48 protein-coding genes, 1 tRNA gene and 1 other RNA gene (1 of these 50 cut by a window edge) are annotated in these 47,376 nt (G+C 57.0%); 27 read left to right on the top strand and 23 right to left on the bottom strand.

The window, feature by feature from the left end; all coding sequences use genetic code 11:
* Window positions 1–295: 295 nt before the first annotated feature.
* Window positions 296–369, bottom strand: a tRNA-Cys gene (locus PFY00_RS17480).
* Between the two features lie 196 nt (window positions 370–565).
* Here PFY00_RS17480 and PFY00_RS17475 point away from each other — a divergent pair.
* The 4 genes from PFY00_RS17475 (at window position 566) to PFY00_RS17460 (ending at window position 4,571) form a co-directional block, all read left to right on the top strand.
* The gene (locus PFY00_RS17475) at window positions 566–1,219 is read left to right on the top strand and encodes a protein-L-isoaspartate O-methyltransferase family protein (RefSeq protein ID WP_271433877.1); all 654 of its coding nucleotides are present in this window, start codon (window positions 566–568) and stop codon (window positions 1,217–1,219) included.
* 95 nt (window positions 1,220–1,314) lie between these two features.
* Entirely contained in the window at window positions 1,315–2,715 is a 1,401-nt protein-coding gene (locus PFY00_RS17470; protein WP_271433876.1) for a TolC family outer membrane protein, read from the top strand.
* 73 nt (window positions 2,716–2,788) lie between these two features.
* The gene (locus tag PFY00_RS17465) at window positions 2,789–3,988 is read left to right on the top strand and encodes a midas domain-containing protein (protein ID WP_271433875.1); all 1,200 of its coding nucleotides are present in this window, start codon (window positions 2,789–2,791) and stop codon (window positions 3,986–3,988) included.
* A gap of 13 nt (window positions 3,989–4,001) precedes the next feature.
* Window positions 4,002–4,571, top strand: a complete 570-nt coding sequence (locus tag PFY00_RS17460) for a cobalamin biosynthesis protein CobQ (RefSeq protein WP_271433874.1) — start codon at window positions 4,002–4,004, stop codon at window positions 4,569–4,571.
* A 59-nt stretch (window positions 4,572–4,630) separates the two neighbouring features.
* Here PFY00_RS17460 and PFY00_RS17455 read toward each other — a convergent pair whose 3' ends face one another.
* Window positions 4,631–4,954, bottom strand: a complete 324-nt coding sequence (locus tag PFY00_RS17455; protein ID WP_271433873.1) for a DUF6280 family protein — start codon at window positions 4,952–4,954, stop codon at window positions 4,631–4,633.
* Between the two features lie 218 nt (window positions 4,955–5,172).
* On the opposite strand from PFY00_RS17455, the gene efp reads away from it, so the two are divergent.
* Entirely contained in the window at window positions 5,173–5,736 is a 564-nt protein-coding gene (gene efp / locus PFY00_RS17450) for an elongation factor P (RefSeq protein WP_271433872.1), read from the top strand.
* A gap of 85 nt (window positions 5,737–5,821) precedes the next feature.
* Window positions 5,822–6,340: a GNAT family N-acetyltransferase gene (locus PFY00_RS17445; protein ID WP_271433871.1), complete on the top strand. Its 519-nt coding sequence runs from the start codon at window positions 5,822–5,824 to the stop codon at window positions 6,338–6,340.
* Here the strand turns inward: PFY00_RS17445 and ygfZ are convergent.
* A complete protein-coding gene (gene ygfZ / locus PFY00_RS17440) occupies window positions 6,293–7,030 on the bottom strand; it encodes a CAF17-like 4Fe-4S cluster assembly/insertion protein YgfZ (protein WP_271433870.1) in 738 nt (245 codons plus the stop codon). The two genes, PFY00_RS17445 and ygfZ, sit on opposite strands and share 48 nt — an antisense overlap.
* A 63-nt stretch (window positions 7,031–7,093) precedes the next feature.
* On the opposite strand from ygfZ, the gene PFY00_RS17435 reads away from it, so the two are divergent.
* Entirely contained in the window at window positions 7,094–7,774 is a 681-nt protein-coding gene (locus tag PFY00_RS17435) for a TIGR04283 family arsenosugar biosynthesis glycosyltransferase (RefSeq protein ID WP_271433869.1), read from the top strand.
* 6 nt (window positions 7,775–7,780) lie between these two features.
* Here PFY00_RS17435 and PFY00_RS17430 read toward each other — a convergent pair whose 3' ends face one another.
* On the bottom strand, window positions 7,781–9,448 hold the full coding sequence (locus PFY00_RS17430) for an ABC transporter ATP-binding protein (RefSeq protein WP_271433888.1): 1,668 nt from the start codon (window positions 9,446–9,448) through the stop codon (window positions 7,781–7,783).
* Between the two features lie 68 nt (window positions 9,449–9,516).
* Window positions 9,517–10,227: a fused DSP-PTPase phosphatase/NAD kinase-like protein gene (locus tag PFY00_RS17425; protein WP_271433868.1), complete on the bottom strand. Its 711-nt coding sequence runs from the start codon at window positions 10,225–10,227 to the stop codon at window positions 9,517–9,519.
* A gap of 170 nt (window positions 10,228–10,397) precedes the next feature.
* Here PFY00_RS17425 and PFY00_RS17420 point away from each other — a divergent pair, with 170 nt between their 5' ends.
* A complete protein-coding gene (locus PFY00_RS17420; RefSeq protein WP_271433867.1) occupies window positions 10,398–11,603 on the top strand; it encodes a pyridoxal-phosphate-dependent aminotransferase family protein in 1,206 nt (401 codons plus the stop codon).
* 6 nt (window positions 11,604–11,609) lie between these two features.
* On the opposite strand, the gene PFY00_RS17415 is transcribed toward PFY00_RS17420, so the two are convergent.
* Both PFY00_RS17415 and PFY00_RS17410 read right to left on the bottom strand, forming a co-directional pair.
* The gene (locus PFY00_RS17415; protein ID WP_271433866.1) at window positions 11,610–11,837 is read right to left on the bottom strand and encodes a histidinol phosphate aminotransferase; all 228 of its coding nucleotides are present in this window, start codon (window positions 11,835–11,837) and stop codon (window positions 11,610–11,612) included.
* Between the two features lie 98 nt (window positions 11,838–11,935).
* The gene (locus PFY00_RS17410) at window positions 11,936–13,045 is read right to left on the bottom strand and encodes a pyridoxal phosphate-dependent aminotransferase (protein ID WP_271433865.1); all 1,110 of its coding nucleotides are present in this window, start codon (window positions 13,043–13,045) and stop codon (window positions 11,936–11,938) included.
* 90 nt (window positions 13,046–13,135) lie between these two features.
* On the opposite strand from PFY00_RS17410, the gene PFY00_RS17405 reads away from it, so the two are divergent.
* Window positions 13,136–13,294: a Tat pathway signal protein gene (locus tag PFY00_RS17405; protein ID WP_271433864.1), complete on the top strand. Its 159-nt coding sequence runs from the start codon at window positions 13,136–13,138 to the stop codon at window positions 13,292–13,294.
* Between the two features lie 23 nt (window positions 13,295–13,317).
* On the opposite strand, the gene ffs is transcribed toward PFY00_RS17405, so the two are convergent.
* Window positions 13,318–13,416, bottom strand: an RNA gene (gene ffs / locus PFY00_RS17400) — signal recognition particle sRNA small type.
* Between the two features lie 81 nt (window positions 13,417–13,497).
* Here ffs and PFY00_RS17395 point away from each other — a divergent pair.
* Window positions 13,498–14,616: a THUMP domain-containing class I SAM-dependent RNA methyltransferase gene (locus PFY00_RS17395; RefSeq protein WP_271433863.1), complete on the top strand. Its 1,119-nt coding sequence runs from the start codon at window positions 13,498–13,500 to the stop codon at window positions 14,614–14,616.
* A gap of 13 nt (window positions 14,617–14,629) precedes the next feature.
* Here PFY00_RS17395 and PFY00_RS17390 read toward each other — a convergent pair whose 3' ends face one another.
* Both PFY00_RS17390 and PFY00_RS17385 read right to left on the bottom strand, forming a co-directional pair.
* Complete coding sequence (locus PFY00_RS17390) at window positions 14,630–14,968, bottom strand: hypothetical protein (protein WP_271433862.1); 339 nt, start codon at window positions 14,966–14,968, stop codon at window positions 14,630–14,632.
* A gap of 52 nt (window positions 14,969–15,020) precedes the next feature.
* Window positions 15,021–16,853: a 5'-nucleotidase C-terminal domain-containing protein gene (locus PFY00_RS17385; RefSeq protein ID WP_271433861.1), complete on the bottom strand. Its 1,833-nt coding sequence runs from the start codon at window positions 16,851–16,853 to the stop codon at window positions 15,021–15,023.
* A gap of 196 nt (window positions 16,854–17,049) precedes the next feature.
* Here PFY00_RS17385 and nudC point away from each other — a divergent pair, with 196 nt between their 5' ends.
* The 4 genes from nudC to PFY00_RS17365 all read left to right on the top strand — a co-directional run bounded on the left by nudC (window position 17,050) and on the right by PFY00_RS17365 (window position 20,847).
* On the top strand, window positions 17,050–18,018 hold the full coding sequence (gene nudC, locus PFY00_RS17380) for an NAD(+) diphosphatase (protein WP_271433860.1): 969 nt from the start codon (window positions 17,050–17,052) through the stop codon (window positions 18,016–18,018).
* Window positions 18,019–18,080: 62 nt separating this feature from the next.
* The gene (locus PFY00_RS17375; RefSeq protein WP_271433859.1) at window positions 18,081–18,548 is read left to right on the top strand and encodes an SRPBCC family protein; all 468 of its coding nucleotides are present in this window, start codon (window positions 18,081–18,083) and stop codon (window positions 18,546–18,548) included.
* Between the two features lie 56 nt (window positions 18,549–18,604).
* Window positions 18,605–19,423, top strand: a complete 819-nt coding sequence (locus PFY00_RS17370) for a DUF4198 domain-containing protein (RefSeq protein WP_271433858.1) — start codon at window positions 18,605–18,607, stop codon at window positions 19,421–19,423.
* A gap of 2 nt (window positions 19,424–19,425) precedes the next feature.
* Entirely contained in the window at window positions 19,426–20,847 is a 1,422-nt protein-coding gene (locus tag PFY00_RS17365) for an FAD-binding oxidoreductase (protein WP_271433887.1), read from the top strand.
* Between the two features lie 176 nt (window positions 20,848–21,023).
* Here the strand turns inward: PFY00_RS17365 and PFY00_RS17360 are convergent, their stop codons facing one another.
* From PFY00_RS17360 to PFY00_RS17340, 5 genes are all read right to left on the bottom strand, one after another.
* Entirely contained in the window at window positions 21,024–21,821 is a 798-nt protein-coding gene (locus tag PFY00_RS17360; protein WP_271433857.1) for a squalene/phytoene synthase family protein, read from the bottom strand.
* Window positions 21,818–22,537 (bottom strand): class I SAM-dependent methyltransferase, encoded by a 720-nt coding sequence (locus PFY00_RS17355; protein ID WP_271433856.1) that lies wholly within the window; start codon window positions 22,535–22,537, stop codon window positions 21,818–21,820. Before PFY00_RS17355 ends, PFY00_RS17360 begins: the two co-directional genes overlap by 4 nt.
* On the bottom strand, window positions 22,537–24,147 hold the full coding sequence (cimA, locus tag PFY00_RS17350) for a citramalate synthase (protein WP_271433855.1): 1,611 nt from the start codon (window positions 24,145–24,147) through the stop codon (window positions 22,537–22,539). Before cimA ends, PFY00_RS17355 begins: the two co-directional genes overlap by 1 nt.
* Complete coding sequence (gene cysS / locus PFY00_RS17345; RefSeq protein ID WP_271433854.1) at window positions 24,144–25,532, bottom strand: cysteine--tRNA ligase; 1,389 nt, start codon at window positions 25,530–25,532, stop codon at window positions 24,144–24,146. The genes cimA and cysS overlap by 4 nt, the downstream gene beginning before the upstream one ends.
* Before the next feature lie 290 nt (window positions 25,533–25,822).
* On the bottom strand, window positions 25,823–26,029 hold the full coding sequence (locus PFY00_RS17340; RefSeq protein ID WP_271433853.1) for a cold-shock protein: 207 nt from the start codon (window positions 26,027–26,029) through the stop codon (window positions 25,823–25,825).
* Between the two features lie 244 nt (window positions 26,030–26,273).
* Here PFY00_RS17340 and PFY00_RS17335 point away from each other — a divergent pair, with 244 nt between their 5' ends.
* A complete protein-coding gene (locus tag PFY00_RS17335) occupies window positions 26,274–26,744 on the top strand; it encodes a DUF2938 domain-containing protein (RefSeq protein WP_271433852.1) in 471 nt (156 codons plus the stop codon).
* 90 nt (window positions 26,745–26,834) lie between these two features.
* Here the strand turns inward: PFY00_RS17335 and ettA are convergent, their stop codons facing one another.
* Window positions 26,835–28,490 carry an energy-dependent translational throttle protein EttA gene (gene ettA, locus PFY00_RS17330; protein WP_271433851.1) on the bottom strand — a complete coding sequence of 552 codons (1,656 nt, stop codon included), beginning with the start codon at window positions 28,488–28,490 and terminating at the stop codon, window positions 26,835–26,837.
* 124 nt (window positions 28,491–28,614) lie between these two features.
* Between ettA and PFY00_RS17325 the strand changes: the two genes are divergently transcribed.
* A complete protein-coding gene (locus tag PFY00_RS17325; RefSeq protein ID WP_271433850.1) occupies window positions 28,615–29,277 on the top strand; it encodes a nicotinate-nucleotide adenylyltransferase in 663 nt (220 codons plus the stop codon).
* A gap of 58 nt (window positions 29,278–29,335) precedes the next feature.
* Window positions 29,336–30,841 (top strand): D-alanyl-D-alanine carboxypeptidase/D-alanyl-D-alanine endopeptidase, encoded by a 1,506-nt coding sequence (dacB, locus tag PFY00_RS17320; RefSeq protein ID WP_271433849.1) that lies wholly within the window; start codon window positions 29,336–29,338, stop codon window positions 30,839–30,841.
* A gap of 47 nt (window positions 30,842–30,888) precedes the next feature.
* On the opposite strand, the gene PFY00_RS17315 is transcribed toward dacB, so the two are convergent.
* Complete coding sequence (locus tag PFY00_RS17315) at window positions 30,889–31,317, bottom strand: L,D-transpeptidase (RefSeq protein WP_271433848.1); 429 nt, start codon at window positions 31,315–31,317, stop codon at window positions 30,889–30,891.
* A 156-nt stretch (window positions 31,318–31,473) separates the two neighbouring features.
* A complete protein-coding gene (locus tag PFY00_RS17310) occupies window positions 31,474–31,896 on the bottom strand; it encodes a tellurite resistance TerB family protein (protein WP_271433847.1) in 423 nt (140 codons plus the stop codon).
* Between the two features lie 106 nt (window positions 31,897–32,002).
* Here PFY00_RS17310 and PFY00_RS17305 point away from each other — a divergent pair, with 106 nt between their 5' ends.
* The 3 genes from PFY00_RS17305 (at window position 32,003) to PFY00_RS17295 (ending at window position 36,466) form a co-directional block, all read left to right on the top strand.
* Window positions 32,003–33,580: a lysine--tRNA ligase gene (locus tag PFY00_RS17305; RefSeq protein ID WP_271433846.1), complete on the top strand. Its 1,578-nt coding sequence runs from the start codon at window positions 32,003–32,005 to the stop codon at window positions 33,578–33,580.
* A gap of 61 nt (window positions 33,581–33,641) precedes the next feature.
* On the top strand, window positions 33,642–34,058 hold the full coding sequence (locus tag PFY00_RS17300) for a DUF4864 domain-containing protein (protein WP_271433845.1): 417 nt from the start codon (window positions 33,642–33,644) through the stop codon (window positions 34,056–34,058).
* Window positions 34,059–34,174: 116 nt separating this feature from the next.
* Window positions 34,175–36,466 carry a right-handed parallel beta-helix repeat-containing protein gene (locus PFY00_RS17295; RefSeq protein WP_271433844.1) on the top strand — a complete coding sequence of 764 codons (2,292 nt, stop codon included), beginning with the start codon at window positions 34,175–34,177 and terminating at the stop codon, window positions 36,464–36,466.
* A 51-nt stretch (window positions 36,467–36,517) separates the two neighbouring features.
* Here the strand turns inward: PFY00_RS17295 and PFY00_RS17290 are convergent, their stop codons facing one another.
* Both PFY00_RS17290 and PFY00_RS17285 read right to left on the bottom strand, forming a co-directional pair.
* Window positions 36,518–37,012: a HugZ family pyridoxamine 5'-phosphate oxidase gene (locus PFY00_RS17290; protein WP_271433843.1), complete on the bottom strand. Its 495-nt coding sequence runs from the start codon at window positions 37,010–37,012 to the stop codon at window positions 36,518–36,520.
* 38 nt (window positions 37,013–37,050) lie between these two features.
* Window positions 37,051–37,731: a hypothetical protein gene (locus PFY00_RS17285; RefSeq protein WP_271433842.1), complete on the bottom strand. Its 681-nt coding sequence runs from the start codon at window positions 37,729–37,731 to the stop codon at window positions 37,051–37,053.
* A gap of 134 nt (window positions 37,732–37,865) precedes the next feature.
* Here PFY00_RS17285 and parA point away from each other — a divergent pair, with 134 nt between their 5' ends.
* Together parA and PFY00_RS17275 are read left to right on the top strand one after the other, a co-directional pair.
* Entirely contained in the window at window positions 37,866–38,507 is a 642-nt protein-coding gene (gene parA, locus PFY00_RS17280; protein WP_271433886.1) for a ParA family partition ATPase, read from the top strand.
* Window positions 38,508–38,531: 24 nt separating this feature from the next.
* A complete protein-coding gene (locus tag PFY00_RS17275; RefSeq protein ID WP_271433841.1) occupies window positions 38,532–39,392 on the top strand; it encodes a DUF6206 family protein in 861 nt (286 codons plus the stop codon).
* A gap of 5 nt (window positions 39,393–39,397) precedes the next feature.
* Here the strand turns inward: PFY00_RS17275 and PFY00_RS17270 are convergent, their stop codons facing one another.
* Complete coding sequence (locus PFY00_RS17270) at window positions 39,398–40,102, bottom strand: GNAT family N-acetyltransferase (protein ID WP_271433840.1); 705 nt, start codon at window positions 40,100–40,102, stop codon at window positions 39,398–39,400.
* Window positions 40,102–41,490, bottom strand: a complete 1,389-nt coding sequence (locus tag PFY00_RS17265) for an aminotransferase family protein (protein WP_271433885.1) — start codon at window positions 41,488–41,490, stop codon at window positions 40,102–40,104. The genes PFY00_RS17270 and PFY00_RS17265 overlap by 1 nt, the downstream gene beginning before the upstream one ends.
* A 373-nt stretch (window positions 41,491–41,863) precedes the next feature.
* Between PFY00_RS17265 and PFY00_RS17260 the strand changes: the two genes are divergently transcribed.
* From PFY00_RS17260 to PFY00_RS17250, 3 genes are all read left to right on the top strand, one after another.
* The gene (locus tag PFY00_RS17260) at window positions 41,864–42,871 is read left to right on the top strand and encodes a taurine ABC transporter substrate-binding protein (protein WP_271433839.1); all 1,008 of its coding nucleotides are present in this window, start codon (window positions 41,864–41,866) and stop codon (window positions 42,869–42,871) included.
* Between the two features lie 97 nt (window positions 42,872–42,968).
* A complete protein-coding gene (locus tag PFY00_RS17255; protein ID WP_271433838.1) occupies window positions 42,969–43,775 on the top strand; it encodes a taurine ABC transporter ATP-binding protein in 807 nt (268 codons plus the stop codon).
* Window positions 43,772–45,037, top strand: coding sequence for an ABC transporter permease (locus PFY00_RS17250; protein ID WP_271433837.1), 1,266 nt, complete (start codon window positions 43,772–43,774; stop codon window positions 45,035–45,037). The genes PFY00_RS17255 and PFY00_RS17250 overlap by 4 nt, the downstream gene beginning before the upstream one ends.
* A 107-nt stretch (window positions 45,038–45,144) precedes the next feature.
* Here PFY00_RS17250 and PFY00_RS17245 read toward each other — a convergent pair whose 3' ends face one another.
* Window positions 45,145–46,140 carry a zinc-ribbon domain-containing protein gene (locus PFY00_RS17245; RefSeq protein ID WP_271433836.1) on the bottom strand — a complete coding sequence of 332 codons (996 nt, stop codon included), beginning with the start codon at window positions 46,138–46,140 and terminating at the stop codon, window positions 45,145–45,147.
* A 146-nt stretch (window positions 46,141–46,286) separates the two neighbouring features.
* On the opposite strand from PFY00_RS17245, the gene PFY00_RS17240 reads away from it, so the two are divergent.
* On the top strand, window positions 46,287–46,964 hold the full coding sequence (locus tag PFY00_RS17240; RefSeq protein WP_271433835.1) for a cell division ATP-binding protein FtsE: 678 nt from the start codon (window positions 46,287–46,289) through the stop codon (window positions 46,962–46,964).
* Between the two features lie 20 nt (window positions 46,965–46,984).
* A protein-coding gene (locus PFY00_RS17235) for a cell division protein FtsX (protein WP_271433884.1) crosses the window boundary here: on the top strand, window positions 46,985–47,376 show its 5' end (the start). The gene runs 496 nt beyond the window's last position; the window shows 392 of its 888 coding nt (coding positions 1–392); its start codon is at window positions 46,985–46,987; its stop codon lies off the right edge, out of view.

Here is a 47,376-nt window from a genome sequence, read left to right as displayed (position 1 = left end):
CCTGCCTCGCTTGAGCTCCGCAAAGGCTCCGCTCAGCAGGCCTTGACCGCAAACATATCAACAGAAAGAAACAGGAACGGATTCTACACCTGAACGGCCCGGATCAGGGGGCTGGGTCAGATTGTACCGAGCGGGCAGTCTGTTTCGTCCTCTCATCTCGGGTCATGCTGGAACGCGAATGCCACTCATCGTTCGACATCGCTGATCGTCAATGCGTCCAACAATTCCTGAGCGCAAAATAAGTCTAAACACCCAACCGGGTGTTGTTCATTTCCGCAAAGACATTGAAAGTATTTGGAGGCGAGTACCGGAATCGAACCGGTGTACACGGATTTGCAATCCGCTGCGTCACCACTCCGCCAACTCGCCGAAGTGAACTGCTGCTTAGGACCTATCTGCCGGGTCGTCAAGCAGCTATCTGCCGTCTTAGGGCTGTCATTAACTTGAGGGCTTTCGGTGCGAAATGACGCAAGATTGAGCAATAATTTGACGATTGGCGTCATTGCTCACTGGGCTGTTGTGTGGCACAACGAAACCTACAATTCTGAACGGATGAGTTTAGTACATGACTGACTTCGCCACCCGCCGACGTATGATGGTCGACACGCAAGTGCGCCCTTCTGACGTGACCGAGTTTCCAATCATTGATGCCATGCTGAACGTGCCGCGCGAAGCGTTTGTGCCGCGGGATCGCATTGAAGCCGCCTATGCCAGTGACAGCGTTCCGCTGGGTGGCAATCGCGTAGTTCTGGACCCGCGTGGATTTGCCAAGATGTTGGATGCATTGAATCTTTCCAACAGCGACCTTGTCCTCGATGTCGGTGCTGGCCTTGGGTATTCCTCGGCCATCATCGCTCGGATTGCCGAAGCCGTGGTCGCCGTCGAAGACGATCCTGCCCGGGTATCCGAAGCGCAGGCGGCGCTTGCCGAACATCACGCAGACAACGTGATTTTGCACGAGGCGAGCCTGGTGGAAGGTGCGCCAGAGCATGGCCCTTATGACGCGATCATCATCGAAGGGGGCGTTGAACAGGTGCCCGAGTCGCTGATTGCGCAGCTCAAGGATGGTGGTCGTATGGTCTGCATCTTTATGGATGACGCGTTGGGCACGGTTCGGACTGGGCACAAGTCCGATGGTGTCGTGACCTGGCGCTATGCGTTCAACGCAGGCGCGCCGGTTTTGGATGGATTTGAAAAGTCACATGAATTCGCGCTCTGACATGTAATCGGGCATAGGGGCAAGCTCAGGAGGCTGTAGTATTGGTGCAGGCAGGTAGAAGATTTGCAAAAGCTGTTTCTGTGGCTTTGACCCTTATGGCGGTATCGGCTCAAGCGCAGGCTGAAACATTGGCGGATGCCTTGACATCAGCCTATCGCCACAGCGGGTTGCTGGAGCAAAACCGTGCAACTCTGAGGGCCGCTGATGAGGATGTGGCCCAAGCGATCGCGGCTCTTCGTCCGGTTGTGTCCTGGGCTGGCGATGTGACACGGACATTTGGTGTCACTGGTGCGTTCCGCCCATCGACGACCTTCGTCGGGGGCATTCCTGTAACAACGAGCCAGTTTTCGGCGGCTGGATCGGCGTCAACCACGGCCAGCATCAATGTTCTGGCGCAAATCACCCTGTTTGATGGCGGCCGCAACAGGCTGGGGATCGATGTAGCCAAAGAAGCTGTCTTGGCGACACGCGCCGGTCTGGTGTCGGCGGAACAGCAGGTAATGTTCCGCGCCGTTCAGGCGTTCATGGAAATGCGCCGCGCGATTGAAACCGTCGCTCTGCGCCAGAACAACGTGCGGGTCATCAGGCAGGAATTGCGCGCCGCGCGGGACCGTTTCGAGGTCGGTGAAGTGACACGGACTGACGTGTCTCTGGCGGACGCGCGGCTTTCGGCTGCGCGCAGCGCATTGGCTGCTGCCGAAGGCCAGTTGCAGATCGCGATTGAAGAATATCGTGCGGCAATTGGTCGAAAGCCCGGCAAATTGGTTGCCCCACGCGGCTTGCCCAGATTGCCAGCCAATGTCGAAAACGCCAAGGCGATTGCTTTGCGGAACCATCCGGAGATGGTGCGTGCGCAGCGTTTGGTGGCTGCGAATGAACTGGGAATTGCTCTCGCCGAGGCGGCGGTTTCTCCGACCGTCACATTGGATGGCCGGTACGGGATCACGGAAAACATTGGTGCGCGCGGTTACAACCGCGGCGGTTCGATCGGATTGAACGCATCGGGCCCGATCTATTCGGGTGGCGCGTTGAATTCCGCCGTTCGGCAGGCGCGTGCAGAGCGCGATGCGGCTCGTGGCAGTTTGCACACGGCCCGTCACGATATTGCGCAAGCTGTGGGTAATGCATACGCCCAACTCAGGGTCGCAAGTGCCAGCCGAGACGCCTTCGAAGATCAGGTTCGCGCATCGACGGTGGCCTTCAGAGGGGTTCGCGAAGAAGCGAAACTGGGCGCACGTACGACGCTCGATGTTTTGGATGCGGAACAGGAATTGCTTGATGCACGCGCCAGCCTCGTTTCGGCGCAGGTTGATGAGATGATCGCCGGGTACGCGGTGCTCTTCACGCTGGGTCAGTTGACTGCCGATGATTTGGGTCTCGACGTGCCGCGGTATGATCCCGCCGAGTACTATAATCTGGTAAAAGATGCGCCTGCAAAGCTGTCAAAACAGGGTCGTGAATTGGACCGTGTCTTGCGTGCGATTGGAAAAGATTAGTTTTTTCAGCATCTGTTGTGAGAATCTCTCCCGGAGGGTAGAATGCTGCCTGAGGTGAGAGTGGAAAATAACAATGTCCGATCCAGTTACGAACGTTGAGATCGAGGATGTACTGTCCTCAATCCGCAGACTCGTTTCAGAAGACGCGCGCGCCAAGCCCAAGGCCGCGTCGCCCAAACTCGACCGTTTGGTGCTGACGCCTGCGCTTCGTGTTCAAGAAGATGCCGCAGAGCGAGAGGCCAATTCCGAAGCCGCTGACCAAAGTCCAGGGCCGGTATTGCTGACCGAGCCAAAGTTTGAGCCCGACACAGGTTCGGACGATCACGGTGAATCCGAGTCCTTGCTGGATAGTGTTGCGCGCACAAACTCAGAAGATTCGGCCCGCTCCAGTATCCTGACGTTGAATTCTGTCGACCGACTCGACGATGAAGTTTCCGATGAACAAGGCGACACCGATAACAGACTGGATTTGACCGCTGCCGATGACGAGCAGAGCGATGATGCCGGGGATGTCGACCAAGCCGAGCCCGCGGATTCCGGTTCGGCTGATTCAGCCAACGGCGTGCTCGCACAGTTGGTTGAGGAAGAGATTTCGCGTGTTCTGGAGGAGAAAGACGCTGAACCTGCGTTCCTTCTGGAAGACGAGGCCTTTGCACCGGATCAGGATGTTCCGGTCGATGAGATTGTCGAAGCTGCTGTGATCGATGCAGAAGCCGAGACTGTCGCAGAAGCGGAAGTAGAAGCCGAACCTGAAGCCCAAGCGGTGGCTGAAGCAGTTGTCGAGGATGAGCCGCAAGCAAATGCAGACGATACGGTCGGTGAAATGCCCGAACCTGATCATGAGCCTGCCAATCATGAACCACAGAGTCAGTCTTTGGAGACCAAGATTGCGGCCTTGGAACAAATGGTTGCCCAGAAAGACGAAGACTACGATGCCGACGGAGTAAGCGCTGCCCAGGCTGCATTTGTCCATCGGCCCGTCGAAACGCTGGAATGGCAGGACCACGAACAGTCGGATGATGACGCGGCTCAACAAGAGGAACCTGCCGTCATAAATGATCAGCCGGTGTCTGGACCCGCGCCTGTGGATGCACCGCCCACATGGTTCAGCGAAGACGCAGGTATGATCGACGAAGACATGCTGCGCGATATGGTGTCTGAAATTGTGCGCCATGAATTGCAGGGTGCCTTGGGCGAACGTATCACCCGCAATGTCCGCAAACTGGTACGCCGTGAAATCCACCGCGTCTTGATGAGCCAGGAATACGATTGATTGGTAGGCTAGGGTGAACACGCCTGCGCATTTGATTGTTGGCGCTGCTGCATTTGCCCGGCCTGGTGACCGCCGCGTAACCGGGCTGGCCCTATTGGGCGCCTTGTTGCCAGATTTGTCTCTTTACGTTTTGGCCGGAGCAGCTCTGTTCCTGTTTGGCATGCCACCCGGGCATGTATTTGGTACGCTTTATTTCTCGACCACTTGGCAAACGGTCTTTGCCATCGACAATTCGTTTGTCATTTGGGGGGCATTGTTCGCAGTTGGACTATGGAAAAAGTCAGCGGGCTTGATGGCTCTTGCAGGCGCTGCGTTGCTGCATCTGCTGCTAGACTTTCCGCTGCATCATGATGATGGACGCCCGCATTTCTGGCCTTTGACTAATTGGGTCTACGAAAGCCCGATCAGCTATTGGGATAGCCAACATCACGCCCGATGGGTCGCACCAATAGAAGCCGCTTTGGTGACTGTTTTGGCGGTGGGCATGCTTCGGCGCTTTTCCACATGGCCCATGCGCATATTGGTTGTCGTGCTGCTGGCCGCGGAAATCTGGGTCGTGCGCCAGTGGTTGTGGTTCTTTTAGAATAAAAAAAACGCGCCAGACTGGCGCGTTCTCAATTGGTTGTAACCGTTTGCTTAGCCTTAGGCAGCTTCGGCCTGCTGAGCAGCAGCATTGCGGCGCTCGCTTTCTTCGCGCGACAGCGCGACAGAGGTACGAACACCTTTGGCAACGAATTCCATGAGTCCTTTGACTACGCGTTCGTTCGGGTCAATCCCGGCGCAGCTCAGAACTTCACGGCCATCACGAGAGCGGGCCCAACGAGCAATCTGCTCGGGTCCGTTGCCGTATTTCTTGTCGTCGGCGATCGCATCATCCAAAGCGGCCAGCACAACAGCCGCAAAAAGCTTGCGGGAGCGGTTGCCCTGCTCTGAATTAAAGGCGGTGCCGTCAACGAAATCTTTCATGATTTGACCTTTGTTTTTTGGCTCTTGTCTTTTTAGGCGTGACGCGGGTTATGACCGATTCAGAACGATTCGGATACCCTCAAATTGCATAGCACCCATGCGCATAGCGAATATCTTTCTGCAAATGCAGCACGATATTTCGTTGTCTTGTCAGGGGTACACTGGGCAGATATAGGAACTGACAACAAATCATCAACCTTTTGCCATGGTTTTGACACATGCCTAAAATCAACGGAAACGAGATCCGCCCCGGGAACGTGCTTGAGCACAACGACGGACTGTGGGCGGCTGTAAAGGTCGATCACGTAAAGCCCGGCAAGGGCGGTGCCTTTGCTCAGGTCGAACTGCGCAACTTGCGCAATGGCTCAAAGCTGAACGAACGCTTTCGTTCCGCTGACAAAGTCGAACGTGTTCGGCTGGAACAGAAAGACATGCAGTTTCTGTATGAAGACTCTGGCCAGCTGATTTTTATGGACACCGAAACCTACGATCAGGTGCAGCTTGCCGCGGAGATTCTGGGCGATCGTCGCCCATTCCTGCAGGACGGCATGACCATCGTCGTCGAATTCTACGACGCAGAAGCGCTGAACGCGACGCTACCACAAAAGGTGACTTGCCAGGTCGTTGAGACTGAGCCGGTTGTCAAAGGTCAGACCGCTGCAAACAGCTTTAAGCCTGCTGTTCTGGACAACGGTGTGCGTGTCTCTGTGCCGCCTTTTGTTGCGCAGGATGAGATGATCGTCGTGAACACCGAAACCATGGAATATTCGGAACGCGCATAACCCGCGCGGCCGAACCTTCCCCCGTGCATTCGCCGGGGGAAATCGATCTCAGAAAGCCTCCGGCATTCAGCCAGGAGGCTTTTTTATGTTTGAGATTGTCGATGCGATGCCGCGACAGGTTTTACGCTTGTTTCGGGGGCTCCACACCTACCATGCCGAGCGATTGCCACATGTCTTTCACGCGCATGGGCAGGATCATGAATATCTCCAAATACTGGAAGATCTGTCGGGCCGGGGCGCGTTCATGTTTGGACATTGCGCAGGTTGGGGGTTGGTTTGTTATGCATTGGTTATTCCGCAAAACCGCCCTTTAGGCCCGTTGCATCAAAAGGCTGACCATATCTTTATTGATCATCTCTATGTGGCGCCCAGCGTGCGCGGGCGTGGATTGGCGCGCGCACTTATCGAGCATTTGGAAGACTGGATGACGTGCAATGGTTATTGCACCTGGGCTGTCAGCCATCATGCCTTCAATCAACAGGCCGAGCAGCTGTATCGCTCGGCTGGCGCATCACCTGCTGTTCTGGTGCATCACAAAACGCTGGTTCTCGAGCAATCAGGTATTGTTCAAGCGCAGCAATGCGCCATCGGCCATCATTTCTGATTGCGCCCGGTCAAACCGCAGGTAGGCGATCCCCTGTCCGCCTGACTGCGTGTAGAGCGTGCCCACCGCCTTGTCGTTTGCGGTGATCTCGGTGCCGACGTCGGCGCTGCCGTCCACTGTGACAGTTGCCAGACCCTTGCGCAGTTCGGTCTTGTGTTTCATCCGGGCTGTCACCTCCTGTCCGACGTAACAGCCTTTGCGAAAATCGACTCCATTGAGCCGTTCAAACCCGGCTTCGAGGATGAAAGTGTCTGGTCCCAGTTCGATCCCGGATTGCGGCACGCAGGCTGCGACCCGGATTGCGTCCCAGTCTACATCTTGTCCTGGCTGATCATCGTAGCCGCGCCAGCCAAGGCTGGGATGGCGGGGGTCTTCAAACGCGCCTGACGGGGGTTCACCCAGACCGCGTGTGACTTGGCGATCCGTCATTTCCAGATCAACGGCGGATCGCAGTTTGTACATGGTCAGCCTTTGCAGCAGCCCCGCCGCCAAATCGGCGTGCACGTCGATCAGGATGTTTTCGCCGCTGGGCACCAAAAAGAAGTCAGCGATCAGTTTGCCTTGTGGCGTAAGCATCGCCGTGTAGACCAGCCCCTCTGCCAGCTTGTTTACGTCATTGCTGATGAGACCCTGCAGAAAGTCGCGGGCGTCTGCCCCACCCACACGGATGACTTGTCGTTCGTCGTGCATTTTTGGTTTCCCCAACGCTGGTTGTTTCTCATATAGACCGGGGCAGGGAGACCAACCAGACCCATGCGAGCACCAATTTCCGTTATCATTCCGACTCTGAATGCAGCAGATCGTCTACCGGCCTGTTTGGGCGCCTTGGGTGAAGGTCTCGCAGAAGGCCTGATCCGTGAGTTGATCCTGTCTGACGGCGGCTCATCTGACGAAACCCTGAGCATCGCGGCCAGCGCCGGGGCCGAGGTCGTGACAGGTGCGGCATCGCGTGGTGGGCAGCTGCGCCGGGGCGTCTCTGCGTCGCAGGGCGATTGGGTTTTGCTGCTGCACGCTGACACGGTTCTGGATAGTGGTTGGACCAAGCCAGTGAAAGCGGCCCTGATGGCACCCGACGCCTATCATTTCCGGCTGGCCTTTGATGCGCCTGGTTTCGCCGCACGAACAGTCGCGGGTTGGGCCAATATGCGATCGCGCCTGTTTGGTTTGCCTTATGGTGATCAGGGGCTCTTGTTGCCCCGCGTAATCCTGCAGGATGTTGGCGGTATTCCGGACATCCCTTTGATGGAAGACGTGGCGTTGGCGCGCAGTTTGCGACCTCGGTTGAGGGCCCTTGATGCAACGGCGATCACGTCCGCCGAGAAATACCAAAAACAGGGCTGGATCCGCAGAGGTAGCAAAAACCTAACCACGTTGCTGCGCTATCTTGCCGGAACCAATCCAGAGCGACTGGCCGTGGCGTACCGCAAGTCCTGAGTTCGGCTATTCGTCGTTGAACTGCAACGCGTAGAGCGCCTTGTATGGTCCCTCACGGGCGATAAGCTCATCATGGGTGCCTTCATCAACCACGCGGCCTGCATCCATTACCACGATCTTGTCTGCATTGCGGACAGTGGACAGCCGGTGGGCGATGACCAGCGTTGTGCGCCCTTTCGATAGGCGTTCGAGCGCTTCCTGCACAATGGTTTCAGATTTGGCATCCAGCGCGCTTGTGGCTTCGTCCAGCAGCAGGATGGGTGTGTCGCGCAGGATCGCGCGCGCAATGGCAACGCGCTGACGCTGACCGCCTGAAAGGTTGGACCCTCTGGGCCCGACCGGGCTATCAAGACCTTGCTCCAGTCTTGGCACGAAGTCGGAAACATGGGCGGCCTGCAAGGCACTGTGCAAATCCTGCGTCTCAACTTCACGCCCCAGAACAATGTTTTCCAAAAGCGTTTCGTCGAACAGCAACGCTTCTTGGCTGACGACGGAAATCATCTGCCGCAAATCTTCGATGCGCATCAGATTAACCGGGATCGATCCGACCTCGATCACGCCACTTGCGGGGTCCACCAAACGGGTAAGCAAGTTGAAAACGGTTGTCTTGCCCGCACCGGACGCGCCGACCAGAGCGGTGGTTTTGCCAGCTTCCGCCCGAAAGCTCAGACCATTGAGCACAGGTGCATTGCCGTAGGACAATTCAACATTGTCCAGAATGATTTCGGGAACGCCGTTCGGTGCTGGCATTGGGTCTGACGGGTCCCTGAGGGCCGGGCGTGTTTCCAGAACTTCCTTGATGCGTTCGATGCTTGCCGCTGCAACCTGCCAGACACCGCTGACCGCGCCCAAACGGCGCAACGGTTCAAAGGCAAGGCCGATGGCCGTAAAGAAGGCCATGAAGTCGCCAACGGTTTTTTCGCCGTCGAGGATTTCACTGCCGCCATAGAACAGCACTCCGACAAAGCCGATGCCTGACATAACGTCGATCAGCCCCGGCAAAGATGCCTGACCGGCTGCCGACCGTGTTTCAAGACGCACGCGCTGGCGCGTCAGATCCCCGTATTTTTCGGATTGGTAATTTTCGAGTGTGTTCAGTTTGACAGCGGTGATGCCGTGGAAAATCTCGTTCAGACGCGTGGACAGGCGGGCTGCAACATCACGCACCGTGCGGGCATTGCCCCGGACAAAACGTTGCAGAAACACCGTCGGACCAATCAGCAGTGGCGCGCCCAGAAGCGCCACCAGCGTCCAGCGCCAATCGATGGAAAGCGCCACGCCGAACAGTGATATCAGGGCAATGACATCCCGTCCTGCGCCGGTGATCAAAGTGCTCCAGACCTTGGCGATCGAGTTTACGTCGCCTTCGACGCGTTGGATCAGATAGCCGGGTCCGTAGTGCTGGTGGAAACTGGTGTCCAACCGCATCAGGTGGGCCAGCATATCCTGTCGCAGATCGCCCATTGTCAGTTGCGAGACACGGGTGAGGATGACTTTTTGAATGACGCTGGCAAAGGCCCGCGTCACGAAAATGCCCATGACGATCAATCCGACCCACACCAATGCGTCCCGGTTTCCCCCGACGAACACGTCGTCAAACATGGGTTTCATCATGTAGCTGAGCATGCCGAACATGGATCCCTCAATCGCCATGAAGAGCATGGCAATCGCCATGAGCCCGGCATAGCGTTTGAGGTACCCGCGCCAAAGCCAGCGCAGTAAACCTTTTGAGGATGGCTCTGTCACTGGATCATGACCTTGGCTGTCTCAAGTGCCGGGCGGCTATTGTCCCAGCCGTATTGAAGATGCTTGGCTTTGTATTCGGTTCTGATCCATTGCTCAAAACCAATATCGCCTTGTGTCAGTCGTGCCTCGTAGACGTCCAGCACATAGTCCTGAACACCGGTTTTGGTAAAGTCGAGATGGATGTACTTCAGGCCAAGTTGTTTGCGGGCGACTTCTACTGGCTGTCCGTCAAAAACCAACTGGTACATGGCGGCAACGAATCCGGCCCGATCCGCACCGGACTTGCAATGGAACATCAATGGGCGTTCTGCGGCTCTGATCGCTTCGATCACATCGACGATACGGCTGCGCGGCGCTGCTTCGCGGGCCCACAGCTTGGCATTGACCAAGGTCAGCCCGAGCGCTTCGCAACTTTCTTTTTCGAAGAGGTAGTGCGCGTGCTTGTCTTCGCCGCGCAGGTTCACGACGGTTTTGATGCCCATTTGCGCATATTTTTCGAACCGCGCATGCGTCGGCTGGTTGGACCGCCAGACACCGGGTGCTACGGGCCAGAAATTCGTCCACAGAACGCGCAGAAATGCATGGTCAAACAGGTGATAGTGCAGTCGGGCCCAACGGCGACCGGACGGGGAGGTGATATCCTTGCCCCAGGACCGCCGAAAGCGGCGTTCAGCCTGTTCAACCCGGCTCCAGAGTTTGGCCAGCATTCCAATATCCTATCGGTTTGACTGTGTTCGCAGCCATCAGGCGGGGTTTAGAGGCTGAGCCGCCTGCTGGCAAGCGCGGCGCCAGCTGCAATACGCCGATTGACGGCGCGTTCCGCATAGCTAGGTTGGGCGTCAGACAGGGCGTGATTTGCGCCATAGGAGTTCCTGCAATGACATTGTCCAACGGACGCCAGTATCTGGCTATTCCCGGTCCTTCGGTCATGCCTGATGCCGTGTTGCAAGCCATGCATCAGGCGGCCCCGAATATCTATGAAGGCGCGTTGCCAGAGATGGTCGCGACCCTGATCCCCGATCTTCGTTATGTGGCAAGGACCAGCGGGCAGGTTGCGATCTACATTGCAAATGGGCACGGCGTTTGGGAGGCAGCGCTCGCCAATACGGTTGCCCCGGGCGAAAAGGTGCTGGTGCCTGCCTGTGGTCGTTTTGCCTATGGCTGGGCGGACATGGCCGAGGGCATGGGAATCGAGGCCGATATTCTGGATCACGGGATCAAGACGCCGATTGATCCGGAACGGGTGCGCGCGGCTTTGGCTGCGGACAAAAACCATGAAATCAAGGCTGTCCTTGCCGTTCATGTCGATACCTCCAGCTCGGTTCGCTCTGAAATTGCGCCACTCCGGGCCGTTTTGGACGAATTGGGGCATCCGGCGTTGCTGATGGCGGACTGCATCGCGTCGCTGGGGTGTGATCGGTTTGAGATGGACGCATGGGGCGTGGACGTCATGATCACCGGTTCGCAAAAAGGGTTGATGACACCGCCGGGTCTTGGCTTCGTGTTCTTCAATGATCGAGCTGATGCCGTTCGGAAATCGATGCCGCGGGTGTCTCGGTACTGGGATTGGTCGCCGCGGGCGAACCCTGAGGTATTCTACCAGTATTTCGATGGAACTGCGCCCACGCATCACCTGTTCGGGCTGCGTGCTGCCTTGGACATGATCAAATCCGAAGGGATCGAGGCCATCTGGCAGCGCCATGAATCACTGGCGCGCGCAATTTGGGCCGCATGTGATGTTTGGGCAGACGGTGGACCATTGACGCTGAACATCGCGGATCCGGTCAATCGCAGTCATGCCGTGACCGCCGCGCGCCTTGGCGCGCCCAATGGCAGCCGACTGCGCGAATGGACCGACAAAAACGGTGGTGTGACTTTGGGGATAGGATTGGGCATGTCCGAACCTGATGACCCCAACGGCACCGGGTTTTTCCGCTTTGGTCACATGGGGCATGTGAATGCACATATGATTTTGGGCATGCTCGGCGTTGTGGAGGCCGGACTCGGCGCATTGGAAATTCCACACGGACAGGGGGGCGTCAGCGCCGCCGCGTCAGTGATTTCGCAATCCGTGCAGACCTGATGCTGTCTAGTCTGGTGCGTTTTTTCCGCGCGACGTGATGTAGATTGCGTGACGTCTTCGGGCAATTTCGATCCGGGTGATGGCGTGGTTCAGGATCGCCCCCAGAACCATGACGGCCCCGATGCCCCAGGCGGTCCACACTGCGCCGAATATCCACAAAAGATTGACGAACAAGAGCACCATGTTTGCGGTCGTGTAGTCCTCGACCCGTTTGGGATGGTTGCTGTCCATCATGGCAGTGTCCTTTCGCAGTGCCCTTGCCCGTGACAGAATAGCGCAGTTTCTGCGTCTGTCAGGTCACTTTTGCGAAAAGCCTGAGTGTGACTGCCGTCTTAAGGCTTTGATGCTCGGTCCAGCGCGGCGGGTAGTGCTTCTGCAAAGGCGGCAATGTCCTCTGGTTTCCCTGCGCTGACACGGATGCACCGATCCTGTGGGGCCACAAACGGCATTCTGACAAAAATGCCAGATTCGACCAAAGCTGCCAGCACAGCTCGGGCGTAGTCTCCGTCTTTTCCGCAATCCAGCGCCACGAAATTTGTTGCAGACGGCAGGGCGGTCAGCCCGTGGCCAGCAGCGATCTTTGCGATTTCATTGCGCGCGCTGGAGACCTTGGAAACAACCTCTTGCAACCACGCCTGATCGCCGAGGGCTGCCAAGGCGCCAGCCTGCGCTGCCCGGTTCATCCCGAAATGATTGCGCACCTTGTCAAAGGCCCGGATCAAAGCACTTGCGCCACATGCATAACCAACGCGTGCGCCGGCCATGCCGTATCCTTTCGAGAAGGTGCGAAACCGAATGACGCGGGGGTCTTCGGGATCGATTTTCGGGGCTGTCCCGGCAGGCGCAAATTCTATGTAGGCCTCGTCAAGCACAAGGACGGTGCCGTCGGGGATCTGATCCAGTGCTTTTTCGATATGCGCCGCGTCGTACCAAGTGCCCATCGGGTTGTCCGGGTTGGCGAGATAAACCAGTTTGGCGTTCACCTCGGCGGCCTTGGACAAAAGAGCGTCGATATCTTCGTGATCGTCCTTGTAAGGCACTTTGTGAAGAACGCCGCCGAAACCGGCCACGTGGTAATTGAACGTGGGGTAGGCGCCATCGGACGTAACCACCGTGTCCCCTTGTTCCACCAGTAGTCGCACAATGTACCCCAGAAGTCCGTCAATGCCTTCGCCGACAATGATATTGTCGGTGGAGCATCCCATATCGGCTGCCAATGCGTGTTTCAGATCGTGGTTAGTCGGGTCCGCATATTTCCAGATTTCGGCAGATTCTGCCTGCATGGCGGCAATCGCCTCGGGAGATGGTCCGAAAACGGATTCATTTGCACCAATGCGGGCGCGGAATGGCCGGCCCAAGGTCCTTTCCTGAACTTCGGGGCCGACAAAAGGCACGGTTTCCGGGAGGGATTGAATCAGGGCAGGGTATCTAGGTCCGGTCATGGATGTACTATGGCCAGCCCGCGCGCGGGTTGCAATTGGACATCACAATCCCCACATGAGAATCACTCGCAACAAAATGGAGGGCTGTCCATGCCCGCCCTGACGCGCCGCGGTTTTATCGCGGCAACGCTTGCCGCCGGTGCTGTACGCACCGTTCCGCAGATCGCGCTTCGACAGAAACGTGTTCTGACCTTGGTTTACGATAAAAGCATCGGCGCGATGCGCGCGATAGATCGCATCGTTCCCTAGAGTGCGAATCTGCTGGGATAGAAAGGTGAGAGGCTGGACATCGACCCAAGCGGGGCTCGTTGCGGCTGCTTCCTTCCGGACCTGACCGGGTTGGCGAGGCGCTTGCCCGCGCCAACCTCTCGGTGATCCATGTAAGGCAGGCCTGAGCGGATTGCAACGGCAGGCTTGGATCTGCGCTCTCGCTCTTTGGCAGGCGCTGGGATATGGCTGCAGGCATGACCGAAGCATTCGAGATTTTCGCCGCCGCTCCTCCGGGCCTCGAGCAAACACTGCGCGAGGAAGTGTTGGAGAAACACTTTGCGGAACCGGTATGTGTTCCCGGAGGTGTTACCTTCCAAGGCTCATGGGACGAGGTCGCCCGCGCCAATGTGCAGTTGCGGGGAGCAGGGCGAATCTTGGCCCGGTTTGCCTCATTCCGGGCATTCCATCTGGCGCAGCTGGACAAACGCGCGCGCAAAGTTGATTGGGCCGCACTGCTGCGCCCGGATATCCCGGTTCGCGTCGAAGCGGTCTGTCGCAAATCCAAGATCTACCACGACAGGGCAGCGCGCCAGCGAGTAGAGCGCGCGATTGCTGAAACAGCCGGTGTACCGTTGTCGAACGACGCTGAACTGCGCATTATGGTCCGGATCGAAGACGACCTTGTGACGCTCAGCATAGATACATCGGGCGATCCACTGCACAAACGGGGCCACAAAGAAGCGGTTGGAAAAGCGCCCATGCGGGAAACCCTGGCTGCTCTTTTCCTGCGCGAATGTGGGTATGCGGGGCAGGAACCTGTCATCGATCCCATGTGCGGCTCTGGAACATTTGTGATCGAAGCGGCGGAAATCGCGGCTGGTCTCGATCCGGGCCGAAGCCGCCGCTTTGCATTTGAGGATCTGGCGATTGCTGAGCGAATTTCAGTGACCAAGGCTGCTACGCCAAGCCCGGTTAAAGAGGGTTTGCTGTTTCGCGGTTACGATCGGGACGATGGCGCCATTCGAAACAGCCATGCCAATGCCGAACGGGCGGGCGTCGCTGAATTTTGCACGTTCACACGCCAGCCGATCAGCGAACTGCGCCGTCCCGAAGGTCCGCCAGGTCTGGTCATGGTAAACCCGCCCTATGGCGCGCGCATCGGCAATCGCAATTTGCTGTTTGGTCTCTACGGCTCGCTCGGGTCTGTTCTGAAAGAGCACTTTGGTGGCTGGCGCGTAGGCATTGTCACATCAGACGGTGGACTGGCCAAGGCCACCGGCCTGCCATTTGTTCCTGCCGGGCCACCCGTGGCCTTTGGTGGGTTGTCGGTCAAGTTGTACAGGACTGACGCGCTGCGCTGACTGAGTGTTTGGATCAGTCTTTCTTTAGGCCGCCCGGGCAGATGAACCTTGTGTACAGGCCATAGCAGTTTGCCGATCTTTCAAAGCCTTCCAACTCCAGCTTGGAATAGAGGTGACGGTCCTCAAAGGTCATTTCGATGCCTGAGCGCAACAAGTCATAACAGGTGTCCGGATTAAGCCGGCATCCCAGAAGTGCGGCGGTTTCGGCCCCGTTTTTGCCTTTTAGGTCTTCATTGGCCAAGGCAGTCATCAGTTGCACGCGCATCTCGGCCTCGGCGTCTTCTTGCGTGGGGTTTGTGACGTAGGCCGCCAATGCAGCCATTGTTGCCATGCCGAACAGGAATTTGAACATCGGTTACTCATTTCTAAACGTGGGTCCGCCAAAGGCGCGGTGCGCGTCAGTCTTACAGCATCAGTTCAAAGCGAGCAAAGCCATTGGAACTATCGCCAAGGTCATTCAGTTCAGGAAGGCAATCCAGCCGGGCGTAGTTGCGGGCATGTTTTCCTGTTTCGAAAACAGCGGAGGTGCCGGGAAGCGGGGAAAACCGCCAGGTTGGCTGGTCTGGGATGCGGTTGCTGCCAAATTCCGCGATGTGACTTTGTAACAACGAAAACACATCGGTTTCGGGTTCAAATATCACAATGTTGCGGTCGGAACCCAAATACCCTCCGCCACCAAAAGCACGAAAATCAGACATAGCCACGATAAACACGTCATCGGGTAAAACTGGTTTGCCTGCATGTTGGATGCTCGAAATTCGTTCGCCAGCCGGCCGCGAAATATCGATGGCATAGGTCAACCCTTCAAGGCTGTCGAAGAGATAGCCAGGCGTTGCGGGATTCAGCAACGTCTGCCGCGTTTGCCCGCGCCGAACGGTCAGAAATGTCTGCGCGGAACGCTCCAGCCAAGTGCGCAGGTCATCGCCGGTCAGGTGAACGGCGGCAAATCTATTTGGGTAGGGATAAAGTTGCAGCAAATGCCGAAGGGAAACTGGCCCGGGGGGGACATCGCAAAAATGGTCAGAGCCGTCAGGGCCGCCGCACTTGGTCGGGGGGACGGCCGCGAGGACTGGAACCCCATCGGCGTTGATGTCTGATAGGCGGCGCGCGGTGTGATCGCGCAAAACCTGTCCAATCAACCGTTCCGGCAAAGCACTGGTGATCCGCGAGAAGTAACTGTGCAAAGGGCGCGTCGTTTGACCCACCACTTGGCGCATTAATGCAGCGGTTGCCCGGTGGGCGGTCGCGAATTGGGCTGCAAAGGCTTTTGATGGTTCTACCTCTTCAGGCGTAAAGGCTGTAGATGAAGGCCGAACATTCGCCTGCGCCGAAACAAGGTTCCACGCGCCCTCTGTGCCATGCAGGTGCAGATCGATTAACCCCAGATGAGATCCGCTATGCCCGGCCTGGATGGCGACTCTGCCGAGTTGGGTGCCGGATTGGGCAAAGACTTCGTGGCTGTGACCGAGAATTACAGCGTCAATTTCAGGCGACCCAATCAACTGGTGTGCCAGCGAATTGGGGTCTTCCTTGGGTCGGTTTGCGCCGATCCCGGTGTGGGCCAGTACTGCGACAATATCTGCGCCTTCTGCCCGCAGCTTGCCCGCGGTTTCCCGTGTTGCGTGCATGCAGTCTTGGAGTTCGAGCCACGAGTTCGTGCGGTGCTGCAGCCCCATCATGACTTCGGGCGGCAACAAGCCAATAACGCCGATGCGAAGTTTGAAGCGTTTCCCGGTTTCATCCACCACTTCGCGGGTCAGGATTTCGCTGGTTGAGAATAGGGGTCTTGGAAGACCTAGCTTTGTTTCAGCGGCTTGTATGGCGTTGGTCAGAATGATCGGAAAATTCGCGTGTTCTACGGCTTTGCAGAGAACTTCTGTGCCGTAGTCGAAATCATGATTGCCCAGCCCGGCGGCGTCGTATCGCAGGGTATTCATCGCTGAAATGATCGGATGAGGCGTAGAACTATTGTTTTGTTCGCGTACTTGCTGCGCAAACATGAAGCCAGTGGCGGTCCCCTGTAGCAGATCGCCATTGTCCAACAGAATACAGTTTTCCGTTTCGGCCCGTGCTTGTTCAATCACCCCTGCCAATGCGGCGAGGCACGGATTGTCGTGCGGCGCATCCGTGTCGTAATCGTAGGGGGCCAAACTGGCATGCAGATCCGTTGTCGCCAGAATTCGCAATTGCACCGTTGTTTTCCGCGCAGGATTGGGAAGCGGGCAAGGCGTTTTCATTCGGGATCCAGACTGGCTTTTTTGCAATCTTAGATTGTCATGCATTCACGGCAACTAAAAGCCGCTAGGATCCAAGGGAGCGGTCGTACTCATCAATCGCGCAAATTCTATTCGCCTTTAAACGAACGCTAAGAAATTGTAGCTCTTCGAAAACGCTATATATCTTGGCCAGACCAATTTCCTGCAGGAGACGAAAATGAAGAATGCCGAAGCGGTAACCTTCGGGGGATCTGGGCTGGATCGTGCAGCAGAATTGCGGGGGGATATTCCGGCTCTGGCCGATGCGATGCAATCTTCTGACTCTCGGGTGATCATTCTGTGGCGTGGAAAGCCACTGGTTCAGGGCACAGAGGATCTTGTTTTGGCCCGGTTGCCTATGACGCACCCAATTTTGGCCGAAACTGACGAAGCACCGGTGTTTCTGGGCCGGGAAAATGGAAGCCATGTTTTTGCCCATGACATCTCGGGATATGAACCCGAAGGCCTGGACCAGGAAAGCCTTGATGCATTCCTCGATCCAACCGAGCAGAGCCATCCGACTTTGGACGACGATCAGAGATTTGCCGAGTTGAGAGGGATCATGACCCGGCTCAGCGCGCGGGACGCCGAACTGGCGGCTACGGCCAAGGCCATTCGGGGCTGGCATGAGACCCATGGCTTTTGTTCGAAATGCGGTGCCCGGTCCGAAATTCATATGGCAGGATGGCAGCGAATTTGCCCAGCCTGCGGCGGGCATCATTTCCCGCGTACCGATCCTGTGGTGATTATGCTCATTACACATGGCAATCGGTGTTTGCTTGGACGATCTCCGGGGTGGCCAGAAGGCATGTATTCCTGTCTGGCTGGCTTTCTTGAGCCGGGCGAGACCATGGAGGCAGCGGTTCGCCGGGAAGTGTATGAAGAGGCGGGTATTCGGGTTGGCCAGGTCCGCTATCTTGCCAGCCAGCCTTGGCCGTTTCCCGCATCATTGATGATTGGCGCACATGGCGAAGCGCTGGATGATGAAATCAACATTGATCCGAATGAGATCGAAGATGCCGTCTGGGTGACGCGAGAAGAGGTCGCCGACGCCTATGCGGGGCTGCGAGAGGGCCTGCTACCGGCGCGCAAAGGGGCAATCGCACATTTTTTACTGCAAAACTGGCTCGCTGATAGATTGGAGTGACCGCATCTTTGCGTTACCTTGAGCGCGAAAAGACCCCACGCAGGCAACCAGGGCAGGAAAATATGCATTTAACCGCAAAAGAAGATATCGAAGCGCCTATGGACAAAGTGTTCGCTGCTTTGACTGACTTTGAGACTATCGAGCGCCAGGCCTTGCGTCGCGGCGTCGAGGTGCGCAGGACAGATTCCATTGCTGAGGTCGCGCCCGGTATGAGCTGGAACACGCGTTTCAAGTTTCGGGGCAAGAGCCGTGACGCGGACATTAAGCTGCGCGAATGCTATGAGCCGGAACGTTTGGTGTTCCATACCAAAGTTGGCGGTCTGGAAGCGGAAACACGCATCGAAATGGTTGCATTGTCCCGTGCAAGAACGCGCGTGAACATTGATTCCGAACTACAGCCCAAAACGCTTTCGGCCCGACTTTTGGTGCAGTCTCTAAAGCTGGCCAAAGGTGGTATCGACAAACGGTTCCGCAAGCGGATCGCCTTGTTCGCCAAAGACCTTGAAAACCGTCTGCGCGCGCAGGGGTAGAACACAACAGGATTTTGCCCATCGGGCAGATCCGACATCCAATTGGAGAAAGCTCGATGACGAATGCTTTGAAACGGTCTCTGGTGGGTGTTGTTGTGGCTTTTTCGGTTTTTGCGAGTTCTGCTGCAGCGCATGAGTTCTGGATCGATCCTTTGGATTTTCAGATAGACGCCGATGAGCAAATTGAAGCCAACATCAGAGTTGGTGAAAATTTCGAAGGCGCGGGATATGCGTTCGTTCCGCCGAATTTCCAACGTTTTGAATTGGTTTTCGGCGATGCTTTAATTGACGTTGAAGGCCGCGCTGGTGATCGTCCGGCGCTGTCTATGCAAGCCCCCGGCGCAGGGCTGATCACGGTCGTTCACGTCACGCGCGACTACACCCTGACCTATCGCGAGTGGGAAAAGTTCCAGAACTTTGCAAAGCACAAGGATTTCGTCTCGGCGATAGCCAAGCATGAAGCCAGAGGCCTTCCACAGACAGGTTTCAAAGAGAGGTATTCGCGTCATGCGAAGTCTCTGATTGCGGTTGGTGATGGGGCAGGGGCTGATCGCGAATTGGGTCTTGTGGCAGAGATCGTTGCCTTATCGAACCCCTATACCGACGATCTGGCCAACGGCTTGAAGGTCAAGGTTTTGTACGAAGGCACAGCGCGCGGGCAGGCGCAGGTCGAACTGTTTGAGCGCGCTCCTGATGGCGAGGTGGCAATCAGCCTTCATACAACTGACGACGAAGGTGTCGTGTTTTTGCCGGTCAAAGCAGACCATGTTTATCTGGCGGACCATGTGGTCCTGCGCGCGATTGAGCCTGAAACCGAAGGGGCCCCAGTTTGGGAAAGCCTCTGGGCGTCACTGACTTTTGAGGTGCGGAAATGAATATGAATATTCTGGATTGTCTCGCGACGGCTCTGGGCGAAAAGGGGCTGGCGACAGGCAAGGATATGGATGCGTGGACCAAAGACTGGACAGGCCAGTATCATTGGACTCCATTGTGCGTCGCACGTCCTGCCAACACCCAAGAGGTCTCAGCCGTATTGGCGGCAGCCTATGAGGCGCGCCTGCCCGTGGTTCCAGTGTCCGGAAACACAGGTTTGGCCGGTGGGACAAAGGGCGAAGGCGCGATCATGCTTTCTCTGGATCGGATGAACCAGATACGCGAAGTTCGCAAAGACGCCCGATCGGCTGTGGTGGAAGCAGGTGTAGTCCTGTCGGAACTGCATTCGGCCGCCGAGGAAGAAGGACTGAGCTTTCCAATGACGTTCGGCGCTCGCGGGTCCTGCCGGATCGGCGGCATGCTCAGCACAAATGCTGGCGGGTCGAATGTTCTGCGCTACGGAAACACGCGGGATCTGGTGTTGGGGGTAGAGGTCGTCCTCGCGGACGGCCGCGTCATGGATTTGATGAGTGCGCTGCACAAGGACAATTCCGGCCTGAATCTAAAACACCTGGTGATTGGTGCCGAGGGCACCTTGGGTGTGATTACGGCCGCTGTTGTTAAGCTCGTCCCGAAACCGGGTGCCTATGCGACCGCTGTGGTCGGAACAAATACGCTTGGCGAGGCTTTGATCCTGCTGAACCGGCTGCAAGAGATTACGGGCGGCGCTGTCGAAGCGTTTGAGTACATGTGCCCGAATTATCTGCGGGCCTATCACGCGATGCATCCTGATCAGCGACCCATTCTTTCTGAGCCGGCACCGGTGACCTTGCTGGTCGAAGTTGGCGCGACAGCACCGCGGGATATTGAGCCAGACGCTGATGGAACCGTGCCAATCACAGGCTATCTTGAGGCTGCTCTGGGTGATTTGCTGGAGGAAGGGGCTGTCGTCGATGCGGTTGTTGCGCAATCCGAGGCTCAGCGAAGTGAAATGTGGGCGATGCGCGAAGCTGCGGCTGAAGTCAGCCTGACGCACAAGCCTTTGGTCAACAACGATATTGCGGTCGCGCTTGATGATGTTTCGGTATTTCTGGAAAGCATCAATGCCCGTTTGAAAGCGCTTGATCCGGAGGCAACGGCAATCACCGTGTCGCATTTGGGCGATGGGAATATCCACTACACGGTCTGGCCAAGCAAGGATGACCCGCAGCACGCGGATGCAATCATGGCTGCCTGTGAGGATGAAGCTCTGGCTCTGCGGGGATCGTTTTCCGCGGAGCATGGAATTGGCCTGACCAAATTGCCGTCTATGGCCCGCCGCAAGGACCCGGTCGCGATCGAAACCATGCGGGCAATCAAAGCTGCGCTTGACCCTCGGAATATTCTGAACCCGGGTAAAGTCATACCCGCAACCGTCTCGGAATGAACCTGACCGCTAGCCATATTGTCGGAGGGCTGGTTTTGCTGGCCTTGTGCGTTCTTTTGGTCCGCCGCAAATCAAAAAACCGAAATGGCGGCCTTGATGGTGGCGGCAAAAGCGGGTTCGACTTTTTTGACGGTGATGGTGACGGCGGGGGTGATTGAGGCCAAAAACTCCCTTTGCTAAAGGGCGGTCCAAATCAGCCTTGCGCGATCACCAAATCCACTGGTCGAAAGGTGCCCGTCCGCGACACGTTCCGGTTCTTTCATGGCTTGGCGCAGGATCGCTTTGGTTTTCCAGAATTCCAATACAGCCGGACGCGAGGCGCCGAGTGTTTTGCCCAAAGTTCGCAACTTTGCATTCCGTCCCAGTGCTTCCAGCGTGTTCAGGCTTGAGCTCGCCATCTCCGAAATAGTTTCGGGTCTGCCGTCAGGCAAAGGCAGCTTTCCCAGTGCAACCAACTGCGGTACTGCCTGCAAATAGCGGGCCAATCCAGCGGCTGCGCCCCAAGTAGTCAACTCGGTTTCAAGGGATTTTGCCCTGCTGTCCAGAGCGGTTGCCACCACCCGACAAAGCGTGCCTGCGGTGTTCTCCAAATAGTGGTTTAGCGCGGGCTGATCGTCGAACGGAGCGCGTTCTAGGTCAATTTCCCGTGCGCTGACGATGGATTGCAGCTCCTTGGCGGCACCGGCATTGATGGCGCCGGCCAGCGGTGTTGCCACTGAATGCCTGCGGACGATGCTTCCGGTTTCGATTTCGGTGAGAACGTCGGCCCACCATTGCAAACGCATCTGGGCAATCAAGGGTTCCTTGGTGATCCAGGGCGCGCGCGCGACTTCGACATTGAACGCGTAAATCGGGAACATCACGGCTCGCGCTTCGACCGGGGCAGCCATGGTCGCGCGAAATCTGTCAGGATCCCCCTTTTGCACGATTTCCGCACAGGCGATCAGGTCCGGGTCCGCAAATGGATCACTCATGATGCGCTACGCAAAACTGTCAGCATGTAGCCTACCTCTGACTTATATGTTCGCCAGTCGGCAGCTTCCTTGGCGCAAAGATCCAGCATCTCGGACAATGCATTGTCGGCCTTGGGTCGAAGCGTTTTGATGCGCGCTTCCATGGGTTGGAAGTAGGCCTCCCAGCCCGCGTCAGACACCGTGCGCTGGCCTAAAACGTCATACCCGGCTTGGCGCGCGAATTCGGCGATCTCGGCACCGGTTCGCATCGGATATCCCTCAAAGAATGCAACCGCTTCGGGGCTGGGATCATTCACCAAGCGACATGGTTCGGAAAATGCCAGAACGCCATTTGGTTTGAGCGCGCGTGCCATGCTGGCAAGGGCGTTTTCAAGACCAAGAAAATACAAAGCCCCGGCTGACCAGATCATGTCAAAGGGCGCTTCTGCGAGTTGGTTGAGGTCCGCAAAATCGGCTTTGATACCACGTACGCGCGGATCGGAGGCATAGCGTCGATCGGCAGCATCGCCAAAGTACTTGTCGATAGCCACGACGCGCCCGTTTGGTGCGCAGCTCAACAGAGCCGCTATGTCGCCGCCGGGACCGCTGCCCGCATCGCAGATCACCGCCTCTGGCGCGACTTCGGCCAGCGCACAGGCCCACTCAACGTCTTCGTCACTCCCGGGACCTTCACGGGGCAGATCCTGATGAACGGTAAAGAAAGACTCCCAATCCATCAGGCTTGGTCTCGGACCAGTTTCCAGCGAACGGCATCCAGAAGAGCTTCAAAGCTGGCGTCCACGATGTTTGCACTTACGCCGACCGTGGACCAGCGCCTGCCTTTTCCATCTTCGCTGTCGATTATGACTCGTGTGACAGCCTCGGTCCCGCCTTGGGTGATCCGCACTTTGAAATCAACCAATCGCATGTCGTCGATCATCGCCTGATAGGGCCCCAGATCCTTGGCCAGTGCGCGTGCAAGCGCGTTCACGGGCCCCCGGTCGCATCCCAGTTCATCCATGGATTCCGAGACGGACAGTTTTTTGTGACCATCCACCTTAACCACGACCACGGCCTCGGAGAGGGAGACCATTTTGTCGTATTTGTTTTTCCGGCGTTCAACGGTCACGCGGTAGCGTTTGACTTCGAAAAATTCGGGCAACAGGCCCAGTTCTTCCCGTGCCAGCAGTTCAAAGCTGGCTTGGGCCGTATCGTAGCTGTAGCCGTCGGTTTCCCGTGCCTTGACCCGTTCGAGTATGCGGGCCAAAGCCGGGTCGCCTTTTTCCACCGACAAGCCAGCATCCGCGAGCCGGCGGCGCAGATTGGACTGGCCTGCCTGATTGGACATCGGAATGATCCGCCGATTGCCAACGGCCGCGGGTTCGATGTGTTCGTATGTCGATGGGTCTTTGAGAATGGCGCTGGCGTGCAAGCCGGCTTTGTGCGCGAAGGCCGATGCCCCCACAAAGGCGGCTTGCTTTTGCGGCACCCTGTTCAGAATTTCGTCCAGCATCCGGCTGATGCGGGTCAAACCTTCCAGTGCGTCAAGGCTGACACCGATCTCAAAACGGCCTGCATAGCGCGCCTTGAGCAGTAGCGTCGGGATCAGCGCGGTCAGGTTGGCGTTTCCGCATCGTTCGCCCAACCCATTAAGAGTGCCTTGGATCTGCCGTGCACCAGCATCGATGGCGGCCAATGATCCGGCGACAGCGTTTTCCGTATCATTGTGTGTATGGATGCCCAGATGATCACCGGGAATTCCGGCAGCTATGACCTCGGACACGATGGTGCTGATCTCGGCGGGCAGGGTGCCGCCATTGGTGTCACAGAGCACAACCCAGCGGGCCCCGGCTTTGAGCGCGGCATTCAGGCTTTCCAGCGCGTATGCCGGATTTGCTTTGTAGCCGTCAAAGAAATGTTCGGCGTCGAACAAGGCTTCGCGACCCTGAGCAACGATATGGGCAACAGAAGCGCGGATAGACTCGATGTTTTCCTCAAGCGTGATGCCAAGAGCCCGGGTCACATGGAAATCGTGGCTTTTGCCGACCAGACACACTGACTGTGTACCGGCATTCATCACGGCCGCCAGCACGTCGTCGTTTTCAGCGGAACGCCCTGCGCGTTTTGTCATCCCAAAGGCCGTCATCTTCGCGCGTGTTTGCGGGACCTCATCAAAAAATGCGCTATCCGTCGGGTTCGCACCCGGCCAGCCGCCTTCGATGTAGTCGATGCCCAGCTCATCGAGGGCTTCGGCAATGCGCAGTTTTTCAGCCGTAGAGAATTGCACACCCTGAGTTTGCTGCCCGTCGCGCAGGGTGGTGTCGTATAGATAGAGGCGTTCGGTCATGCCATACCCTCCAGCTTGGACGCGTCGAAACCAGCACCGGGCACCAATTCGACCCCGTCCTTCGACATGCGAACTTCGACGCCTGCATCAGTCAGGGCTTGCTTGAGTTTGTCGACCTCAGAGAAGTCCTTGGTTTCCATCGCTTTCGCACGGACTTCGGACAGTTGATCGGCAAAGCTGCTCAGATCAACTTGTACGATGTCCCAACCGCCAAGTGTGTCATCCAGAAGACCCAACACAGATGCCCCCGCTTTGAGCGATCCGGCATCTCCGGCCGCGGCGAAGCGGTGCAGTTCGGCCAGCGCACCGGCAGTATTCAAGTCGTCCGACAATGTGGCAATGATAGCCTCTGGGATTGGACCCGTGTCTGTGTCTTGGGTTATCGCACGCCATTTGCGCAGTGTGGTTGCCGCTTCTTCTGCTTTTTTCTCGGTCCAGTCCATCGGCTTGCGATAGTGCGTGGACAACATCACGAAACGGATCACTTCGCCGGGCACGCCTTTGTCCAGCAGATCCCGCACGGTAAAGAAGTTGCCCAATGACTTGGACATCTTCTTGCCTTCGACCTGAAGCATTTCGTTGTGTAGCCAAACCTGTGCCATGCGATCCGTATCGTTGGCGCAGCAGCTTTGGGCGATTTCATTTTCGTGGTGTGGAAAGGTCAGGTCATTTCCGCCGCCGTGGATGTCGAATTCATCCCCCAGCAGCGCCTTGGCCATGGCCGAGCATTCAATGTGCCAGCCGGGGCGTCCGCGACCCCATGGGCTGTCCCAGCCCGGAAGCTCATCGTCCGAGGGTTTCCACAGGACAAAGTCCATTGGATCCTCTTTGAAAGGCGCAACTTCGACGCGCGCGCCTGCGATCATGTCATCGACGGACCGGCCGGACAGTGCGCCGTATCGGTCGTATTCCCGCACACGGAACAGGACATGGCCGTCCTTGGCATAGGCAAATCCCTTGTCGATCAGAATCTGCGTCATCTCGACCATTTGCGTAACGTATTGCGTCGCGCGGGGCTCGTGATTGGGGCGCAGTGCGCCGAGCGCATCCATGTCGGCATGGTACCACCCGATCGTTTCATTCGACCGTTCATGAACCAAATCCTCAAGCGAACCTGCCGCCCCGGCCTCTTTGCGGGCCAGAGCAGTCGCGTTGATCTTGTCATCTACGTCGGTGAAGTTGCGCACATATGTGACGTGATCGTCGCCGTAGATGTGCGTCAAAAGGCGATAAAGAACGTCAAACACCAGCACCGGTCTTGCGTTGCCCAGATGGGCGCGATCATAGACAGTCGGGCCGCACAAATAGAGCCTGACATTCGTCGGGTCGATTGGCTCAAACCGCTCTTTGCGGCGGCTCTTGGAATTGGTCAGATGCAAATGCATGGGCCGTCCTTCGCGATGGTCGCGGCGGGCTTAGCAACTTGCGCTTTGGATTGGAATAGAAGACCGCCCGCCGATAGCCGGGGGGATCCCGGCTGATGTCAGGTGATAATGCAGCAAATATTGGGTGTGCGCGTCTTCATGACGTCGGATTAACACGAGCTTCAAAAAACAACAATGGTTTTGCAATGCGCTCCGGCGCGGCCGTGAACATATGTGCCGTTCGGAAAAGAAAACGCCCGGAGCGAAAGCTCCGGGCGTTTCGAAATCTGATCGGACGTTGTCCGGATCGATCAGGCGAGAGCGATGTTTGTCGCGCTTTCGCGACCGTCGCGGCCTGCTTCCAGATCGAAGGTCACTTTCTGGTTGTCCTTCAGACCGGTGAGGCCTGCGCGCTCAACAGCCGAGATGTGGACGAAAACGTCTTTGCCGCCTGTTTCAGGCTCGATAAAACCGAAACCTTTGGTGGCGTTGAACCATTTCACGGTGCCGTTGGCCATATCCGTGTCTCCTTAAATTGCGCCGTTCGCATGATGCAACGGCCCGGCGTAGTCAGTGCAAGATCGAGTGCGCTGTAGCCGGTTAGGGAAGACAGGGGATCGATAGAGATAACGTAGCAAGGGGGCGTATGACAGCTTGCCGGTGACCTGTAAAGGATATTGCAGGGAGGCGGCGGTTTTGTGCGGGGATTGACGGAACGGCAGAAACATGACCCGTTTGGCGGAAATTAAAGGGGCGAGACGTATGTCACTGATCACGACTGGTATCATCATGGGGCTGTTGGGAACCGTCGCAATGGATGTTTGGGCGATGCTGTTGAACCGGTTTTTCGGTCAGCCGCTGCCAAACTGGGGCAATGTGGGCCGGTGGGCCGGACATTTGCCATCTGGCACAGTGTTCCACGACGATATTGCGCGGGTTGATCCGATTGGTGGCGAAATCGGATTGGGCTGGGCCGTGCACTATGGCGTCGGCGTGCTTTATGGCGTGGCGTTTGTATTGATTGCTGGGCCCGCTTGGCTGGCCAATCCGAGTTTTGTGCCACTTTGGCTGTTTTCGCTGGCGACGATCGCCGCCGGTTGGTTTTTGTTGCAGCCGGGGATGGGGCTGGGGTGGGCCGCATCCAAGACGCCGCAGCCATGGAAAGTGCGCGTCATGGGGCTGTTGGCGCATACGGTGTTTGCCTTGGGCATGTGGATTGGCGCACTTGTGTGAAATGGACGGTGACGCCAGCCAGACAAGTTGCTCTTGAACGCATAGGGGCGGCTCGCGCCGCCCCCGTTCGAAATCTGTAGGTGCCTGTTTTTAGCGCGTGAATTTCTTGTGCTTCATGCGCGTTGGCTCCAACGCATCAGCACCAAGTCGGCGCTTTTTGTCTTCTTCGTAGTCGGTAAAGCCGCCTTCGAACCATTCCACATGCGCTTCGCCCTCGAAGGCAAGGATGTGCGTGCAGATACGGTCGAGGAAGAAACGGTCGTGAGAGATGACGACCGCGCAGCCCGCAAAATCGACCAAAGCATCTTCTAGGGCGCGCAATGTTTCCACGTCCAGATCGTTGGTCGGTTCGTCGAGCAGAATGACGTTGCCGCCTTCTTTCAGCAGGCGAGCCATGTGAACGCGGTTGCGTTCACCGCCTGACAGCAGGCCGACCTTTTTCTGCTGGTCTCCGCCCTTGAAGTTGAAGGCGGAGCAATAGGCGCGGGAGTTCATTTCCGCGTCGCCCAGCTTGATCAGCTCGGCCCCGCCAGTGATGGCTTCCCAGACGGTGTCATTTGCGGCCAGATCATCCCGAGACTGATCGACATAGGACAGTTGCACCGTGTCGCCGTATTCCAGTGTGCCGGCGTCCGGCTCTTCATGACCCGTCAGCATTTTGAACAGTGTGGACTTGCCCGCGCCGTTGGGCCCGATGACACCGACAATGCCGCCGGGGGGCAGCGAAAAGGACAGATCTTCGATCAGAAGCTTGTCGCCCATGGCCTTCTTGAGGCCTTCGACCTCGATCACCTTTGACCCGAGACGCTGGCCATTCGGGATGATGATCTGCGCACGAGACAGTTTTTCGCGTTCTGACTGATTTGCCAGTTCGTTGTACGAATTGATCCGGGCCTTTGACTTGGCCTGACGGGCTTTTGCGCCTTGGCGCATCCATTCCAATTCACGTTCAAGCGTTTTCTGCTTGGCCTTGTCTTCACGGGCTTCCTGTTCGAGCCGCTTGGCCTTCTGTTCAAGCCATGCCGAATAGTTGCCTTCGTATGGGATCCCGCGGCCACGATCGAGTTCGAGAATCCAACCTGTGATGTCATCCAGAAAATAACGGTCGTGGGTGATGATCAGGCAGGTGCCCTTGTATTCGATCAGGTGGTTTTGCAACCATGCGATTGTTTCGGCGTCCAGATGGTTTGTCGGTTCGTCGAGCAGCAGCATGTCGGGCGCTTCGAGCAGCAGCTTGCACAATGCGACCCGGCGGCGTTCACCGCCGGACAGTGTAGCGACTTCGGCATCGTCCGCGGGGCAGCGCAGCGCTTCCATTGCAACGTCGATCTGGCTGTCGAGATCCCACAGGTTCTGGCTGTCAATTTCGTCCTGAAGCTGGGCCATTTCATCCGCGGTTTCATCGGAATAATTCATGGCCAACTCGTTGAAGCGATCCAGCTTGGCCTTCTTCTCGGCAACGCCGAGCATCACGTTGTCCCGAACGTTCAGTGACTCGTCGAGTTTTGGTTCCTGCGGCAGGTAGCCGACTTTGGCGCCTTCTGCGGCCCAAGCTTCACCCGAGAAATCCTTGTCGATCCCGGCCATGATTTTCATCAAGGACGATTTACCGGCGCCGTTTACACCAACAACACCGATTTTGACGCCGGGCAAGAACGACAGGCGGATGTTTTCGAACACTTTCTTACCGCCCGGATAGGTCTTGGAAACACCATCCATGTGGTAGACGTACTGATAGGCTGCCATTGCTCTGCTCCCTGCGTCGCTTCGGAAATTCTTGGCACAGATAGCGAAGCGGCCGGTCCGGGGCAATGTGCTTTGCAGTGTTCCACGACCAACTGGTTGATGCCTGCCCTTGCCAGGCGTATCCATGGCATCCGACAGAGGGGAAACCGGATTGAATTTTGGGAACGGTATTGTCGTCAGGCCACATATGCGGGTCGGATTGCTTGGCGGGTCTTTTGATCCGCCGCATGCCGGGCACCGGCATATATCCCGAATGGCTTTGAACCGGTTTGGTCTGGATCGGGTGATCTGGCTTGTCAGTCCGGGCAATCCGCTCAAGGAAAACGCACCGGCACCAATGGGTGATCGGCTTGCGGCTGCCCGGCGACTGCTGCACCATCCCCGCATTGATGTGAGCGACATCGAAGTGCGATTGGGCACGCGCTATACAGCCGAGACCCTGCAAGCCCTTAAGGACCTGTTTCCGCGTGTTGAATTTACCTGGCTGATGGGGGCCGACAACCTCGCGCAATTCCATCGGTGGAAAGATTGGCAACAGATCATGACGCGGGTACCGGTGGGTGTTCTGGCACGGCCGGGGCAGCGCATGGCTGGGCTGGGATCACCGGCTGCCAGAATTTTCAGGAATTCCAGACTGCATTCACGCCAAAGCGGCGCTTTGGCGATGGGCCCGGCCCCTCGATGGTGTTTCTTGAATGTCCCGATGCTGGACATCAGTTCGACGCGTATCCGCGACCAAGGACATTGGGGGCGGAACCGGGTTGAACAAAGGCTCGGGAAAAAGTGAATTGCGCGTTGCAACTGTGCGCTTGTCCCATGACGCAGGAAAGGTTTAAATCCCGCGCATGACCAAGACCTTTTACAGACGCGTATTTCTGCAGACTTTGGGCGCATTTTCTGTGCTTTTGGGTGCCAAGCCCTTGCTCGCCGGCGCACCGGCAACGTCGCTTCGTCCGGTCAGTCGGTCCGAAGATTTTTTGCGGCAAATCCAACCACCTGCCGAAGCACTGATTGAACGGGCCAAACTGGGCGGCAGCGTCGGATTTTGTGTGGCAAGTGCCACCACCGGCGAAGTTTTGGAAACCCATCTTGCCGAGCGTGGTCAACCTCCGGCCAGTGTGGCCAAGGCAATTACAGCCGCATATGCGTTGGATGTGCTTGGACCCGGGTATCATTTCGAAACCAGGATTATTGCGACCGGCCCATTGGACGCCGAAGGCATCGTGCAGGGCGATCTGGTTCTTGCGGGGGGCGGAGATCCGACGCTGGATACTGACAAGTTGGCTGAGATGGCGGCGCAACTGAAGGCTGATGGCGTAAACGGTTGTAGTGGCGCATTCAAAGTTTGGCAGGGGCATTTGCCCTACGCCGAAGAGATCGACGCCCAGCAACCGCCGCATGTTGGCTATAACCCGGCGGTCTCGGGGTTGAATCTGAACTACAACCGCGTTCATTTCGAATGGCGAAAGTCTGGTGCGGACTACACCGTCACCATGGATGCACGTAGCGAAACCCTGCGTCCTGCCGTGCGCGTCGCGCGGATGCGGGTCGAGCCACGCAGCGCACCGATTTACACTTACAGCAATGCAAGTGGCCGGGATAACTGGACCGTGGCCAAGGGTGCTTTGGGCAATGGTGGTGCGCGTTGGTTGCCGGTTCGAAAACCTGCGCTTTATGCCGGTGAAGTGTTCCAAAGCCTTGCCGCCGCGCACGGAATCAAGCTTTCTACGCCTCAATTGGTTGAGGGCAAACCAGAAGGCAGTGTGTTGGTCACCGTACAAAGCCCGCCCTTGCGGATCATTGTGCGCGATATGCTCAAATGGTCCACAAACCTCACTGCCGAAGTCGTCGGTATCGCGGCCACCCAGGCAAGGGGATTGCCCGTATCGGGAAGCCAAGATTCGGCGAAGGCTATGAATGAATGGGCCAACACGCAGTTCGGTCTGTCGACCATGCAATTCGTTGATCATTCCGGACTGGGGGACCAAAGCCGGATCAGCGCATCAGATATGATGTCAGCGTTGCACCAATTGCGTCAGAAAACCGGGATCAAAGCCTTGATGAAGGGCTTTGCGATGCGGGATGAAAAGCGGAAGATCATCAAGGATCATCCATTGTCCGTTCAGGCCAAAACCGGGACGTTGAATTTTGTCAGCGGGCTTGCCGGGTATGTCGATCTTCCCGATGGCAGTGAACTTGTGTTCGCGATCTTTGCCGCCAATCTGGACAAGCGCGCCTCGCTCAGCGTGGAAGAGCGCGAAAGACCGCGCGGCGGCGTCGAATGGAACCGGCGGGCCAAGGCGTTGCAACAGGCGTTGATCGAACGCTGGGGCATCGTCTACGCCGCCTAAGTGAACAAGCAGGCGAAGTTTGATCCGCCCGCTTGCCTGTCACCCGGTCAGTTTTGAATGACGACCTTCATGTTCCGCTTGCCGACCTTCTGGGTCAGGCGAAAGAGCACGGCTGCGTGCTCGGGATGCAGGCGCACACATCCGGCGGATGCTGGCCGCCCCAGGCGACTGATCTGGTTTGTGCCGTGAATGGCATAGTTGCCGCTAAAGAAAATCGAGTAGGGCATCGGGGCGTTGTTGTACAAGCTGGATTTATGATGGCGCGAAAGCCACTTTGCTGTCCAAGCGCCACGCGGCGTCCATTTACCTTTGCGCGCTGTCGAGACTGGCCATCGGTAGGCGACTTTTCCGTTATGAATGACCGTCATTGTTTGAGATGAAACATCAACCTTTGCAACCAGTGGTGCGGCAATGCTGGCCATAGGAAGCAGGCTGATCATGACCACGCCAAGCGCGGCTACGAAGAAGCGGTTCATGGAAACCCTCCAGGATTCGAATGCGTTTTTAAAATTGGGTTGGCAGACCCTAGGTAAACTTTATCGAACCGGCAAAAATTCGCCAGTCAGAGAATCCAGACCCTGTTCAACTATTCTGACAGACTGAAAGAAAACGCACGAAGCCGGAGGTGTTGTTCAGGCGGGCATATGCCTTGCACGGGATCCGCGTTCGATCGCAGCTGCGTGCAGGCGGTCGATTTCCAACTCATAACGGATTTCTTCGAGCAAGCGCAGTTCTGTTTCCTGCAAGGTGCCGTCAGCCACGGCCACATCGCAGGCCAGCGCATAGGCGGTTTCAAACAGACGCTCCGGAAGATTGTCCCGGATCAGTCCAAACAACGCATCAAGGCCGTCTTCCTGTTCGAAGAGTTCGAAAACAATGCTGGACATGACGCGCACCCGGTCGGCGTCATAATCTGCAAAGATCGGCAGGTTGTTCACAGCCGACTCGATCTTGACCAGTTCAGCGGTGCGCACTTCCGCATCAGAGGCAGAAATTGCGATCATCAGCGCCACGAGGCAGTCTTGTGGGCTGAGGGGGTGAGCAAGCTCGGACATTGGCTGGCCTTTCGGGGCAAAAGCATTGGTTCTTGTTCAATTTATTGACGCCGCCCCAGCGCCGCAATAGGAAGCGCGCTCAAACCGCCTTTTAGGAGAATTTCCGATGTCCGATCTGCGTGATGCCGCGATGAGCGCGAAAGCCTGGCCTTTCGAAGAAGCACGCCGGTTGGTCAAACGGTATGAAAAGGCACCGCCGGCGAACGGATATGTGTTGTTCGAGACCGGCTATGGCCCTTCGGGTTTGCCTCATATCGGGACGTTTGGCGAAGTTTTGCGGACAACGATGGTGCGTCGGGCGTTTGAGCTGCTCTCTGATATCCCCACCAAGCTGATCTGTTTTTCGGACGATTTGGATGGGATGCGAAAGGTGCCAGGCAATGTCCCGCAGCAGGACATGTTGCAGGAACATCTTCAGCGCCCGCTTACCTCTGTGCCGGATCCGTTCGGAACGCACGAATCCTTTGGCCACCATAACAACGCGATGTTGCGCAGGTTCCTTGATACCTTTGGGTTCGACTATGAGTTCTATTCGGCGCGCGAGTTCTATGCATCCGGCCAATTCGACGAAATCCTGCTGCTCGCGGCCAAGCGTTATGACAAGCTGATGGAGATCATGTTGAAGTCGCTGCGCGAAGAACGCGCCGCGACCTATTCGATCTTTTTGCCGATCCACCCCGAAACAGGACGTGTTTTGTACGTCCCCATGAAAAACGTGGATGGTGAAAAAGGCGAGATCACTTTTGACGATGAAGACGGTCGTGAGTGGACGCTGCCTGTCACGGGCGGGAATGTGAAGTTGCAGTGGAAGCCGGATTTCGGTGCACGTTGGGCCGCGCTCGGCGTGGATTTCGAAATGTATGGCAAGGAACATGCCACCAACGAAAAGATCTATGACGCGATTTGCCGGGCTCTTGGCGGCACGCCTCCGAACCATTTCAGCTATGAGCTGTTTCTGGACGATCAGGGGCAAAAAATCTCAAAGTCGTCGGGCAATGGTATTTCGATCGACGAATGGTTGACCTATGCCAGCACGGAGTCGTTGGCCTATTTCATGTACCAAAAGCCGAAAACGGCCAAGCGTATGTATTTTGACGTCATTCCAAAGGCTGTTGACGAGTACCATCAGCAATTGCGGGCGTATCCGACGCAGGATGCAAAGGCACAGGTCAACAACGCTGTCTGGCACATCCACGGTGGCGACGTCCCTGAAAGCAAAATGGTCGTGCCGTTTTCCATGTTGCTGAATCTGGCCAGCGCGGCCGGTGCCGAGGACAAGGATGCGATGTGGGGTTTCATTCGTCGCTATGCGCCGGACGCAAGCCCCGACACGCATCAGGATCTGGATCAGGCGGCTGGGTTTGCAGTCAAATACTACGAGGATTTTGTCAAACCGACCAAGGTGTTCCGGGCACCCGATGAAAAAGAAAGAGCCGCGATGCAGGATCTGGCGGATCGTTTGCGGGCACATGATGGCGAAACAGATGACGAAAGTCTTCAGACCATCGTTTTTGCAGTTGGCAAGGATCACGGGTTCGATCCTCTGCGGGATTGGTTCAAAGCCCTGTACGAAGTTCTGCTGGGACAAAGCCAGGGACCAAGGTTCGGCGGGTTTGTCGCTTTGTACGGCGTAAAAGAGTCTGTCGAACTGATTGAGCGTGGTCTCGCAGGCGAGCTGGGCTGACACCAGACTTTGACCTGCGGTCGGCGCGATCTACCCTTGGTTCAGGCCAAGGGAGAGAACAATGCGTAGATTTGTTTTGAGCTTGATCGCATTTGCAGCGATGACAGGCGCGCTTTGGGCTCAGGAAATTCTGAGCCCGGACCCGGAGATTGAAGCTACGATCGCGCAGCAAATCGAAGCCTTCAAGGCAGATGATTTTGATACCGCCTTTTCGTTTGCCGCACCCAATATTCAAAACATGTTCCGAACACCCGAAAATTTCGGAACAATGGTGCAACGCGGCTATCCGATGGTCTGGAGACCGGATGACCTGCGTTTTGGCAATCTGACCGAACTTGGCGGGCGGTATTTTCAGACCGTTATTGTTGTGGATGCTCAAGGCGTTACCCATGCATTGGCCTATGCGATGATCCGTCAGGACGGACAGTGGCGCATAGCTGGTGTTCAGTTCATTCCGCCGCCGGATGTCAGCGCTTAAACCGACATTGGTGTTGCAACACCGACCGAACGGTCAGGCCAGAACACGTTAAGGATCGCTTGATATTTCCCTCTCCCACGCGGGGCATGCGCCTCAGTTTGAGGAAAGGGATCAGGATGAACAAAGCGATTACCGATGGTGTGGTTTTCATGCCCACAGCCTTTTCGCAGGATACTTTGGGGCAGTGGTCGCGCGGCGATGGCACACCCGGTTCTGCGACTTATTCCGGGTACGCCAGCGCAGCGTTTGTGCCCGCTGATCAGGACTTTGGCGGGTGTCTGGAAATTCAAAAAGCGGACAGCACGCAGCGTCTGCGGTATATGGGGCAAACCCCCATTTTGCCGGGGTGCTATCTGCGTATCACAGCCCGGGTAAAGGCCGTTGCAGGGGCACTGCCATCTGTTCGAATTGCTGCACGGCCGAGTATGTCCAACGGCGCGCTGGTGGGCGGGGTTGTGACAGAAGGAGACGCGGTTGCGCTGACGTCTTATGGCGAAGTTGTCGAAGTTTCGGCCATTGTCGGTGCGGGGAACCGGGGCGGTGTAGATATGGTTTGGGGCTTGGCCCCTGACTATGCGCATGTCGGGCTTGACCTGACTGGAGCCAATGGCGGCGTTGTGCGGATTGACGACATTGTGGTCGAGGACATCACTGGGGTTTTCCTGTCTGACTTGGTGAATGTCGTGGATGTCAGAGATTTTGGCGCCGTGGGTGACGGGACGACCAATGACAGCGCGGCCTTTGAAGCTGCTGATCAGGCGGCCAATGGTCGTCGAGTGCTGATTTCGGCGGGCACCTACTATTTGGCCAATTCGGTTGAATTCAACAGCAGGGTGCAATTCGAAGGTCAGGTCACCATGCCGACCGACGCCATCTTGTCTTTGACCAAAAACTTCGACCTGCCGGCGTATATCGACGCATTTGGTGGCGACGAAGACATGGCCTTTCGCAAGGCTATACAATCCTTGATGAACAACGCGGATCACGAAAGTCTGGACTTGGGTGGTCGGCGCGTTTCGATATCTGAGCCAGTTGATGTTCGGGCCATTGTCCCGAACCGGGCAAGCTATGCACAGCGTCGGGTTATCCGAAACGGCCAGTTGCGTGCCGAGGACAATGGCAATTGGACATCGTCCACAGTCACCAGCCAGGCGACGTACAGCGCGAGTAATCAGTCGCGGCTGACAAGCGTAAGCAATATCGCCAACATCGAAGTGGGCAGTCTTGTTCAGGGGGCCGGTGTCGGCCGGGAGATTTATGTGAAATCGATCAATGTCGGAGCGCAGGAAATCACGCTGAGCCAGCCGCTGTCAGATGCCGTTGGCCGGCAAAGCTATACCTTTACGCGCTATCGCTATTTGCTGGATTTCAGCGGCTTTTCGAAACTCGATAAGTTCGAACTCGAAGATATCGAATTTCAGTGTAACGAAGAAGCGAGCGGTGTGATGCTCGCGCCGCTGGGAACCATTATGGTGATCCGCAATTGTGTGTTCAATCGGCCCGGACATCGCGGGATCACCTCGATTGGTGATGGGTGTCAGGGTATGCTGATTGACCATAACCAGTTCATCAGCCGCGAGGGCGGCGTCCTGACGCAAAACAGGGTTGGCGTGGCAATCAATACAAACGCTAACGACGTGAAAATTCGCAATAACCGTGCAAGCCAGTTCCGACATTTTGCGGTTGTCAGTGGATCGCATGGTATCATCACCGGGAACCACTTTTTCCAAGGTGACGAAAGCGCAAATGGGATCAGAAGCGCCGGGATTGTTGTGTGCCTACGAGCTTGTAACACCCAGATCAACGGGAACTATATCGACAACTGCCATATCGAATGGACCAATGAACGCGAACCCGAGCCTGACTTTACCGGGGGTTTCGGATTTGCAGGATTGTCGATCACTGACAATGTTTTCCTCGCGTCGAATGTCGCACCATGGTTCAGTTTTATCGTCGTGAAGCCCTATGGCACTGATCATATCATCAATGGCATGAATGTTTCGGGCAACACGTTCCGCTGTGTGGGCGGAACGATCAACCGGGCAGAACGCGTCGATACCTCATTTGCTCCGTTGGACTATTCGCGGATGAAGAACGTCTATTTTTCCGGGAATACCTATCACAACATCGAACGCGGGTCGGAAAATCCGCTGTTGGTCAGGCATTCCCAGAATACGCATGCGCAGATTTGGGAAGTCGATACCGATGATCGTTTGCCGTTCAACGGATATGCCATGGAAGTGGAGAGCTTGGTCAACCGATCCCGGCCTCGGGCTGAAAACAACACCACACGCTACGACATGCCATACACCCAGACCCGTGAGGGACCTTCGCAAGACCGTGTTCATGTCGTCTGGTCAGAGCCCATTTTGGGAGATGTGACCATGATGGTCCGGATGGACATCTGAATCCGGTCGTATGAATTGCTCTGGCCGCCGTTTATCCAAAACGGCGGCCGTCTATGTAGAATTCTGGCCGACCAGATCCGTCGGCTCGAGCGTATAGGCCCGGCCGAAGCCACCATTGAGAAAGGCGGCTGTCACCTGAAACAGCAAGAATGAAAAGTCGCCAAACCCGACATAGAGCTTTGCTTTGGGTTGGTGCCGCAGGTAGTGGGTGGTGAGCGCATTGTGTTGCGCGTCGCCATGGCGAACAAAGCTTGCCGTTGCCTGTAGCGTCAGCCTTGGATGCGTCAACGGATCACCTTTTTCTTCAGGCTCTCCAATGAGCAGGCTACAAATCGGATTAGCCTTGAGTGCCTGTGTGTGCTGGCTGAGGTCTGAAACCAAAGACATCGGCAACCCATCCGGTCCGGGAACGACGGCAACACGACTGACCATTGGCGCATTGGTTTGTGTCTCAAGCACGGCCAAAGCACCAAAGCGCGCTTGATCGATCAAGGACCGTGCGAGGATGCGCGCGTCATCATCTGTTGGGCGTATCGGTGAAGTCATTGTGGAATGGTAGGCTGTGATACGGCTGTAGGCCAGTCTTAGAATGAGGCCCACACACCGACTTTCAACCCGAGACTGTCATCGCCAAAAAGCCCCCAGGAAGCGCCTGTTTCTAACTTCAGTCTGTCGCTGAGCGGAAACACATAGGAAGGCGCCAGCCGTGCAAACGGCGGGTCCGTCGCGGGATCGCCTGTTTGCAGTTGCAGAATAAGTTTATGATCGTTCGGGTATTTTCTGCCCCATGTGATGTCGACTTTGCTGTCAGATTTGCCATGCGTCATCCCGAATTCTGAAAAGGCATCAATAGAGATCCACCCATTTTCCAACCCCCAGCCCAAGGATAGGCCAGGCCGGATGACAGTGTCGCCGGCGACCTGTCCGAAGCCCAGATGGGCTGAGATTTTCGGCCCGTCCTCTGCATTTCGTACAGGCAATTTGAAGAACAAGATGGTCTTATCCTTGCCTGAGACCGAGCGACCAAGATCAAGACCAACGGTCAGCCGATGGTTCAGGCCGTATTCAAAGTAAAATGTATTGTATTGAATGGGTTCGAGTTTCTTTGGGGTGCGCAATACATCCTTCGGCCAGCTGAGGCGAACCGAAGTTGCGGTAAAGCCCGTGCCTTTCTCGCGCGGCCATGCACCCGCAGATGCAGCCAGTGTTTGCGCAACAAAAGCGCAGGCGGTCAGGCATAATACGGTGGCCCATTTTCCGAGCATGTTACCTCCTTCGAAGCCAGTTTGTTGTCAGCATGGTTAAGGCGCGGTTAAGCCCGTTTGCGCGCCGAAAAAGTCGGGGCTGGAAAGAAAAATGCTGCAGGTGCACAATGGAGGTGGATATTGAGGAAGAATCGATGGTCGGCAAAATCATTACAGTGGCTCAGCAAAAGGGCGGATCTGGAAAAACGACTGTTGCTGCTAACCTTGCTTTGGCGTTCCGCGAAGCGGGAAAAACCGTGGCGCTGGTGGATCTTGACCCGCAGGGCAGTCTTGGCCGATGGTTCATGCTGCGCGTTGAAGATGACCCGTCGCTTTGCGAAGGTCTGGATTTTTCGACCTCATCGGCTTGGGGGATTTCCTATGAATGCCGAAAACTGGCTGATGCCTCTGACTTCGTGATCATTGACACACCGCCAAAGGCAGACAGCGATCTGCGCCCGGCTCTTCGGGTTGCGGATCTTGTGGTGGTGCCTGTTGCCTCAAGCCATGTGGATCTTTGGGCGACGGAATCTGTGCTGGATCTGGCGGCCCGTGAGGAAAAGCCAGCCGCGGTTGTCTTGAACCGTGCGCGGCCGGGAACGAGGCTGGGTGGCGAAGTTCAGCAAGCGGCGTCCAAACTGGGTGCGGCTGTTTGTGAAACCAGCCTTGGCAACCGGGTTGGCTACGCCGAAGCGCTGGGCCGCGGGCGTGGCGTTATGGAACTGCCCAAGAGCCCGGCACACGAAGAAATCCGCGCGCTCAAGGCGGAACTGGTGCAACGGCTGGAAGCAGGCTAAAGCAGGCCGCAAAGGAGCCTGCAAATGACCGATACTGAAACACCGCTTGATCTGGCAGCGCTGGAAACTCTCATTCGCAGCGATTCTGCGTCAAGAGGTGAGCCGATTTCCAAGCTGGGTTATTTCTGCGCCCCGTTTCGGCCGGCGAACGGTCCTTTCTCGGATAAAGTTATCAAGGTCTACCGTGGTCTTGCCGATCCGGCGGCGTTGGATCGGTTGCATCAGTGCCATGATGATTATGTGCAGGCACTGAAAGGCGCAGCAGTGCCAATGCCGGACACTCAGTTCTTGCTGCTGTCGATGGAAGGCACCCGTATTCCTGTCATCGTGCAGCAGGCCTTGCCGGCCTCGTCCATGATGCGACCACAAATGCAAAATGGGGATCTGCCAGAAACACTGAAACTCATGGAATCGGCAGGTCAGGTCATTGCGCGCTTTTGGCACTGGGCAGAACAGGCCCCGATGCGTATCGGGTTTCACCCGTCGATCCGGAATTTTGCCGTGCTGGATGGCGAAGCAATCTTCTTTGACACCTTCCCGCCGTTGATTCACTACAGCCGCGATGAAATGGGCAAAATGCTCCTGCAGTTTTCCGAGAAACGCTTGATGCGTTGGGTTGGTCCATTTCTACAAACCAAGGTGACCGGCATTCAGGATGAATGGTATTCCCCGGCAGAGACACTGGTAGGAATGGTAGGGTCTGCCTGCCGCCTGAGACCTGAACATGCGGCGGCCTATCTGGATTGGGGGCGCGACTTTGTTGGCCGGGAGATGAAGCCATGGGCCGAAGAGGCACTGGCCGGGCTGGATCGCCCACCAAAGCTGCCCGGCTATTGGACAGGGTTCCGCAAGGTGTTGGGGTTGCAGGGCGAACCGAACGTCTGAGGCTGTCAGCCGGGTTTGCCCGCGCAGTTCTGTAGCCGGGATTTTTGCTGACCGTTGTGATCGAAGTTATCCGGCGAAAGCCATGTCTCGAACCTTGCCTTTATCGCCGGCCATTCGCTGTCCAAAATCGAAAACCACGCCGTGTCACGGTTCCGGCCCTTGTAGACGACAGCCTGGCGAAAAATGCCCTCGAATGTGAAACCAAGCCTCTGAGCGGCGGTGCGGGAAGGTGCGTTCAACGCGTCGCATTTCCATTCGTACCTGCGATAGCCGAGGTCGTCGAAGACGTGGCGCATCATCAGGTATTGCGCCTCTGTGGCAGCGGGTGTGCCTTGTATGACAGGCGAAAAATGAATGTAGCCAATCTCGATCACGCCATTGCCGGGGGCGATGCGCAGAAAGGAACAAAAGCCAACAGGTTTGCCCGCTTGCAGCACCGTGTAGAAAAGCGGGTCGTGGCTTGGCACGCGCGCATCTGTCCATTCTTGAGCGTGCTGGATGGATTCAAAGGGCACGTCCTCGCCCAGATAGGTCCAACCGGCCGGATCCGTGAAGCATTCATAGAAACCGGGGGCATGGCTGCTGTGCATGGCCACAAGTTCCACCAGACGCCCACGCAACGTCGTATGTGGCGGGGCAGGCCGCGGCAGCTCAAGTGAGACGGGCAGCCCGATAGGCTGCCCGTATTCGTTCAAACGATGATCAGACATCACCCAAAGGTGCGCGACAGTGCGCCGTCGACCGCTTCGACGATCTGGTCGATGTCATCGCGGGTCGCGATCAGCGCCGGGCTGAAGCACAGGGTGTTGTTGTAGCCGGGAACCGAACGGTTGGTCGCGCCGATGATAACACCTTGCTTCATGCAATCACCAACAACGGCCTGAACCAGCTTTTCCGCAGCTGGTGCCCGTGTATCGCGATCTGCAACAAGTTCTGCGCCGAGGAAGAGACCCTTGCCGCGGACCTGACCGATAACGGCGTGCTTATCCTGCAATTCGCCCAAACGGCCCAGCATGTAGGCGCCCATATCCGCGCAATTGTCGAGCAGGCCTTCGTCTTCGATGATGCGCATGTTCTCGATCGCTGCGGCCGGGCCTGCGGTGCAGCCACCGAAGGTTGAAATATCGCGGAAATAGTTCATCGGATCACTCGCGTCATCCTTGAACATCTCGAACACTTCTTCGGTTGTGGTCAGGCAGGCGATCGCCGCATAGCCCGAGGCAACCCCTTTGGCCATGGTCACCATGTCCGGCTCAATGCCAAACTGCTGGTAGCCAAACCATTTGCCGGTGCGCCCGACACCGCAAACCACTTCGTCGATGTGCAGCAGGATATCGTATTTGCGGCAGATTTCCTGAACCTTCTGCCAGTAGCCTGTTGGCGGTGTGATTACGCCGCCGCCGGCTGTTACGGGCTCAAGGCACAGGCCGCCAACGGTGTCCGGACCTTCGCGCAGAATCACCTGTTCGATCTGGTCTGCGGCCCATTCGCCATAGTTCTCGGTTGGAGCGCCCTGATCACCGGCACGGTACTCAAGGCAGTGCGGGACGCGCACAAAGCCCGGTGTGTATGGACCATACTGCGCGCCGCGCTCGTCCTGACCACCCGCAGACAAAGTGGCAATCGTGGTGCCGTGGTAGTCGCGGTCGCGGTAAAGGATCTTGTGCTTGGCGCCGCCATAGCGCTTGTGCGCAATCTGGCGGATCATCTTGAAGGCCTTCTCGTTGGCCTCGGACCCAGAGTTGCAGTAGTACATACGGCTCTGGTTTGGCATTTTCGCCAGCAGCTTTTCAGCAAACAGAGCGCCAGGGATGGACCCGGCAGAACCTGCAAAATAGTTCATTTTGAGGATTTGATCGTAAACCGCTTTGGCAATCGATTCGCGGCCGTAGCCTACGTTGACGGTCCAAACGCCACCGGACACGGCATCCAGATGTTCTTTGCCATTCTGGTTCCAAACACGCATGCCTTTGCCCTCAACAATGATGTTGGGGTCGTTTGTTTCAAAGGGCTTATGCTGAATCAGGTGATGCCATACGTGGGCCTTGTCGGCTTCGACCACGTGGCTGAGATCGTTCTGCGAAAGCGTGCCGTCCATGTTCTTTCCTCCGAATGTCCAGCGCAGGCTGCTGTAGACTATCACATGCGGTACTTGATTGTGCATCCGATAGGGCCAGTTGGTTGGTGCCTGTATGGCCAAAAGCGATGTTTACGTTACCTGTGATGAGTTGAATTTCAAGAATTTTACATACGTTTCAAACGGTTAATCGATCCTCACGCCACGTAGCGGGTTCGAAAAGTCCGATTTCTGAGCAATTCGATGGGCGAAAATGATTGATAAGCGCGGAAATTTCCGTTCGGATCATTTTCATGCACCGCCACAAAGGCGGGCGCGGTCCGCGGGGCGACACCCGCGATCTGCCAAACACACGGACCGACCAACGGTCTGTGCAACACGGGAGTAGAAGAATATGAACCTGAAAACACATCTCATGGGTGCTGCTGCTGGTCTGGCCGTTCTGGCTGGCGCACAGGGCGCCATGGCCGCCGGTCACGGCGAAATCACTGTCGCGTACTTCCTCGAGTGGCCAATGCCGTTCCAGTACGCCAAGCAGATGGAAATGTACGAAGAGGAAATGGGCGTAGACATCAACTGGGTCAGCTTTGACACAGGTACCGCGATGTCCGCTGCGATGGCATCCGGCGACGTTCAGATCTCGGTCAGCCAAGGTGTACCTCCCTTCGTTGTTGCGACTTCTGCCGGTCAGGACCTTCAGATCCTCGACGTTGCGGTCAGCTACTCGGAAAACGACAACTGCGTTGTTCGTGAAGACCTCGAAATCGACAAGATGTCCGCAGGCGAACTGGCTGGCAAAAAGGCGGCTGTTCCGCTTGGCACAGCGGCGCACTACGGCTTCCTGAAGCAGATGAACCACTTTGGTGTTGACGTTGGCTCGATCGAAGTTGTCGACATGGCGCCGCCGGATGGTGCTGCTGCGATTGCTCAGGGTTCCATCGACCTGTTCTGTGGCTGGGGTGGCTCGCTGCGTCGTGCAAAAGAGCACGGCAACGTTCTGCTGACTGGTGCAGAAAAAGAAGAGCTGGGCATCCTCGTCTTTGACGTGACCGTTGCACCTGCTGGCTGGGCTGCCGAGAACGCAGACATGGTTTCCAAGTTCCTGGCAATCACCGCCAAGGCAAACGCCATGTGGGCTGACGAAGCGAACCACGCAGAAATGCTGCCGGTTATCGCCAAGGATGCGGGTATGGACGAAGAAGCGACCATGTCGACCATCTCAACCTTCATCTTCCCAACTGTCGAAGAGCAGCTGAGCGAAAAGTGGCTTGGTGGCGGCGCACAGGAATTCATGAAAGGCGTTGCAGACGTCTTTGTGAACGCCGGTTCGATCGACGCGGCGCTGGACAGCTACGCTGGCAACGTCAATGTTGGTCCGCTGCAGGCAGCGTCTGACATGTAAGACCCCTGGGGCCTGCGTGTCGCGCAGGCCCCAATCGCGGGCCTCCCTAGCGGGGGCCCGTTTTCATTAGACAAGGCCGCATGACGGGGGGCACACAATGAGCGGACTATCCATAAATAACATTTCCATGCGTTTCGATTTGCCAAATGGCGGATCGGTCCAGGCGCTCAAGGACGTGTCGCTGGACCTCAAGGAAGGCGAGCTGATGAGCGTGCTTGGCCCGTCGGGCTGCGGTAAGACGACGCTTTTGAACATCCTTGCCGGGTTTCTTGCGCCGACAGAGGGCGCGATCGAACTGAACGGCCACAAGGTCACGGGCCCTGACGCAGAACGCGGCATGGTTTTCCAGCAGGGCGCTTTGTTCGAATGGATGAGCGTACGGGACAACGTGAGCTTTGGGCCGCGTATGGCGGGCAAACGCGAAGCCGATTGGGGCAGCAATGTCGACCATCTTCTGGACGTGGTCGGTTTGCAGGACTTCAAGGAAAAGGCGGTCTATGAACTGTCCGGCGGGATGCAGCAGCGTGTGGCGCTTGCCCGGTGTCTGGCCAACGATCCTGATGTTATCCTGATGGACGAACCGCTGGGTGCGCTCGACGCGCTGACGCGCGAAAAGATGCAGGGACTGGTGCTCAAGCTTTGGAAAGAAACCGGCAAGACCATCATCCTGATCACGCACTCTGTAGAAGAGGCGCTGCTTTTGGGGGAACGTTTGTTGGTCATGGCTCCGCGCCCGGGCCGCATTCATACCGAATACCGTCTGCCGTTCGCAGAAATGGGCGTTGGCGCTGATCTGCGCGAGGTCAAGAAACACCCCGATTTCAACATCAAACGTGAAGAGATCCTGGGCATGATTTGGGATATGGAAGAAGAAATCATGGGCCGGACGGAGGCAGCATCATGATCGTATTTGCCATCTATGTAGCGATCTTTGTCGCGTCATTTTTCATAGTGAAGTTCGTCGCGCGCAAGACGATCACGGACTACACCTCGCTCAAAACCGTGACATTCGGTGACGAAAGTGCGGTAACGCCCAGTCGGATTGCCTCGGTGATTTCGATCCTTACGATCTTTCTTCTTTGGGGTGCTTTCACAGGTTCCAAGATCGTTCCTGGGTTCCTGCACGCACCGGGCCCGTTCCTTGGCGATGCGCAGTTTACCTATACCGCCGAGGCGGATGGGCAGCAGGCTGATGATGCCACCGTGACCGTCCGGGTCTTCGAAGTCGGGACCGACGTTGAAGTGCCCGAGATTGAGCCGGGTGACGGATGGGCCAAGAACGACAGCGACACAGTGGGTGCCTGGCGGTCCGGCTTGATCCGCGTTGACCGAAACGATGAATTTGGACGCGATGCGGGCCACAAGATCGTTGCGATTAATGGCCAGCCGATCGAACCGGGTGCATCGGTGCAGACCGAGTTTGGCCGCGTTGGCATGTCACCCAAGGGCACACTGAACTTTGAGCCCAACAAAGGCTGGCAAATGGAGCCAATCTGGCTGCCGCCGCCAGAAGCCGTTGTGGATCGTCTGGGTGAAATCGCCAGCGAAGGCTATCGCGACAGCACGCTTTGGGAACATTTGGGCTATTCGCTTTTCCGGGTTGTTGTCGGCTTCCTGATTGGTGCGGCTGTTGGCATTCCCCTCGGCTACGCAATGGGCCTGAGCAACTGGTTCCGAGGCTGGTTTGACCCGATCGTCGAATTCATGCGCCCGGTTCCACCGTTGGCTCTGATCCCGCTGGTTATCATCTGGGCTGGCATTGGCGAGACAGGCAAGATCATCCTGCTGTTCCTTGCTGCCCTTTGGATCATGGCGATTGCTGCGCGTTCGGGCGTGTCGGGTGTCAAGATCTCCAAGGTGCATGCGGCCTACAGTCTGGGTGCAAGCAAATGGCAGATCATGCGCCACGTCATCATCCCCAACTCGCTGCCCGATATCTTTACTGGTGCGCGGGTTGCCATGGGGGTCTGTTGGGGCACCGTGGTCGCTGCTGAACTGGTTGCGGCGGAAAAGGGTGCAGGCATGATGATCATGGTTGCGTCCAAGTTCCAGCTGACTGACATCGTGATCATGGGCATCATTCTGATCGGTGTGATCGGGTTCGGTATCGACATGCTTATGCGTGCGGCTGAACGTGCGCTGGTGCCTTGGAAGGGCAAAGGCTGATAGCCTTATCTTCGCTGAAAATCAAAAAGCCCCCGGTGTTCCGGGGGCTTTTTTTATCATCTGTCGGAATCGCTTGCGCTGTGCTGCGCAAGGTTGCGGGACCGGGCCTAGCTGTCGCCCTCGGTGGCCGCATCAGCCGCTTCGGAACTCATCCCATCCAGCATCGCCATCAGCGCGGCGACCTGTCCGTCCAACCAGAGCCGGAGCGCATCTACCTGTGCAACATAGGCATCCAGTGTCGGGGCCAATGCGGGCACGGCTTCGGCAATCTGTGGTGCAAAAATGTAGATCGCGATGGCAATTGCGGCCAGCAGGACAATCAGCACGAAAGCTCTACCAAATCCGCTGCGCGGTTGCGGTTCGTCCTCCAGCTCGCGGCGTTCGGCCTGATCGACCGCGCGTGGCTGGGTTTCCGTACGCAGGGTTTGATTGATCTCTTCGACGTCGGGCAATAGCTGCCGGCGCGAACCTGCGGCGGCAGCAGCAGCCAGTGCTGCGTCTCGTCCGGACTCAATCGGTGCTTCGGCAGGACCTGCGTCGGGCGATTGTTCGCCGCGCATGATGGCCATTCTTTCGCGGGCTTCGCGTGCGCGACGGGCCTGTTCGTCCTCGTCCGGCTCTGAGAGGCCCAGATCAGGTTGGCTTTCAAAGGCGCTGGCCTCGGCGGCGCGTTGCCGGCGTTCATGCTCGCGCTCTTCGCGCAAAAGCTCTGCAACTTCCGGATCCAGTTGCCGTGCTCCGGCTTGTTCGGGCATCGGTGGCGGCGGCGGAGTTTGCGCCGCGACAGGCTGCTCAGGTTCGTATTCTTCGGGCTGGCGCGGGGCGACAGTCGGGTTTTGCACGGCGTCTTTCGCCTCGGGCATCGGGGATTGAACCTGCTGTTCTTGCCAGTCGTCCGGTTCGCTTTCGTCCGGCTGCCAAGCAGGGTCTGGAATGGGTTGGTTCAATTCCTCGGCCAGATCCTGATCGTCGTCAGGATGATTCTGAAACCAGGTATGTCCGCAGTTCGAACACTGCACATCACGACCGCCCTGCGGAATCACATCCACGGGCACTTCGTATTGCGCTGCACAATTTGGACAGATCAGCCGAATTTTGCTCACGTTCCCTGCTCCCAATGGCTCCAGAGCCTTTTTTCCACAATAGGTTGCCGAGGCAATGGGGAAAAGTCCTTTCCGACATATGCCGCTCATTGAAACCTTTGCGTTGCTCAGGCAAAACAACTGAGTGCAGGGCAGGGGCGTGGCCAGTGATCGAGCTTGAGAATGTTGCCTATAGTTATAGCGGCGAAGCGCTGCTGGAAGGGCTGTCGCTGTCTCTGGCGCCCGGATCATTCCATTTTCTCACGGGTCCTTCGGGATCGGGCAAGACCACGTTTCTGAAACTTTGTTACGGCGCGCTGCTTCCGACCGGTGGCCGGCTTTCACTGTTTGAGCAAAATCTGGCAGGCATGAACCGCGATGATGTTGCGATGATGCGCCGGCGCATCGGCGTGGTTCATCAGGATTGCCAGTTTCTGGATCATTTGCCCGTGGCTGAAAACATTGCCCTGCCGTTGACCGTTTCAGGGCAGGCGAGCCCGGATCAAGCCGGAAACCTGAATGAACTGATGACCTGGGTCGGGCTGACTGAACGCGCCGATGCGCTGCCACCAGAACTGTCGGGCGGGGAACGTCAGCGCGCCGCGCTGGCGCGCGCGCTAATCTTGTCACCGGACGTCATTCTCGCGGATGAACCTACAGGTAACGTTGACTGGGAAATGTCCCAGCGGCTTTTGCGACTGCTGATCGAGCTGAACAAGATGGGCAAGACGGTCATGATCGCAACGCATGATCTGGCGTTGATCCGGGCGGCAAAAGCGCAGGTTCAGGCCCGAGTGCTGCGCATATCGAACCGCACCTTGCAAAGCGCGGGGGCAGACTTGTGAAGCACTTGTTTGATCCCAAGATGCTGCAGCTTGTTCTGGCGCAGGACGCTGGATCGGACCGGGTTGTTCCGCCGGCGGGCTTCACTGTCAGGCTGACGCTGTTCACGGCGGCGGCCATGGCGTTTCTTGCGGTGTTTGCGCTGGCGTTGTCTTTGGCAGCCGGACGACTGGCAACCAACTGGGGCGACGAACTGGCCCGTTCTTCGACCATTCGAATTTCTGCGCCTGCCGGTCAAATGTTGGAACAGACCACAGCGGCCTTGCGGCTGTTAGAGCAGACCCCGGGTGTAGGTTCGGCGCGGGCATATACCCCCGAAGAGCAACGCGCGCTGCTTGAGCCTTGGTTCGGGCCGGATCTGCCGCTGGAAACCCTGCCGATCCCGCAATTGATCGAGGTGATCGAAGAGGGGGA

This window comes from Thalassococcus lentus (genome assembly GCF_028023555.1).
Classification (GTDB): domain Bacteria; phylum Pseudomonadota; class Alphaproteobacteria; order Rhodobacterales; family Rhodobacteraceae; genus Thalassococcus_A; species Thalassococcus_A lentus.
The sequence above is the reverse complement of the archived record's forward strand: the minus strand, read 5'-3'. Positions and strand labels throughout refer to the sequence as shown.

What these genes read in the sequence shown, in the direction of transcription:
- PFY00_RS17475 (WP_271433877.1), top strand. Translation starts at nt 566, where the DNA reads ATGACTGACTTCGCCACCCGCCGACGTATGATGGTCGACACGCAAGTG.
- PFY00_RS17470 (WP_271433876.1), top strand. Translation starts at nt 1,315, where the DNA reads ATGGCGGTATCGGCTCAAGCGCAGGCTGAAACATTGGCGGATGCCTTG.
- PFY00_RS17465 (WP_271433875.1), top strand. Translation starts at nt 2,789, where the DNA reads ATGTCCGATCCAGTTACGAACGTTGAGATCGAGGATGTACTGTCCTCA.
- PFY00_RS17455 (WP_271433873.1), bottom strand. Translation starts at nt 4,954, where the DNA reads ATGAAAGATTTCGTTGACGGCACCGCCTTTAATTCAGAGCAGGGCAAC.
- efp (WP_271433872.1), top strand. Translation starts at nt 5,173, where the DNA reads ATGCCTAAAATCAACGGAAACGAGATCCGCCCCGGGAACGTGCTTGAG.
- PFY00_RS17445 (WP_271433871.1), top strand. Translation starts at nt 5,822, where the DNA reads ATGTTTGAGATTGTCGATGCGATGCCGCGACAGGTTTTACGCTTGTTT.
- ygfZ (WP_271433870.1), bottom strand. Translation starts at nt 7,030, where the DNA reads ATGCACGACGAACGACAAGTCATCCGTGTGGGTGGGGCAGACGCCCGC.
- PFY00_RS17435 (WP_271433869.1), top strand. Translation starts at nt 7,094, where the DNA reads ATGCGAGCACCAATTTCCGTTATCATTCCGACTCTGAATGCAGCAGAT.
- PFY00_RS17430 (WP_271433888.1), bottom strand. Translation starts at nt 9,448, where the DNA reads ATGGCGATTGCCATGCTCTTCATGGCGATTGAGGGATCCATGTTCGGC.
- PFY00_RS17425 (WP_271433868.1), bottom strand. Translation starts at nt 10,227, where the DNA reads ATGCTGGCCAAACTCTGGAGCCGGGTTGAACAGGCTGAACGCCGCTTT.
- PFY00_RS17420 (WP_271433867.1), top strand. Translation starts at nt 10,398, where the DNA reads ATGACATTGTCCAACGGACGCCAGTATCTGGCTATTCCCGGTCCTTCG.
- PFY00_RS17415 (WP_271433866.1), bottom strand. Translation starts at nt 11,837, where the DNA reads ATGATGGACAGCAACCATCCCAAACGGGTCGAGGACTACACGACCGCA.
- PFY00_RS17410 (WP_271433865.1), bottom strand. Translation starts at nt 13,045, where the DNA reads ATGACCGGACCTAGATACCCTGCCCTGATTCAATCCCTCCCGGAAACC.
- PFY00_RS17405 (WP_271433864.1), top strand. Translation starts at nt 13,136, where the DNA reads ATGCCCGCCCTGACGCGCCGCGGTTTTATCGCGGCAACGCTTGCCGCC.
- PFY00_RS17395 (WP_271433863.1), top strand. Translation starts at nt 13,498, where the DNA reads ATGGCTGCAGGCATGACCGAAGCATTCGAGATTTTCGCCGCCGCTCCT.
- PFY00_RS17390 (WP_271433862.1), bottom strand. Translation starts at nt 14,968, where the DNA reads ATGTTCAAATTCCTGTTCGGCATGGCAACAATGGCTGCATTGGCGGCC.
- PFY00_RS17385 (WP_271433861.1), bottom strand. Translation starts at nt 16,853, where the DNA reads ATGAAAACGCCTTGCCCGCTTCCCAATCCTGCGCGGAAAACAACGGTG.
- nudC (WP_271433860.1), top strand. Translation starts at nt 17,050, where the DNA reads ATGAAGAATGCCGAAGCGGTAACCTTCGGGGGATCTGGGCTGGATCGT.
- PFY00_RS17375 (WP_271433859.1), top strand. Translation starts at nt 18,081, where the DNA reads ATGCATTTAACCGCAAAAGAAGATATCGAAGCGCCTATGGACAAAGTG.
- PFY00_RS17370 (WP_271433858.1), top strand. Translation starts at nt 18,605, where the DNA reads ATGACGAATGCTTTGAAACGGTCTCTGGTGGGTGTTGTTGTGGCTTTT.
- PFY00_RS17365 (WP_271433887.1), top strand. Translation starts at nt 19,426, where the DNA reads ATGAATATTCTGGATTGTCTCGCGACGGCTCTGGGCGAAAAGGGGCTG.
- PFY00_RS17360 (WP_271433857.1), bottom strand. Translation starts at nt 21,821, where the DNA reads ATGAGTGATCCATTTGCGGACCCGGACCTGATCGCCTGTGCGGAAATC.
- PFY00_RS17355 (WP_271433856.1), bottom strand. Translation starts at nt 22,537, where the DNA reads ATGGATTGGGAGTCTTTCTTTACCGTTCATCAGGATCTGCCCCGTGAA.
- cimA (WP_271433855.1), bottom strand. Translation starts at nt 24,147, where the DNA reads ATGACCGAACGCCTCTATCTATACGACACCACCCTGCGCGACGGGCAG.
- cysS (WP_271433854.1), bottom strand. Translation starts at nt 25,532, where the DNA reads ATGCATTTGCATCTGACCAATTCCAAGAGCCGCCGCAAAGAGCGGTTT.
- PFY00_RS17340 (WP_271433853.1), bottom strand. Translation starts at nt 26,029, where the DNA reads ATGGCCAACGGCACCGTGAAATGGTTCAACGCCACCAAAGGTTTCGGT.
- PFY00_RS17335 (WP_271433852.1), top strand. Translation starts at nt 26,274, where the DNA reads ATGTCACTGATCACGACTGGTATCATCATGGGGCTGTTGGGAACCGTC.
- ettA (WP_271433851.1), bottom strand. Translation starts at nt 28,490, where the DNA reads ATGGCAGCCTATCAGTACGTCTACCACATGGATGGTGTTTCCAAGACC.
- PFY00_RS17325 (WP_271433850.1), top strand. Translation starts at nt 28,615, where the DNA reads ATGGCATCCGACAGAGGGGAAACCGGATTGAATTTTGGGAACGGTATT.
- dacB (WP_271433849.1), top strand. Translation starts at nt 29,336, where the DNA reads ATGACCAAGACCTTTTACAGACGCGTATTTCTGCAGACTTTGGGCGCA.
- PFY00_RS17315 (WP_271433848.1), bottom strand. Translation starts at nt 31,317, where the DNA reads ATGAACCGCTTCTTCGTAGCCGCGCTTGGCGTGGTCATGATCAGCCTG.
- PFY00_RS17310 (WP_271433847.1), bottom strand. Translation starts at nt 31,896, where the DNA reads ATGTCCGAGCTTGCTCACCCCCTCAGCCCACAAGACTGCCTCGTGGCG.
- PFY00_RS17305 (WP_271433846.1), top strand. Translation starts at nt 32,003, where the DNA reads ATGTCCGATCTGCGTGATGCCGCGATGAGCGCGAAAGCCTGGCCTTTC.
- PFY00_RS17300 (WP_271433845.1), top strand. Translation starts at nt 33,642, where the DNA reads ATGCGTAGATTTGTTTTGAGCTTGATCGCATTTGCAGCGATGACAGGC.
- PFY00_RS17295 (WP_271433844.1), top strand. Translation starts at nt 34,175, where the DNA reads ATGAACAAAGCGATTACCGATGGTGTGGTTTTCATGCCCACAGCCTTT.
- PFY00_RS17290 (WP_271433843.1), bottom strand. Translation starts at nt 37,012, where the DNA reads ATGACTTCACCGATACGCCCAACAGATGATGACGCGCGCATCCTCGCA.
- PFY00_RS17285 (WP_271433842.1), bottom strand. Translation starts at nt 37,731, where the DNA reads ATGCTCGGAAAATGGGCCACCGTATTATGCCTGACCGCCTGCGCTTTT.
- parA (WP_271433886.1), top strand. Translation starts at nt 37,866, where the DNA reads ATGGTCGGCAAAATCATTACAGTGGCTCAGCAAAAGGGCGGATCTGGA.
- PFY00_RS17275 (WP_271433841.1), top strand. Translation starts at nt 38,532, where the DNA reads ATGACCGATACTGAAACACCGCTTGATCTGGCAGCGCTGGAAACTCTC.
- PFY00_RS17270 (WP_271433840.1), bottom strand. Translation starts at nt 40,102, where the DNA reads ATGTCTGATCATCGTTTGAACGAATACGGGCAGCCTATCGGGCTGCCC.
- PFY00_RS17265 (WP_271433885.1), bottom strand. Translation starts at nt 41,490, where the DNA reads ATGGACGGCACGCTTTCGCAGAACGATCTCAGCCACGTGGTCGAAGCC.
- PFY00_RS17260 (WP_271433839.1), top strand. Translation starts at nt 41,864, where the DNA reads ATGAACCTGAAAACACATCTCATGGGTGCTGCTGCTGGTCTGGCCGTT.
- PFY00_RS17255 (WP_271433838.1), top strand. Translation starts at nt 42,969, where the DNA reads ATGAGCGGACTATCCATAAATAACATTTCCATGCGTTTCGATTTGCCA.
- PFY00_RS17250 (WP_271433837.1), top strand. Translation starts at nt 43,772, where the DNA reads ATGATCGTATTTGCCATCTATGTAGCGATCTTTGTCGCGTCATTTTTC.